Below are 57,671 nucleotides of genomic sequence, written 5' to 3' on the forward strand. Positions count from 1 at the left end.
AAATACCACAATCCGAAACAATCATCTGATTAACAATTTGATGTTTTTAACCATATAGATTATAGATATGGGTATCGGTGGTATTTAAATAAGCAGTATACAATTTTATCGTAGATAAAATCTTTGCGTCTTAACACATTATGCAAGGAATTTTATTAGCGCCTTTGCGTAATCCAACATTAAATTATGCAACTTTCTGCCTCTTAAACATTTCGGGTCTGTAATTAATAATAAACACCCCACAAATAATAAGTGCTGTAGCAATAATAAACTTAAAAGAAATTTGCTCATCCATAATCAGCCAACCCAGGAAAATGGCAATGATCGTATTGATATAAGCTAATATGGAAACCTGTACCGGAGAAATCTTAGTGAGTGCATAATGGAAAGCAAAAAATGCAGCTACCGATCCGAAAATCGAAAGGTAAAGCATTGCCGAAATACTCTTCAATGTCCAGTTTCCAAAATTATAATTTTCTGAAAACAAAAGAGCGAAGATGATCTGAACAACCCCTGCAAATAAGAATTGATAAAACAGATTTAAAGTAATATTACCACTCTGGATATTCAGTTTTTTTGTGAAAATAGTTCCTGATGCCCATCCTGAAATAGCACAGAAAAGAAAAAGCATTCCGGTTCTATAATCTGGGTTTGCAAGGTCTTTAAGTCCATCCCAGAAAACGAAGAGAACTCCGCTGAAACATATCAGAACGCCTGCCATGGAACGAAGACTGAATTTTTGCAAACCGATGGCAAGACTTCCGAGAAATACCAGAATAGGAGCACAGGCACTAATAAGTGAAGCAAGGCTGCTTGATACGGTTTCTTCGGCTACGGTTACCATTCCGTTGGCAATAATCAGCATAAGGGAGGAGAAGATAATCTGATACTTAAGATTCTTCCAGCCAATCCATTTGAACTCTTTTCTTGAAAGCAGTACGAAAAGCATGATAATAGAAGCAAAAAGCTGACGAATTCCGGCAACAAACCATGCAGGAATAGTTTCTACGGCAATACGGATGGCTAAAAATGTGGTTCCCCATACAATAGCAACAGTAAGGACGGCAAAAATAAGTTTATAATCTTTCAAGTGAAAAAGTGGTGTAATCTGCAAATTTATCGGTTTAAAATTAAATGCTATGGATTCAGTTGCTTTATTTTTTACAGACACAGATTTTATAAAAGTGAATTTTTATGTCATTATTGATGATGTGGTTTATTATTTAAATCAATTATTGGTTTTTGATTTGTATTTTAAAATTTAATTTTAAATTTTAACTACAGTTTTAAATTTTTTATCTTTGAACATCTAATAAAATTGAAGATGGTAGGTATTATTATGGGCAGTCAGAGTGATCTGCCGATCATGGAACAGGCAGCAAATTTTCTTAAAAGCCTGGAAATTCCATATGAATTGACCGTAGTTTCAGCACACAGAACACCGGAAAGAATGTTCGATTATGCAAAAACGGCTCACGAAAGAGGGCTGAAAGTAATTATCGCAGGCGCTGGAGGAGCTGCACATCTTCCGGGAATGGTGGCGAGCTGTACAACGCTTCCAGTGATTGGTGTACCGATTCTATCCAGTAATTCTATTGATGGATGGGATTCTGTTCTGTCTATTCTTCAGATGCCAGGCGGAATACCTGTAGCAACAGTGGCTTTAAACGGAGCATTGAATGCCGGAATTTTAGCAGCAAAAATTTTAGGAAGCGGTAACGAAGAAGTGGCTGCAAAACTTCAGAAATACCAGGATTCTTTGAAAGATAAAGTTTTAGGAACGGTGGATGATATTAAAAACCAGCATCCTAATCATTTTGATCAATAGTTATCAACTTATATAAGCATAAAGCCTCACTGTTTCGGTGAGGCTTTCTTATTTTATTTTTTTATCAGCTTAAAAGTATGCTCTTTTTCTTTGGTAATAATCCGTAATATATAATTTCCCGGAAGTAATGATTCAACAGATATTGTGTTTGTATGTAAGAGTTCTTTTGTTATTATTCTGCCATTCATATCATGAATCGTATAGCTTTCAGGGTTCAGAATGTTTTTAAGATAAATGATGTTTTTTGCTGGATTTGGATAAATTCCTCCTGTGTTCTTTGCCTGTATTTCGGAAGTGGAAAGTATCGACTGGCATTGAGGATTGTATATATCGCCGGAAATTGTCCATCCTTTATTATTCAATAAATAATTTCTTGCTGTAACGGCTCCGGGGTGTGAATATACAGAAGGAGATGCATTGGAAAGATTAATATTATTAGGCGTTAAAGGGTTTAAACTCCATCCGTATAACGTGTTGTCGTAATTCTGGCAACTCATTGCTGAATTATGAAACATCTCAGTAGCAGTAGTCAAAGAAGCTAAATTCCAGTATCCAATATTTTGATTAAAAGCAGTATCACGAAACATTTCGTTCATGTTAGTGACTTTTGATGTATCCCATTTTTCCAGTTCCTGATTGAAATTCTGAGCAAGATGAAACATATGTTCCATGGTTGTTACTTTAGAAGTATCCCATGAGCCGATAGGCTGATTGAAAAGAGTATCGTCAAACATATAAGCCATATTGGTGACATTCGATGTATTCCAGCTTCCAATTGGCTGATTAAAATAATAGGCAGCTCCAAACATATTATACATATCCGTAATTGTTGAGGTATCCCAATTATTAATAGATGGATTGCCTACAAAGCTGCTACAGATATAAAACATCTCTCTCAAACTGGTCACCAATCGGAGATCCGGCACGTCAGTAGCAGTTACATCCATGGCATTGCAGAATACAAAGGCATTATCAAAGGATTTCCATTTAATGTTTCCCCATTGTGTAATCTGAGTGATTTTTACTCTGTCTGCGGGATTATAAACCGGGGTAATGGTGTTATCAAAAAACCTTACCTGATCAAAATGACCGTTTCCATCGCTAATTTTGATTCGATAGGTGGCTTGAGATGGATTAGGATTTAAAGGTGTTCCTAAATTTACAGTAAATTCAAGTGTTGAGGTTACATTCTCCATTGTTCCGTTGTGTTGGGAATATCCGATTTCTTCCCAATATACTCTGAAGTTTTCTCCTCTTCCGGGAAATTTAATTTGTTGAGAATTTTGTGGTTTCCATATGGTGATGAATTCGTTTTGAGCTTTTGTTATCTGAAAAATCAGTATACAAAAGGCAGATAGTAAAAATTTTCTATACATGTCATTAGTTTATGATATAAATATACTTAAATAAATGAAATTTAGAATATTATTCATTTTAATGACTGTGTTTTAGTATTTATAAATAAAAAAAGCTCCGAAACCCGAAGCTTTTTAAATTGTTATTCCTGAAGCATGTTATCCCTTGTGTTTTTCTGGACGGCAATGGCGCCAAAAAGAGCCAGAAGGAAGGCAAATGCATAAAATCCTTTTTCACTCGGAAGTATGGTAGCGTTAACAAGTCCGATGGCAAGCAATACGATGGAAGATAGAGTGGCAAACCAACAAATTCCATAATAAATATCAGTAACCTGAATGTTTTCTAATTTATCACGGACAGCTTTCTGTAGAGAAACAACTGCAAATAAACCGTATAATAAGATGGTAAAATAATAGCCTTTTTCATTCAATTGCATTTCTGCTCTTGCAAGACCCACAATGTAACCAATCATTCCTGCTCCCAATGCGATCCATGATGCTGCAACGAATGCATTCGATACTCTTTGTTTTTTCATGTATTAATGTTTTGTTTAAAAAGCTAAATATATTCATTTTTTGCTAATTTCACTATAATTCATAAAAAATATGGGTAAAATACGGATTGAGATTAAATAACAGAATGAATTCTTGTTAAGTTTTGGCTAAAGCCCGATGGACGGCTATTTATCATCTAAAAGGACTAAAGTCGGTTTCTATTGAATATTGTGATTGATTTTTGTGTTGAAAATTTATATTATGAGGTTTTTCTAGCCCCGATAGCAGCGGTTACCCCGGAACAGGAGTTGGAAGGGTAGAGGGTAGAGATGGGAACAGTATTGGGGTGAGGAGTATGAGCGTATAGCGGGAAACAGCTTCTAATAACAAAAAACTCCCCTTAAATAGGAGAGTTATATAGTGAATTTGATTTTTTACAGAGAGGTATATTCATAATTATATTGAACAATAGGCTTTCCATTGTTATCTTTTCCTATAGTTTTTACAGGAAATCCTGAGCCATTATACTCATAAGTGTAGGTAATGGTTTTATTAGATTGCCACGTTCCATTGTTGTTAGAGCTGTTCTTATCTATAGTACAATTGTTTTTACTTAAAACATCTGAATTTCCCATTATAATTTTCAGATACTTATTGAGGTTTGTGTATGGATTTAGCTTGTCATCATAAGAGTAGTCGTTTCTTACACTAAAACTTGAATTTCCTTTAACGTGAATGGTATATATTAGGACATTATCTCCATAGTAAGAGTACAGTTCATTTGTAGTGCTCGTACAATCTGCTGAATTGCAAATTCTGGAAGAAGAAAGTTTACCCTGAGGATAATAGCTGTACTCGTAAGTTCCGTTATAATCTGCAGTTGTAGAAACTCTTTTGTTGCTTACCAGTTGATCTCCGTTGTAATTAAATTCTGAATAATATTTCAGCTGTTGTTGGTTATTATAGGTATTTGATTTTATAGGCTTTCCGTTACTATATTCAAAAGTAGTGGATCCTTCTTGTGATTGCATTTTCACAAGTTGTGCCTGATTATTGTATGAAAATGTCAGAATGCTGCCTTGTGGGGTTCCGGGAAGATCCAGATAAGTAGTTGTAACTTTACTTAAGAATAATGTTTGGGCGGAAGGAGTATCGTTCGGAGAATTGATAGGAGTATCGTCGTTACTGCTGCTGCAGCTATTTAAGAATACGGTTGTACCTATCAATCCCAGAAATAAAAAGTTTTTCATGTAGTTTTTTGCAAAAATAGGAAATGTTTTGACAATAAAAATCCCACTATTAAAATAGCGGGATCATATCCTATTTTTATGAATCTTAGTATCTGTAGTACTCAGGTTTGAATGGACCTTTTACATCTACTCCGATATAATCAGCCTGTTCAGGAGAAAGAGTTTCAAGTTCTACGCTTAATTTCTTAAGGTGTAAAGCCGCTACTTTTTCATCTAAGTGCTTAGGAAGCATATATACTTCATTTTTATAAGCTGCAGAGTTGTTCCATAGTTCGATCTGAGCTAAAGTCTGGTTAGAGAAAGAGTTAGACATTACGAAACTTGGGTGTCCTGTTGCACATCCTAAGTTTACTAATCTTCCTTCTGCAAGGATGATGATTTCTTTTCCTTCTACAGTGTAGATATCTACCTGAGGCTTAACTTCAGATTTAGTAGAACCATAGTTTTCGTTTAACCAAGCCATATCGATTTCGTTATCGAAGTGACCGATGTTACAAACGATAGCTTTATCCTTCATTTTAAGGAAGTGTTCTCCTCTTACGATGTTAAAGTTACCTGTTGTAGTAATGATGATATCAGCATTGTCTACTACAGTATCTAATCTTTTTACTTCATAACCGTCCATGGCAGCCTGAAGCGCACAGATTGGGTCAATTTCAGTAACCGTAACGATAGAACCAGCTCCTCTGAAAGATGCAGCAGTACCTTTACCTACGTCTCCGTATCCGCAAACTACCACTCTTTTTCCAGCTAACATTACGTCTGTAGCTCTTCTTACAGCATCTACTGCAGATTCTTTACATCCGTATTTGTTATCGAATTTAGATTTAGTTACAGAATCGTTTACGTTGATTGCAGGCATTACTAAAGTTCCGTTCTTCATTCTTTCATAAAGTCTGTGAACTCCGGTAGTCGTTTCTTCAGAAAGACCTTTGATATCTTTTGTGAACTCAGGGTATTTATCAAAAACCATGTTTGTTAAATCTCCACCATCATCAAGGATCATGTTCAATGGTTTTCTGTCTTCTCCAAAGAATAAAGTCTGCTCAATACACCAATCAAATTCTTCAGCATTTAAACCTTTCCAAGCATATACCGGAATTCCTGCAGCAGCAATAGCAGCAGCAGCGTGATCCTGTGTAGAGAAAATATTACAAGATGACCAGGTAACTTCAGCTCCTAAAGCTACCAATGTCTCGATAAGCACAGCCGTTTGGATGGTCATGTGAAGACATCCAGCGATTCTTGCTCCTTTAAGCGGTTGAGATGGTCCGTATTCTTCACGGATAGCCATCAAACCTGGCATTTCTGCTTCTGCAAGGGTGATTTCTTTTCTTCCCCATTCTGCAAGGGAGATATCCTTAACTTTATAAGGAACGTATTGCGTTGTAGTACTCATATGTAATGAATAGTTTTTAAATTCAATTGATAATGAAAGGCAAAATTACAATTTATAATTAAGATAAAAAAACAACAATTCAATTTCAGTTTTATGAGATTAAACATGACTTAAAATTATTTAGTCTTAATCTAAATAACTACTTTTATCTTATAAATTATATCTTATGAATCATACAGAGAAAAAAGCAAAACCTGTAGCTCCAAAAGTTAAAGAACTGATAGATCGTACTAAAAGTGTAATTTTAGCTACCGTAGATGCTGAAGGAAATCCTAATTCCAGCTATGCACCGTTTGTACAGGTAGGAAATACTTTTTATATACTGGTTTCTTTTATGGCAAGGCATACCAAAAATCTTTCGGAAGGAAGAAAAACTTCTGTGATGTTTATTGAAGATGAATCTGCTACCAAACAGATCTATGCCCGTGAACGTCTTACAATAGAGACCACAGCTTCACAAATTGAAAGAGATTCTGAGATATGGAATACAGTTGTGGCAACATTGAAAGAAAACCACGGAAAAGTAGTGGATGTTATTTCTGAAATGGGAGATTTTATTCTTATCGCTCTGCAACCGGTAAAAGGTTCTTATGTGAACGGATTCGGAAGTGCTTATTTTGTAGATGCCAATCTCGAAATTATAGAACACAGAAATGATGTGAATCATCAGGCTAAATAGATAAGAAGGGAAACTCGAAGAATGAAGCTGGAGTTGTAGTGGTTAAGCGAATTAGAAAATCAGCTTCTAAATAGGTTTTCTAAATAAGAAAAGGAACTGTAAAACAGAATGTGATTATCCTTGTCAAGGTTTTAAACCTTGACAAGAATATTTTTTAAAAGAGTTTCTAATAAATTTCCACTTGCTTTATTGAGAAATATAAACTTCTGTCTTCCTGCTCCCATTTTCCAACCTTTTTCACTATTTTTACCCAATAAAAAAACAATGCCCCTTTACCGAGATTTTTCTGATGACAATGCTACAATTTTAGTCTGGAAGTATGATGAAAGTGAAGAACTTGATATCAACGAGCTTCTGGAACCAGAAAATGCTGAGAAAGTAAAGGATTACCACCCTAAAAAACTATTGGAGGTACTGATGGTTCGTAAACTGTTGAAAGGTTTAAAACCCGACTCCAAAATTCTATATAGAGAAAGAGAACCGTTTCTTTCTCCGGATGATGCCGAAATTTCTATCACTCATTCATTTCCTTTTGCAGCCATTGCTGTTTCTAAGAACAAAATAGGAATAGACGTTGAAAAGTTTAATCCTAAGATTTTAAGGGTAATTGATAAGTTTACCTATGAAAATGAAAGAGGATTCATACCTGAAGATAAAGCCGATACTTTTTACACCATCATCTGGAGTGTGAAAGAAAGCATGTACAAGATCCACCATTCCAAATACTGGTCTTTAAAGAAAAACTATGAAGTAAAGCCTTTTGAGTTAAAACATCTTCATAAAATAAGCTGTAGGGTTTATGATGAGCAGTTTTCAGATGAGTTTAAAGCAAGAGTAGAATTTTTTGATGACTACTGTTTTACGATTGTGGAGGAGTAGCGTGTTTTTCACTTCTGTATTTCTCAATCACTTTTCGCTGTTCCTTAGCTACATCATAGATCAGTTCAAGAATATCATGAATATTTTTAAGCTCCGTTAAATGTGATATTTTATCGGGATCTCTTCTGTCTATGATCTCGTTTTCCTCAATTTCAGTTTTCCTTTTCGTGAGCATATCCTCAATGGAAGAATCTTCCGGTTCAAGACGACTTTCCATTTTAAGGGTTTCATTAACGTCATCACCATTCAGTAAAGTTGAAACCTGCTGCATTTCTGCTTCTATTTTTCTGCTCCAGCTTTCTGCATCAATTTCAGGGTATTGTTCATTGTTTTTAGAATATTGAGACAGGGAAGCGGTGTAAGCTGTAATCAGGTGTGAGGTTGCCACAAACTGATGAACAACTTCCAGCTTTTTCTGTTGATTTTTAGGATCGGAAATCATTCGCTGGAAATTATCCGAAAGGTTTGCCAGAGAAATAATGGCATTTTTTCTTTTTACTTTATAATCTTCAATATCGAAATTTCCTTTCAGGAATTTTGACATCACACTTTGAAAATAAATCAGGTTATCCGCTGCTGATTTTTTCATCAGATCAAGATTTTGTGTATGTTCCCAAACAGGTAATACAATATAGGATACGGCAAAAGCTATAATCCCGGCAATCGCTGTATCCAAAACTCTGTCTTTGAAGATGATATTTACTTTTCCCGGATTTAAGAAATTAAAGCTTAAGAAAACATAGATTGTCATAAACAAAACTGCCCAGAAATAACGTCCTTTCAGAAAACTGAAACACATGATCATACTGATCAGCAGGATAGCAAATAAAATACTGTTGATATGTATAAAATGCAGAATAATATAAGCAATTGTTGCTCCGGTGACTGTTCCATAGAGACGGAGGAGGTTTCTTTGCTTGGTAATGGAGTAAGCTGGTTTTAATATCGCGGTAATGGTAATCAATATCCAATAGGTATGTCCTAATCCCAGGAAATCAAACATGGAAAAAAGATATCCTAACAACAATGCCGTTGTAATTCTTATGGCATGGCGAAAATGAGAAGAAGATAATGAGATATTATTCCTTAAAACCTTAGAGTTCAGCTTCGGCTCATTAGGCATGAATTTTTTTAAGTCTAACCCGGTGGATAAACTTTTGGCAAGCTTTACGTTTTGTGAAAATACTTTATAAATCTCGTTGATTTCTTTTGTGATTTCATTGATACGCATTAAAATCTGACGTAAGACCATGAAGTTTTCAAGGCTGTCCGGAGTAAGTTGCTTATTTCTGAGTTCGAAGTAATTGTAATTAAGGTTCTTTAATTCAAGTTCCAGATTAAACATGGGTTTGGCTCTTGTCCCGCTTTGGAGAGCAATACCAACATTAGTGATTTCTTCTGCTAAAAGATTCAGATAATCATGGATATTAACCAGAATCATACTATCCTCAAAGCTTTGCTGAAGCTTTTGATAATCACTTTCGGAAGTCATGAGTTTCTCATGAAGGTCCATGGAATTCAGGAACATCAGCATTAATAAACGACTGGTGGTCGTAGATTCATTAACAATAGTTCTGGTTTTAAAAACGGTTTCTCTGGTATCTTCCTGAAGGTTTTTAATTTCAATTTGCTTGGCAATTACCTGAGTAGTCAGTTTATCAAAATCCGGACTTTTCTGATAATAATTAGCTTTAATCTTTAAAAATTCAGCAAGCTGAAGGTAGTTTTCACCTATCATCTGCCCTGCAAGTTTATACGGGCGGATAGTGGTTACTACAAGGAAAATGAGCAGAAACCATATGCAGCCACTGGCAAAGATCAGTAAGCTTTTCAGAATATTATTTCCTGTAAGATGCCCGTCAATAAAGATGGCAAGTACAACAAGCGATAGGGATCCCACAGCAGCTAATCGTTGCCCGTAGACTCCAATCAGAGAAAAAAACATACCGAATAGAATGATCTCGAGAATGACGAATATCTTGAAATTCATTACAAGGCTTGCGATAGATGCTACAAACACGAAGCAGCATATAGCAAAAGCGAGAGCATTTCTTCTTCTGATAAAAGGTCCGGGCTGATCGGTAAGTGCTACAAAGCTGGTTCCGAGTGGAAAGAGAAAATATTCTTTTAAAATTCCAAAGTGAGCAAGAACTAAACAAGGTAGAACAGTCGCCAATGTAATTCTGATTGCAGAATACAGATACTGACTGGTTACAAATTTTTTTAGCTCCGCCGAATAGTTCATACTACAAAAATAACTATTGAATTTAACAAAATCGCCATAAAGTAAAGACTTTTGTAAACTTAAATATTATTTTTATTTAATATGGGTATTTAGAAATGTGAAAGGCAGATTTTTGACTGACAAAGTGAAGATTAGTTTTAAAGTAGAAATTGATGAGCGCAGCAGATTGGCGATTCAGTATTAATATTTTACAGTCTTTAATAAAAAAGCCTCATACATGTTGATGAGGCTTTATAATATAGTTGTTCTGATACTTAACGTTCGTTGTTGGATGTTTCGTCTCCGATGTTCCAGGTAAGCCCGAAACGAAGGGTGTTATCCAGTGCACTGTTTACTTTTGACATATTGATTAGGTAAGAAAGATCTAATCCGAAAGAACGGTATTTTAATCCGATACCTGCTGTAGCAAACTGTCTTGCTCCCTGCTCTTCACTCTCATGGAAGTAACCTCCTCTTACAGAAAATGCATTGTCATATGAATATTCTAAAGCACCACTATACATGATACTGTTTTTATTTTTGAATGATTTCCCGATACCAGCCATAGGACCTACATTAGGAATTGCATATATAGGCTTTCTGTTAGCATCTACTCCTGCATATTCAGATCCCGGTACTAAAAGCTTTGAGCCTTCTACAGTAAGCCCGACTCTGTTTAAATCATCAAGGTACATGTCATATCCGATCCCTAATCTTGCCATAGTAGGAAGGTAAGATCTTGATTCTTCATTTCCTGTATAGTCTAATTTTGGACCTAAGTTTTGTACGGCAAAACCGGCATTTAATTTCCCGTCATATCCTCCAAAGCTGGAGAATCTTTCGGAAGAGTAGTATCCTGAAATATCTACAGCAAAAGAGTTTGCTGCTTTAAGCGTAGTATCTGTATTGAATCCTCCGGCTAAGTCTGAACGGATAAATCTACCTGTTACAGCCATTGAGTAGGAATCAGAAAGTTTCAGACCATAGGCAACATCAATTGAGAATTCGTTAGGCTTTGATACCCCCATTGAAGCAACATCCGAACCTACAAGCTGAGTCAGGTCTACCTGTCCCATATTAAAATAGTAGATACTTGCCGAGATGGTGGATCTTTCATCCTGTCCCAGGAATTTATGGAATGCTCCGTATAATAAGAATACATCATTGGTTAGTTTTCCCATATATGGAGTATAGTTAAGCCCGATGGAAGAACTTGTTCTGCTAAAAGGATATTTAGCTGCATTCCAGAATTGTGAAAATGCATCTGGAGAGGTTACTACCCCTTGATCTCCCATACCTCCTGATCTTGCGTCTGGTGCAATCCTTAGGAAAGGAGCTCCGGTAAGTACAGGGTTTATTTTACCTAAATCTTGCGAATAGCCTAGAAAACCAGCACTTAACCCAAATCCTAAAAGCAGTTTAGTAGTTAAATTCATATGTTGTCTTTTATATATTATCAGTTTTTTATTAATATTATTATCTATGTATTATCTAATTATTTCAAAAGTACCATTTTTTCTACAGCTGTAGCACTTCCTTTGCATTTTTCTTGATTTTGACTTTTTGCAAATATCTTAAAAATATATGTACCTTTTGCAACTGTAGCTCCAAAATCATCTCTACCGTCCCATTCTATTGCTTGGCGAGGGGTTCTGAAGCCTTGCAGGAATGGTTCTGCAACCACCGCTTGAGATAAAGTTCTTACTAATCTTCCGGTAATTGTATAGATTTGTACATTCACATCCAATATATCATCACAATTATGCTCAAACTGAATATACGTCTTATTGGTAAACGGATTAGGCCAGTTCAGCGGACGGTTGATTGTCAAATGCTGATCGGATTCATCCTTAACCTCAAAGTTTAACGTAGCAGTTGTCGAATTATTGTTTATATCCCAAACTTTAAATGTTAATTGGTGCTGACCTATCGCAAGATTTCTGAACGGATAGGTTACATTTCCTTTCTGATAGTCTGCAAGGCTTGGATTTAAACAGCCGTTTCCTTCTCCGGGAGCATAAAAATCATTAAGGATAACTGTATTGATAATCTGTCCATCCAGATAAACTGTAATATCGTGACCAATACCAGATCCCGTAGAGTTGATTCCCGTGTCATCAGTAAGACATGCAAGAAGCATTGGATTCTGGTTGGTTATTCCTCCGTCTGCAAAATTGGTATTATTCATGTAGAGCTTTACTTTAGGAGGCTGATTGTCATTGATCCCATTAGGATTGATATCACCTACCTGAACCGCCTGGTTATTGAATACATCGCTTACCTTATTATCTGCATATCCTAATATTCTTCCTTCGCCTACTGCATAATTAATGTCTTTAGGAACATAGAATTCTGCAGTGAAGACTCCGTTTACAGCCATACCGGATGCTTTTACAATAGGGCTTCCCTCTTCAGTATATTGCAAAATAGGAGAGAGACTTCCATTATTGTTAAGGGTCTTTTTATTGAGTCTTTTATCAAAAATGTTGATGGATACTTTTCCGTTGAATGTGTTGTTTAAAGTTCCGTTAGGATTATTAATATGTCCTTTTACTTTAACAAAGTCTAACCCTCTGATCAACCCCGGCACCGGAGTTTCAATATTATCGATAGTCAGTAATCGTTGTGGTCGGCTTAATGACATGGCAGGGTCACCCAGGAAGTTTACTCTTAAGTGGTTGGCATTAGATCCTTTTTCTTTTTTTGCATTTAAATGAGCATATCCAAGTGTATTAAATTCATCATTGGTAAGTTTAAAAATATTCTTAGTGAATATGTCTGTAAAAGTACGTCCGTAATCAATACCGATAGCTCGGCTGGAAGTAATCATTGTAGCAGGACCTCCCTGTTTCAGTTTAATGAACTGTTCACCCGCAGAATTGGTTGCAGGTTCGTCCCATAATGTAAACTCGCATGTTATGGTAGAAACCAGAGGAAACCTGCTGTAAACATTGGAGAAGTTATTGGAATTCTGAATTTCAGTGCTGGTCAATACTCTTTCCTGTGCCCAGCCGTTGATTCCGCCATGTCCGAAGTAGAACAGGTATAAGCTGTTTCCTATGCTGTTTGATATTGCCTGATTAACCTGCGGATATCTTGGGCCTCCTGATGTGCTTTGTACCGTAAATGCATCCTGGTACAGTTTTTTTACATTGTATTCTTTTAATGATGTTACCCCCGGTTGTTCAAACAGAGAGGAGAGGGTATTATTCATTTCATTATGGAAAGGTTGTCCTCCTTCACCATTATCATCCACCACAAAATCAAGCCTCATACGCCACTCCCCAAAAGGACTGGATTGTCCGGGAAGAGCATTATGATAAGCAAGGATTTTGTCGACCATATTTGCCGCTTCTGTTGCGTTGGCAGCCGGAATTCTTCCAACTGGCAGATCCGGTAAATTATTGTCGATGAAGGCTGTTGGCTGATTTTGAGTCATTACAATATAATCATCCGTCACATAAGATCCTACGTAATCTGAGGAATGCTCACTTTCGTAAGCGGTAACAACATTTGTATTATTAGGAACTCTGTTTTTATAATCATAAGAAGCATCCCCAATAATCAGGACATATCGAAGTCTTCCTGCCGGTGTATTCAGTTTTGTGACAAAATCTCTTATGGCAGTAAGATCTTTACTTCCGTTTCCAAATTCGTCATAGATTTTGTTGACATCTACAATCTCTACCTTATAATTGTTTTTGGTCTGATGGTAGTTGGCAAGTCGCTGAGCTTGTCCCATCATTTCAGGTACAGTAAGGATCAGGTAATCGATACCCTGAAGCGCAGAAAGATTCTGATTTCCTATTCTTCCTACAAACTGAGGCGTGAAAGCTCCGTCAGAACGGAAAGCTACAAACTCATTATTGAAATTCGTATCCGCTGCCGTGTAAGCAAAATTAAAAAATCCGCCCCCCGCTTTATTTACTCTTCTGTTGGCATTGGTAATATCGGTAACATCCCATACCTGCTCTACATTAGATGCATTGGAAATACTAAAACCGTAATTGGTATTACTTCCGGTAGCAATAGAGAAATCTCTGAAGCTTAATTGAGAACCGTTAAACGCAAGGTTTTCTTTATACTGAACTTCTATATAATCCAGATAGAATGTTCCATTTGGGTTTTTTGCAATATTCGGAGTATAGGTGAAAGTGATCTGATTCCCGGTTTGATTGGTCATAATACCGGAATATCTTATCGGGTAGAAGTTATACTGATAAGTGGAAGTATCCGTAAGAACCGTTTCATTTAAAGGCTGAAAGTTATTTGCCTTAATTTCAATAGAATTTTGCTGTGATCTGTAAGCTATAACACGTGTTTTGAACCTTATTTCATCATTAGCCTGAATTGGAGAGTTCGTGTTGAAAGTAACTGTTTTTTCAGTAGTAAAAGGAGTGTCTTCCACCCAGGTTCTTCCTACTTTCAATAAGTTTTTTTGATCATTATTGATAACCTGGTAGTTATCATATCTTGTAATCACTTGAGCCGGAAGATTTCCGTCAATCGTCTGAACTCTTTTTCCTGAACCTTTATCAAAGTTAATATAATAGTATGCAAAATCATCATATATGTTCTTCAGATTATTGCTTGCATCCGATCTTGTTTCCTGTCTTTTGATACCATTTCCGTTGGTGGTGTCATAAAGATTATATCCGTTAGGTCCCTGCGCATAGAATAGAGCATAGTCGTTATCATTCCATACACCATCTTCTTCACCTACCACCTGGATGGCATTTTCCTGTAAAGAATTATATCTAGGGTCCTGATTATATTCAGGCAGCATATTTCCTCCGTTTCCATAAATTCTCATGTTTCTTGGGTTTACGGAAGACGGATTGATTCCGTTATCTCTCAAAAACTGTGAGGTAATTTTGAATATACCGGATTTGTCAACTTTTATTTTATAAAAATTACCACTCGCTAAGGGATTATCAGCAGTGCCTATTCTATTAGTGCTGCCAAAAGTAGTTACCGGAACAGAAGCTTCTGAAATATTAAATGAAGAAAGTCTTTGGATGCGTCCTTTTATATTTTTAAATAAAGCAATACTGATGCTGGCATATCTTTCACCTTCTATCGTATAATAAGCAATATCTGCAATATCACGATCCGGAAGATTACTTTTGTCTAATTCATATAAATCCTGATTGGAAACTCCATCCCATACCAGGTCTGAAACTTTTAGCTGCTTTTCTCCAATTTTTTGCTTAGTTACTATAAAAACATTATTTTGGCTGAAAGAAAAACCTTCATTTTTAAAATTGGGAAGATTTAGTTTTGTGTCACCAAAGTCTTGAATTTTAGAACCATTCCATTCTATGGTGTTTCTTTGAGCGTAAAGTGTTGATGCAAAAGCGATTAAAGATAAAAGCGTGATTTTTCGTCTCATGTTTATTATTGAAATTGCTAAATTACAAAATAAATGAAAATTTTAGAATTAAATTGTAATACAATAAAATTAATTTGTTATCGTTGTTCAAAAAAATCAAATCTTTATTTGATTTATTGAATAATTTATTTTTTCTTTGTACTCTTGAAAATATTTATATCGACTATGAAAAAACTAAAGTTGTTTTCATTAATAGCATTAAGTTCTACACTTGCATTAACCAGTTGTGGCGGATCAGGAACCAGCAAAGGTGGTGGTACCAAAAAATTTGTCAGTAAAACAGGTTGGAAACCAAACGAAAAACAGGGTTGGTTTTTTGCAGGAAAGCAACAGAAGCAGAAAGGTTGGCCGGGAATGGTATATGTAGAAGGTGGAACTTTTACAATGGGATTAGTGAAAGATGATGTTATGCACGATTGGAATAACACGCCGCGCAGAATGCAGGTGAGTTCATTCTTTATCGGAGAAACTGAAATTACTAACTACGAATACCGCGAATACCTTACATGGTTGAAGTATGTATTCCCACCAAGTGATCCTAGTTTTAAGGAAATCTATAACGGTGCTTTACCAGATACCTTATTATGGGACAACAAACTTGCTAGAAACGATTATAATGAAACTTATCTGCGTTCTCCGGAATTCGATTATTATCCGGTAGTAGGAGTTTCTTGGACTCAGGCAAACAGATACTGTGAGTGGCTTACAGACAGAGCTAACGAAAAAGCTTTGATGCAGGCAGGTGTTATTGCTAAAGATCTATATATCAACGAATCTAACAACCAAGGTGGTACTGCATTCAACATGGATAAATTCAAAGCGAATGATCCTGAAATGCAAGGATATATCAATGAGAAAAGAATGCAGCAAAAATCTGGTATGAAAACTACCAACCAAAGATTGCTAGCTGCAAACAGAGCTCCGAATTCTGCTATGGTTCAGAAGTTCAGACTTCCTACAGAAGTTGAATGGGAATACGCAGCATTGGGTATGGCTAAAAATAGAGAATATAACCAATACTTAGGTAAAAAACCTCAGATCGAAAGACTAAGAGGAACAAAAGGTAAAGAAAGAGGAATGTTCCTTGAAAACTTTAAAATGGGTAGAGGAGATTACTCTGGTATCGCTGGATGGAAAAATGATGGTTCAGCACAGACTTCAGACGTAAGACAATATCCATCTAATGACCTTGGAATCTATGGTATGTATGGTAACGTTGCAGAATGGACTGCCGATGTATATAGACCTATCATTGATGAAGATTACAGTGATTACAACTATTATAGAGGAAATATGCCTCAGGCAATCGTAAAGAACGGTGACGGAACTTACAAAATGATTGACGAAGGTACTATTAAGTATGATACATTATCAGACGGAAGATTAGTTTATAAAGGTCTTCCTGGACAATTCGAAAGAGAAACAATTGCGGATTACAGAAACTATAGAGATGGTGACAGACAATCTTCACTGGAATACTATAGAGCTTCCGATTCTGCATCTGGATTCGATATGTACAACGCTCCTAAGAAAAGCTTTATAGTAGATGCAAACGGTAGAGTGAAACTGCAAAAAGATACCAGGGATAGAACTTCTGCAATCTCTAATGAGGTGAGAGTAGTAAAAGGTGGTTCTTGGCAAGACACTGCATACTGGCTGGATCCGGGACAAAGAAGATATAAAAATCAAGGTAGAGCTTATGGTTGGATTGGTTTCCGTGTTGCACAGGATGCCAGAACTAATGATAAGAGCAGAACTAGAAGATAATTATTTATCAAAAAATACATATAAAAAACCTTCCGTATTTACGGAAGGTTTTTTTATTTTTGAACCGTGAAATTACATGGTTCAAAAAAGCCTTGGGTAGATCTGGTGATTACATGTAAATTCTAAAAAAATATATTATATTTCCACATGAATATAGAACAATTTTATCCTTTATTTTTACAGGCTGATAAAGTGACCATCGATAGCCGAAAAATAGCCAGAAATGATATCTTTTTTGCCTTTTCCGGTGATAATTTTAACGCAGCAACGTTTGCTGAAAAAGCTATAGATGATGGCGCATTAGCTGTAATTGTAGAACAACAGGAATTTGAAAATAAGGATAGAAATATTTTCTACGTTCCATCTACTCTTGAATTCCTTCAGCAATTGGCGATTCATCACAGAAGCCTGCTGAAAATTCCTTTTATCGGACTTACGGGAAGTAATGGTAAGACAACAACAAAAGAACTGATTCATGCCGTACTTGCAGAGAAATTCAACGTACAATATACATATGGAAATCTGAATAATCATATCGGAGTTCCATTGACAATTCTTTCCATTAAACCGGCGCATGAAATGGCTGTCATAGAAATGGGAGCTAATCACCAGAAAGAGATTGAATTCCTGTGTACAATAGCAAAACCGGATTTTGGATATATTACCAATTTCGGAAAAGCTCACTTAGAAGGATTTGGAGGTTTTGAAGGAGTGATTAAAGGAAAATCTGAACTTTATACTTATCTGAAAAATAATAATAAAACGATTGTAGTTAATGAAAACGATCCTATTCAGGTTGATAAAACCGAAGGATATTCTCCTAAAATTACTTTCGGAAAAGAAAATGCAGATTACAACTTTGAATCTTTCTCAGAAGATCATTTTGTAGGTTTGAACTATCAGGGAGAAAAAGCGGTATCCAAATTAACAGGTGACTACAACTTTACGAATCTTTGTGTAGCAGCAAGTCTTGGTCTTCATTTCGGGATTAGCTTTGGGCAGATTAAACACGCTGTAGAACAATATACTCCAACGAATATGCGTTCACAAGTCGTGAAAAAAGAAAACAGAACTTTAGTGCTTGATACTTACAATGCCAACCCAAGTTCAATGACAGCCTCTTTACATAATTTTATTACATTTGAAGGCAGTAAAACCATTATTATAGGAGATATGCTGGAATTAGGTGTTGAGAGTGAAAAAGAGCATCAGGATATTTTAAAATTGGCTCATGATCTCCGTTTTGATGAAATCATCACAGTAGGGAATCATTTTAAAGCAGTTAATCCATCAGAACTTGCTTTTGAGAATACGGCTCAGCTTTCTGAATATCTGCAACAGCATAAAATTCAGTCAGAAAACATATTGTTAAAAGGTTCTAGAGGAATTGCGCTGGAGAAGGTTATCGATTTTATTTAACCTTTGAAGCCCAAAATTCAGTTACAATAAGCTTAATATTTTTGAATGTGCTTGGGAAAACTTCATCCTTAATCTGGTCGGTGTTTTTCCAGGCAACTTCAGTAATCCCTTCTTCAATCTGTGGTTTTGAAGTATCTTCACCATTGAAGTTCATTTCAAACCAGTGTGTACACTTTAAGATTTTCTCCCCGTTTCTCTCAATGTAGATATGATAAGTCGTATTAATGAATTCTACCAGCTCTACGTCTTTTAATCCGGTTTCTTCTTCTATTTCCCTTACCGCAGACTCTTCTCTGGATTCTCCTTTTTCCATTTTCCCTTTAGGAAGATCCCATTTTCCTAATCTTTTGATGAAAAGCATTTTTCCGTCAGGATTATTCACCAGACCTCCAGCAGCTTCTATGATTCTAAAAAGATTCTGAAACTCACTCCAGATTTGATCAATATTTTCGCCATAAACATTAAGCTCATTTACGGATGTATTTTCTAAAAGATCCAATGCAATCTCTAAAGTTGTGAAGCTTTCATACTCAAGATTTTTTTCAAGTCCTTCAGGATGCTTGGAAATCAATAATTTTTTTTCGTTCACAAAAACTTTATACATATCAGGAATTTATAGTTAATATTGATCTTAGAGGTAATAATTAAAGACGTGAAAACAGGTTGTTTTATTACGCTTACTACTATAATTTACTCGCAAATATATCAAATTATAGGAAGAAAACCTGTTAATAGACAAGCTTTATTTTTTCAAATGCCTTCAAAATTATCCTTGAACAGAACAGAACTTCTTCTAAAAAATAGTTTCATGAGCTGCAGAGTCTTCAGGAGAGGTTAAGCCTCCAAAAGAAGATAAGTTTGTAATGTTCAGCATTTATTTCTTCTCAGTTGAGTATTCCGTCTTTAAAAGTATGCTTTGAGTGATGCCTTTGTGGTTTTTTTTTATAATTTTGTTGTTATAGTAACAATTGTAAGAATTTAAATACAAAATAAAAAAATGAATTTAGAAGGACGAAAAATTATTGTCAATAAATCATCGAAAGAGCTAACTGAATTATTGAAAACACCGGAGAACTACAAAGATTTTATGCCGGATGGTCTTCAGAAATTTGAAACAAGAGATAACGGTTTTAAATTCGGATTACAGGGAATGCCTGAAATCGCTTTGAAAATAGATGAGGTAGATGATCAGAAAGCTGTTTTAAAGTCTGCAAGCTCAAGTCTTGATTTCTCATTAACAGCAACTTTAAATCCTATCAGTGAAAACCAGACAGAAGTTCAGATGTTGTTTGAAGGAAAATTCAATCCTTTTATCAAAATGATGGTGGAAAAACCATTACAGAACTTTATCAATACATTGACAGATAAGATCGAAGCTTACAAATAATAAAAAAAACCTTCATTTTTGAAGGTTTTTTTATGTTGTGATCGTATTGTTTTAAGCAATAATACCGGAGCTGTGATTGGAAATGCTTCCCGTAGTTGAAGACAGAACATTGATTTCATTCTGCATTCTTAGAACGCCCATAAATCCAAAGATCAGTGCTTCCTTATATTCCACAATCTCTTTTTCCGGGATGATAATCTCTGAAGTCGTTTTTTCCTTTATTTTTTCAATCAGAAAAGTATTATAGGCACCACCGCCGGTGATCAGTATATCTTTGATATTATTCTGATTGATCACCTTCGAAATTTGCTGTGCAATATGCTCTGTAAATGTGGCTAAAGAATCTAAAATATCAATGTCCGCAAGTTTTGGAAAAATGTGCTCATTGCACCATTCTATGCCTAGTGACTTCGGATGTTGCTGTTTATAAAAATCTAAAGCATTGAGCTGATTCAATACATTCATATTTATTTTACCTTTTCTCGCCAGATCACCATTTTCGTCAAAATTTTTATCCAATTGTTGAGCAAGATAATTCAGAATGATATTTACAGGTGCTATATCAAAAGCAATTCTTCTGCCGTGTAGTTGTAATGAAATATTCGAAAACCCTCCCAGATTAAGACAAGCATTATAGTTTGAAAAAAGCAGTTCATCCCCAATAGGAACCAATGGCGCTCCATTTCCTTCCATCAGTACGTCCTGACTTCTGAAGTCGTAAATTACAGGAATGCTGGTCTCTATTTTGATTGCTCTTCCATCTCCGATTTGAAGAGTGAATTTTCTATGTGGCTGATGAAAAACAGTATGACCGTGAGACGCGATAAGGTCTATATCGTCAAGCTGATGTCTTTTTATAAATTCTTTGACCTGCTTACCTAAGTAAAAGCCATATTCAGAATTAAGTGCCAAAAGATCTGGTGCAGAAAGAAAGATAGAATTCCTCAGTTTATATTCCCAGTCAGTGGAATAGGAGAGGGTTTCTGATTGTATGATTCGGAAATTCCATTGATCTTTCTTTTCAAATTCAGCAAAACAGAGATCCAGACCGTCCAGACTTGTTCCGGACATGAGCCCAATGGCACGGGTTTTCATGGTAAAGGAATTTATTTTTTCTTCTCGGAAATTCTCTTGGAATTAAAATCTCCGGTATTGTTATAAAAAGTATATTCTGAAAAATCATCCTTGGCTGTCATTCCATTGGCTCCTACCAGTGTAGAGCCGTCTTCCATGGTTACATAAACAGTATCTTTGGTGTAGATCCTTCTTTTTCTCTGGTCCCAATAAATTGTCTGCATAGCAAATTTTTGCCCCTCATTTGTGGTGATTCTTACATCGCCTTTGGCTTCATAGAACTTCTTGTATTCAAAAATACGGGCATATTTTGCAGTGATCTTTCCTGGGACTTTCGGTTTCTTTTTATCAAAGAATTCTATATTGATTCCTTTTCTTGCAACAACATAAGGGCTGTCAATTAACTCATATTTTTCAATAATAGGAGCTTTAGCCTTTAAAGTTACAAATCCGGAATCACGCTGTACGATATCAGCATTATTGATGATCTGTGAAGGGAAATTTTTACTTTGATTTCCATTTCTCTTAGTAAGATCTTCCTCACAGGATGTCAGTATAAAAAATATAGCACAACTAAAAAGGCATGCTATATTTTTATATGATATTTTTTTTGAAAAGTTCATTAGTTATAAAGTGACTTTCTGAACCATTTATCAGCAAAATTGAAGCCGAGTTTCAGGTTGATAAAGTTTTGGTTGATCAGATTATTCTTAACAGTACCTCTTTTACCTAATTCTACTCCTATTTCAAGACCGCTCATTCTGGTAATACTACTGTTTTTGAACGGAAGCATTACTCCGGCAGAAATACCAAATTTATTAATGTTGGTTCCATCAATCTTTAAGTTTCCTTTCTCATAGAAAGCACCATATCTATAGATAACTCTGGAGAAGTAATTTCTGAAGTTGTTATAGTTTGGCAAATACCATCCTCCGGCAGAAATTCTGTAAGTATCCTGTAAATTAAAAGTATTTCCGAAATAAGAAATGTTTTCTCCTTTTTTATAATCAAGCTGTCCGGAAAGGAACCAGTGATTTTCACTTCCGTATCCTACACCCACAGATGCCTGTAACGGAATAAGGTTTTTAGATTGTACATCCTTTTGGTCAATGATGCTGATATCAGTTTTAGTTCCTGCTGTCGGATCACTATATCTGTATGTACTGTTGGTATACTCAGTAGTTATATTGCTGGTATTCCCAAATGTAGCTGTGGCACCGATTGTTAATTTTTTATCAGTACGTGTATTAATTGTCTGATAGCTTGTACCTAAAGTGAAGTTAAAGTTTCTTACTCTGTTTTTGGTTTCAAAACCGTTTACATATTCAGAGTTTGAAGCACGGAATTCAGTAAGATCATAAAGATCACCAAAATATAAGTTCGCTCTTGCTCCAACAGAGAATTCCTGGTTTATTTTATAAGATAAAGCTACAGCAGCAGTGTTTAATGTACCACTTCCTTTAAACCCGTTTTGATAAATAATAGATCCTTCTTTATCTTCAGTTACAATATCATAGCTTTTTGAGCTGTATGGCTGATAGGTAAGTCCCATTTTGATTTTTGACGAAATAGGAAATGCCAGTGATATATTAGAAAGATACGTAGAATGCTTTGTAGATTTCATATCGCGAAAGTTCGATTTGAAATAATTGTTTTCGTTGGTAGCTTCCAGTTTGATACTTGTCAATTCGAAGTTAGTGTTGTTTGCAGGGTTTGCAAAGTTGAAACTACTGGTAAAATCACTTATAAAAGCAGTAGATATACCTCCCATGGAAGCAGTTTCGATCGTATTATCATATTTTACATCTCCAATTCCATATTTTGCATAGGGAGAGTTACTTAGACTCTGTGCATTCAGAAAATAGCCTACTGATATAAATGATACTACAAAGATTTTTTTCATTCTTTATTTTTAAAACAATGCGCAAATATCTTAAATATTAATGAATTGTAAAAATTATATGTGGTTAAAGTTTGTTAAGGGCTGATATACTGGGGGATTTTCGACTTTATGGATAAACGAATGTCAATTATTTCTCACTAATTTGCCTGTTTGTCAGATTTATAATTCACTATTTTTCTTTTGTTTTCATATTCATTTCTGGTTTTACATAGCAAAAATTGAGCACTTACCATTCCAGAATTTATTCCCTATTTCTTATCTTTGAAACATGAATTGGGAAAACATCGCCGGACAGGAGAATCTTAAAAAACTACTTAGAGAAAGCATTGCTGAAAACAGAGTAAGCCATGCTCAGCTTTTTGTAGGAAAGGAAGGATATGGTACACTACCCATGGTATTGGCATATGCAAAGGAGATTTTAAGCCAGGAAAATGAACACGCTGCCTCAAAAATTGAGCATCTGAATCATTTGGACTTACATTTCAGTTTTCCTGTTTTTACAGACAATAAAAATTCATTAAGTAAAAATAAATTCGATGAATTCCGGGAGATGATTCTGGCATCACCTTATGCAAGCTATGATGACTGGACCGCTTTCCTGGAGTCCGAAAATAAGCAGCTTTTTATCTCAGCAGATGAAATTGATGATCAAAACCAGAAATTTTCATTAAAAAGCTACGAAGGAGGAACGAAAATACTTATCGTTTGGAGAGCTGACAAAATGAATGTTGCTGCTTCAAATAAGTTTTTAAAATTTCTGGAAGAACCACCAGCAAAAACCATCATTCTTCTTACCGCTGAAAATACTAATGATATTCTTCCTACTATTCTTTCCAGAACACAGGTAGTGGAGGTTCCAAGGATTCACGATGAAGACCTTGAAGGTTACTTAAAAAAGAATTTGTCCGTTTCCGATGATAAAGTAAGAGAAATTGTTCATGAAGCCCAGGGGAACCTTAATGAAGCTCTGAAACTTCTTAGTTCGGGTGACAAAAGCAACGAATTTGAAAAGCTTTTCGTACAATGGGTTCGTGACGCCTTTATGGTAAAAAAGAAACCAGAATATCTCAGAAGTATCATTGTATGGGCAAGAGAAATAGCAGGCTGGAACAGAGAAAAGCAAAAGAACTTTTTAAATTATTGTTCGGAAATTTTCAGGCTTGCCCTGCTTCAGAATTATCAATCGGAAAATCTGGTGTATAAAAAGATCAATGCGAATGGGTTCAACTGGGCTGGTTTTTCAAAATTTATCAGTGGTGCAAATATTGAAAGTATTCTGGAAGAAATCAATGCTGCAGACCTGCATCTTACCCGAAACGGAAACCCTAAAATTGTATGGACAGATCTGGGAATAAAACTCTCAAGATATATTCATAAAAGTACATAAAATATAAAAACTCCGGAAAAACCGGAGTTTTTGTTTATTCGAATAAAAAAACTAGGCTGTTTTTTTATCCTTGGTAGTCTTTTTATCTTTTTCTTTAGTATTCTCAGCAGTTTTGGTCTTAGCATCACAACCTTTATGATGAGCATCAGAACACGCTTTTTTATCCTTTACAGAACATTCTTTTTTATCCTTTCCGGCACAGCAGCCTCCTTCTTTTGGTTTTTCCTGAGCATAGCTGAATGCAAATAATCCTATGGCAAGAATTGAGATGAATTTTTTCATGATTTTTTCATTTTTTAAGTCAATAAATGTAATACTTTTTTGATTATTTAATCTGAATAGAAAAATATTATTGATGAAATCTTATAAAAATCTTTATTATCACGCTATGTTTGCAAAATAAAATGCCTTTTAGGGTCAGAAATTCTGTTCATTATATCTAAAACAAATGGGAAATTATTTATGGGTTTCTAATGATGCCTGAAATTCCTGAAGCTCCTTTTCCATAAAATCAGGATTTTTGAGCTGTTTCCTCATAGATTTAATATTACCAATAGTGCTTTCAACAGCCAATCTGAACCACGGAAACTCCTGACTTAAAGAAGTAAGTTTTGCCAGTGCTCTTATTGGGGTTTCAGACTGCGATAAATGCACAGCATGTTCATACCTGAAAACAGGACAATAGTAATATTCTTCAGCAACATAGTCCCATGTAATATCATCTGCCTCTGTATTCATCAGATAGAGCATAGCGAAAATGGAAGAATCTGTGTAACCTTTAGAAAATTTAAAACAATCAAAAACAGATTCCGTATCCTCTCGTTTTATTTTTTTATCCAGTACTTCATGAAATATTTGATGAGAAAGCTCTTTTTCCGAGTGATTTCCTACTATATGAAGAAGTGTTGCATATTCTACTTTTACAGAGTCATCGTCAGGGTTATCATGATATGCCGTTTCAATATATTCCCTTGCGGCAGCATTATCAAGTAATGTTCGGTGAAGTTTTGACAGAGAAACAAGTTCTTCTTTAGTAAAATGTCTTTTATCAGACATATTTTTCTCAAAATATTGAAGAGCTTTTTTAGGATACCGGTCTTTCACAAACCTTTCAATCACCTGCCAGTGTTCCAGTTTCTCAAATTGTGAGTGATCCCAAAAACGATAGAACAATGATATACGATCCCATTTTGATTGAATTCCTTTCCATTCATTGAAAAGTTCTTTATATGCTTGATGCGGGGCGATACTCTGATCTCTATCATCCTTAATATCTATGCTGATGTCAATATCAGGATCAGAATAATACCGTCTGAAACCTTCAACAATTTCCAGATCAAAACGATTACCATCTTCATGTATAAGCGGAGCAGTAGCTTCTTCAGTTACAACAATACTTTTTACAGCTGATGGAGAATTTGTTACTTCAGCTATTGGAGTCGTTTTTTCTTCTGATAAAATAGGAAGCTCTTCAGCCTGAAAATCATGTTGAGGAGGATCATTTTTAAAAATTACTTCATTTGTCTGTTTTTTTTTCCTCTTGAAAAGAAAGTCAAATAAGCCCATATAACTAGTTTTTTGTAAATATAAATTAAATCTTCATTAAATAATCAATCAATCGTTTGATTTTATGAAGAAGTTGTGTAAATTTGCACCCTGAAAAAATGAAAATGATATGGTTTCAAAAGAAGAAAATATATTATTTGCAGCTGAAAAGCTTTTTGCTGAAAAGGGTTTCAACGGAACTTCTACCAGAGAAATTTCTAAGGCAGCGAATGTAAATATCTCTATGATCTCCTACTATTTCGGATCAAAAGAAAAGTTATATGAAAAATTGATGGAATACAGAGTGCGGGAGGGACAATTCTTTTCAAAAGATATCATAGAGCGCACAGACATCAATGAATGGCAGAAAATTGAAAAAATAATAGACCAGTTTTCCAATAGGATCATCACACAGAAATGTTTTTACAGGATTATGCAACGTGAGCAGCTTCATACAGATAATCCACAAATTGTTACTTTTTTGAAAGAAACTAAAATGTCATTCCTTTCCATGTATTCCCGTATTCTGGCAGATGGGTTGAAGAGTGGAGTTTTTACAAAAAATCCTCCTATTTACCTGCTTCATTCTACCATAAGCGGTACTTTATTTTATGCATTTAATGCTAAGGAAATGTATAAAGAATTCCTGAATGATACAGATGATGAAGATATTTTTGATACAAAATACTATACAGAACTTAATAGACATATAAAACATTTACTAAAAGACCTTTTAGGTTATGAAGAGAATAAATAACTCAGTAATTGCATTATCGCTATTTATAGGAATAGCAAATGCAAATGCTCAGGAGAAAAAGACACTTTCTCTTGACGAAGCTGTGCAGCTGGGAATCCAGAACAGCAAAAATCTCAAGATCGATGCAGCCAAGATCGAGGAGGCTACCGCTGATCTTTTGGAGGCTAAGAACAGACAGCTCCCGGAATTGAAGGTTTCAGGAAGCTATATGTATCTTCCGATAAAACCAAACATAGACATTAAGCTTCCCGGGCTTTCCGGAGGAGCCGGAGGACCGGAAGTACATCAGGTAGTTTTTGGTTCAGCGAATCTAAGCGTTCCGATTTATAGCGGAGGGAGAATCAAGTATGGAATTCAATCTGCTAAATATCTGGTAGAAGCTTCAAAACTAAGCACGGAAAACGATAAGATTGCAATCGCTTATAACGTTGCGCAGGCTTATAATAACCTGTTTAAGGCTAACCAATCCATTAAGGTTTTTGAAGAAAATCTTGCCGCTTCTCAAAAAAGAGATGAGACTTTTCTTAAAATGGAAAATAACGGATTGATCGCAAGAAATGACAGGTTAAAAGCGAATCTTCAGACTTCAAATATTGAACTTCAGTTACTTGAAGCTAAAAACAACTACAATATTGCCAATATCAATATGGATTTGTTATTAGGACTTCCTGAAACGACAGAACTTGAAGTGGATGAGAACTATATCGAAGAAGGCTCAGAAGTAAAACCTATTGATTTTTATGTAAATGAAGCCAGAGAAAACCGTAAAGATCTACAGGCTTTAGCTCAACAAAGAAAAGCAGCAGAACTGGGAACAAAGGCAGCAAAAGCAGAAAATCTTCCTTCACTGGCATTCACCGGAGGATATGTAGCCGCAGATATTCCTAAGTTTCTTACGGTGTATAATGCGATCAATGTAGGAGTAGGTATTTCTTATAATTTATCTAATATCTGGAAAGAAAATTCGTCATTAAGACAATCTCAGGCGAGAGAAAAACAACTTGCCGCTACGGATGAGCTACTGAATGATAACATTAAGCTTGATGTAAACAGAGAATATCAGAACAACGATTACTCTCATAAAAGAATCGCTGTTTTTGAAAAATCAGCTGAGCAGGCTAATGAAAACTACAGAATTACAAAAAATAAATACGACAACGGTCTTGCAACCATGACAGAATTACTGGATGCAGATGCAGCTCAGATTGCAGCTAATGTTGGCGTAATCAATGCAAAAGCAGACGCCGCTTTAGCATACAGAAAACTATTACAAACAACAGGTACTTTAACAATTAAATAATCAGATCGAAACCAAAATGGAAAATAATAATACACAGGCAGCTGAACCTAAAAAGAAAAAAAGTTTAGTTTTTCCTATCATCTTAGCAGCCGTAGTGATCGGAGGAGGTATCTACGGTTACAGAGCTTACAGCTACGGACAGTATCATGAAGAAACTGACGATGCTCAGATTGCTTCCAATATGACACCGGTAATTTCTAAAATTTCAGGATATGTGGCTGAAGTAAAAGTAAAAGATAATCAGTTCGTAAAGAAAGGAGATACTTTGGTTATTTTGGATAACAGAGATCAGAAAATAGCTCTTGAACAATCTCAGGCAGCTTTATCCACTGCAAAAAGCAATATTTCTACCGCAGAGGCTACTACTACAGCTACATCTAAAAACATCAACAGTTCTGAAGCAGCAGTAGCAACAGCAAATGCACAGATAGAAGCTGCAAAGGTAAATGTATGGAAAACATCCCAGGATTTAAAAAGATATGCCAATCTTGTAAAAGATCACTCTATTACAGAACAGCAATATGAGCAGGCATTAGCAGCAAAACAATCTGCGGATAAACAACTTCAGGTATTGGTAGAGCAAAGAAATCAAATTGCTCAGCAGACTACCATTGCTTCTTCTCAGACAGCAGCAAGCTCTCAGCAGATCAGTGTTGCGAATTCTGTTGCCAAACAAAGAGAAGTAGACGTAGAAAATGCGAGATTAAATTTATCATACACGGTAATTTTAGCTCCTGAAGACGGATATGTTGGAAAAGTACCTACGCAGGCAGGTCAGTATTTACAGGCAGGAGCTCAGTTGTTTGCTTTAGTTAAAAACGATCAGAAGTGGGTAGTGGCAAACTTCAAAGAAACACAGGTAGATAAAATGGTAGAAGGACAAAAAGTGAAAATTGAAATCGATGCTTTCCCTGATAAAGAATTTGATGGTGTAGTAAGTTCATTCTCTCCTGCTACAGGGGCTACATTCTCTATTCTTCCTCCTGATAATGCGAGTGGTAACTTCGTAAAAGTAGTTCAGAGACTTCCTGTAAAAATCGATTTTGTAAATCTTGATAAGAATATTGCAAAAAGATTAAGAACAGGAATGAATGTGAAGGCTGAGGTTTCATTGAAATAATATTTAAAATTGTTTAAAAGTCAATCCATTCCGTTATGAATTCGATTGGCAGCTACTATGAGAATAGGCTGCCCTAAAATTCACTATTCACTAGTGAAGCGAAATTGACCATTGACTTTTTCACATCGAAAAAAACTTATGCAAGATTCATTAGTAGAATATGGAGCCCGAAGAGTGATTATTACAATCACAGCAATTCTTTGTGCTCTGCTTGAGATTGTGGACTCCACGATTGTGAACGTTGCCCTTAATGAAATGAAGGGTAACCTTGGGGCTACACTTTCAGAAGTGGGCTGGGTAATTACTGCCTATGCGATCGGAAACGTAATTATCGTACCGATGACCAGCTGGCTTTCTCAGCAGTTCGGACGTAGAAATTACTTTGCAGCTTCCATTATCATATTTACCATATTTTCATTCCTCTGCGGAAACGCAACAAATATTTGGGAATTGGTATTTTTCAGACTGATGCAGGGAATTGGAGGGGGAGCCCTTCTGGTTACCTCACAGACAATCATCACAGAGTCTTACCCTATTGAAAAAAGAAGTATGGCTCAGGCGATTTATGGATTAGGAGTAATCATTGGTCCTACATTAGGACCACCATTGGGAGGATACATCGTTGATAATTACAGCTGGCCGTATATTTTCTATATCAATATTCCAATCGGGATTGCCGCGACTTTAATGACGCTTCAGTTCGTCAGAAGTCCAAAATTTGCAGAAAAACGTAAAGTTTCAGATGTAGACTGGCTCGGAATTGCTTTATTGGCGGTGACGGTAGGTTCATTACAGTTCATCCTGGAAAGAGGGCATGAAGAAGACTGGTTTGAAAGTGGAATGATCGTAGCCTTTACAGTGGCAGCAGTATTAGGATTTATATTATTCCTTTGGCGGGAACTTACCTTTAAATATCCGATTGTAGAACTCAGGGTATTAAAAAATGGAAACTTAAGAATCGGGACGGTAATGTCGTTTGTGTTAGGGTTTGGGTTGTATGGATCTACATTTATCGTTCCGCTTTATACACAGAGTATTTTAGGATGGACGGCACTTCAGTCGGGAGCATTGATGATTCCGGCAGCCCTTACAACAGCGTTTATGATGCCGATTATCGGAAAACTGCTGACGAGAGGGGCAAAACAGCAGATCTTGGTTTCTCTAGGATTGTTCATCTTCTTTATCTATAGTTTCTGGGGATATAAAATACTGACTCCTGATACAAGTAAAGAAGCCTTCTTCTGGATGCTTATTGTGAGAGGTGCCGGATTAGGATTACTATTCATTCCGATTACATCCTTGTCATTAAGTACTTTGAAAGGGCAGGAAATTGGGCAGGGAGCAGCCTTTACAGGAATGATGAGACAGCTGGGCGGATCTTTTGGAATTGCAGCTATCACCACCTTTATTGCAAATGCCGGACAGACATATAGGAATAATTTGATTTCGCATCTGGATTCCAATAGTTTTGAAGTTCAACAAAGAATTAATGCTTTAAAAGCCAACTTTATAGCAAAAGGAATGACTCCCGATGCAGCACTGAATGCAGCTTATAAAATGCTTGATCTATCTGTAACCAAACAGGCAACCGTATTATCTTATATGGATGTATTTCTTTATCTCGGAGTAATATTTTTAATATGTATTCCGTTTATCTTATTTATTAAAGAAAGAAAAAGTAAAGAAAAGATAGATTTAAGTGAAGCCATGCACTAAATTTTAATCAAAACCTCCGAGAGTATCGGAGGTTTTTTTATAAACGAAATTTGGATATTTTTCCATCATGATAACTTCCACTTATCGTCTTTCTTACCAAATTTATTTTTTCTAAAGAATAAATATCAATATCAACATCAATAGGAGCGGGCTTTAGCCCGCTCTCATTAGAATTTTATCATGGAATAAACTTATTGTATGGCTTGTAACCATTCAATTCCACTGATGTCAATCAGTTTTAAGGTATACATTTCCTGTTTTCGAAGAATATCATCAATCCGGATATTAATATCTGCCTTAGCTCCCAACGGAATAACAAGACTATGTTTTCCGGGTTTTACTTTAGCTACATAATGGTTTTTAATATCCTGATTAGACAATTTTGAAAGTTCTTTATGATCTATTTCTTTTAAAATCTTTCCGTTTTTATCCAGAATGTGAATGCCTATGAGGAAAGAGCCATATACATCCGCTCCTTCTGTTCTGTAAACCTCAAATTTTAAATCCGAATTATCATGAGAAATGTTTGAGATTTCAAGTTTCGGTTTTACAGACTTATTGTGTAACGTTCCCCAGACACCGCCATGAAAATATTGATTGGTGTAAAGGGTAAGTCCGAAAATAATAAGTGAACCTGTTAATACAAAAACCTTAGGCTGAGCCATAGGAAGTCTACCGGAACCCAGCCATTGAAACCACTTTCTTTGAGTAAAAGTCTTATTTTTTCTCATCAAATAATGATCAAAGGAATAATCTCCGCTTCCGGTAAGAAAGAGAACAAATCCACCTGCTACACCCAAAACTCCGATTTGCCATTCATCCAGACAGGTCGTTCCCAGCCAGCCCGAACCCAATAGAATTCCTAAGGCAAGGCTGAAAATACCAATGCTCATCAATCGCGTAAACAGTCCAAGGATAATAAATAGCCCTATAATAGCCTCAATGATCGTAAAAACCATCATAGATCTTTGTAATGCATCAGGATGGGTAACCAGATATTCTATAATAGGCTTTATTCCTAAAGCATTGGGTAAAAAGTGATTGAATTTCTCTCCGATATATCCTTTGTCATCGGGAATAAGCTTGTTTTCGAGGATAAGTCTGCGCCAGAAAGCTGAAAAATAAGTCCATCCGATCACCATACGGAGGGATAAAGTATATAAACCAGCCAGATCAGAAGACTGACTGTTTGTAATATGTTTCATTGAAATTAATATTATATTGTAAAAAACTGATTGTAATGATTAAAAGTTTTTTAAACAAGATTCAATTTCAGTCTTTTAAATAAAATATATTTCGGTGGGCTGTTTCCTGTACTATGCCCTGAATAGTCGTTGAAAGTAAGATTTACATATTGTGTATTTTCAACAGCAGCCGTAAAGTTCGAAAAAATGTTGGAATGTTTAGCCTTAGCTACATTCTTTGAAAATGATATTTTAGAAGAAGTAGAAGAAAAATCACAGTTTGAAGTAAGATTAGATGTTGTCTTAATCTTATTTAATCCACTGATATACTGAATGTCAAAAATATCAAGAACATTCCTTTTTACAGAACATGGAGATAATGAAAACGCCAATATAAGCATCATTATGACGGCTTTATAGGTCTTCATATGGATCTTGGTGTCTGACATTATTACAAAACTACACTTTATTTTAATTTTTGCTCAATAAATTTTAAAAATTATCCTGCTGATCTACAAATAAATAGTGTGAACAGTTATCTATAAGCTTAAAATTATTTTTTCCCACAATATTTTTAAGGTTGTTAAACTGTTTTTGAGAGAATATTCCATCATTTTTTCCATAAACAGCAAAGATGGAAAACCCTTTTCTTTTGATTACCTTTAAAACATTTGTATTATCAAGGTTATTGCGTTTTTCATTTTGATAAAATGTAAGAGGAGAGTTGGTATTTCGGATGTTATTTCTGTAAAATTCACCTTCTTTATATTGTTTTCTTAGATTTTCACTTTCCGGAGTAGGGTTAGGCATATCAAAAAAGTTCATTTTTCCTGCTATTTCGTAGCATCTTTTTCTGTAAGCTGCAGAATTTTTATCAAGATTTTCTATGTTATCAATTTCTTTTAAGGAGATAGGTTCATTCTTGAAATATTCCTTTGCCTTATTCAGGATATGATTATACGTTTCCTGTTGTGTAAATAATGCTCCTGCGAGTGTTAATGTTTTTACTTTTTCAGGATATTGATCTGTGAAAAGAGTACCGATGATTCCTCCAAAGCTATGGGCGAGAATATGTGCCTTTTTGATGTGATAAGTACTGTAAATCTGGTTAAGGTCATTAAAACTTTCCTTAAAAGTCATCGTAGCATTCTCATCTTTTGAACGTCCTTCACCACGTCTGTCATATACAATCACATAAAACCCTTTGTCTGCAAGGTTTTGAGCGGTTGTTCCTTCAAATAGGGTAGCATTGCCGCTGGGACCGCCATGAATAAAAATAACGGCTGGATTCTCTTGCTTTCCATAAGCTTTTGAATAAATGCTCTGAGCATGCAGGGAAATTAGAAATAAGGAAAACAGGAGAGAAAAAAGTAATTTCATGGTTGATATTTGAGGTGGCTAATCTAGTTAATATTTCTGAAGTATTGAAGAGAATTCTATGGAGGAATGTTGTAAACCACCCCGTCGAAAATTTTTTGAATTCTCGCCACTCTTCTAAAGGATGGGAATTTTCACATCTTCAATTCTGATTTTAAGAATAGCTTGGAAAATAGTGTATTATATAAATTATCAGAAGTAATTTTCAAACTTTTTTAACTTCAATATTTCTTTCTTAAAAAATAAGTACTCCTGACTAACAGTTGTCACAAACCTGCCTTATCTTTATCCATTATTAAAAAATACATCAATGAGTTATTGTTTGGCAATAGAAGGAATGCAGCCTGAAAGCAGGAAAGAACTGCACAAAAATTATCATGATAATTATTACGGGTTTCCAATTCATGACGACAATGAATTGTTTGGAAGACTTATTTTGGAAATTAATCAGGCAGGGCTGAGCTGGGAAACTGTCTTAAAAAAGGAAGAAAGCTTTAGAAAGGCTTACGATAATTTTGATATTCAAAAAATTGCTGCTTACACGGAAAAAGACCGTGAGAGGCTTTTGAGAGACAGCGGAATTATCAGAAATAAATTGAAAGTGAATGCCGCCATTGAAAATGCAAAAACAATTATTGAATTGCAAAAAGAATTCGGTTCATTTGAAAAATGGCTAGAGCATCATCATCCCAAAACGTTACCGGAATGGATGAAACTTTTCAAGAAAACATTCAAATTTACAGGTGGGGAGATCGTAAATGAATTCCTGATGAGCACAGGATATCTGAAAGGAGCACACCATGAAAGCTGTCCGATTCATGCAAAAGTATTGAAACAGATGCCTTTATGGAACGTAACGGAAAAGAATTAAAAATTTTTATACCATAAAATTTAACCACAAAAATCGCAAAAAGTATTAACTATTTAAGGATTTGAAAGTGATTGTTTTATATACTATTATGATACACTTTTGAAGTGTTTAAGTATAAATTTTTGTGATATTTGTGGTTTAAAATATTATTCTTGGCTGGGGATGTTTTTTGTTATCAGATCTTTATGTTCTTTTCCCCATTTTTCAAATTCAAGAATGATCGGCTTCAGTTTATAGCCTATTTCTGTAAGCTCATATTCTACTCTTGGCGGAACTTCTGCATATACCGTTCTTGTAATGATTTTATCTTCTTCCAATCTGCGGAGTTGTAGCGTAAGCATACGTTCTGTAATATTCTGAAGACGCTTTTTTAATTCTCCGAATCTCATTTTACCATTAACGAGGTAACAACAAATAGCAAGTGCCCACTGCCCACCGATAATATTAGATGCATATACTTCCGGACATTCGTCTGCAAGGGCTTTTTTATTCGCAAAATTAGTCGAGGTTTCCTTTATTTTAGTCATTACTTACATTTTTTATAGTACCCTACAATAGGTTGCTAATGTACGAAATGTAAGTTACTTATCGTAATTTTGCGATAGAAAATTTAAACTTAATGAAAACGTTAATTATTGTTACTCATCCTGATATAGAAAAATCTGTCATTAATAAAAGATGGATTGAAGAATTAAATAAATATCCGGAAAAATACACCGTTCATCAGTTATACAAAGCATACCCCGACGGGAAAATCAACGTTGCCAAAGAGCAGGAGCTAATGGAATCCTACGATAAAATTGTCTTCCAGTTTCCTTTTTACTGGTTCAGCAGTCCGCCACTTTTGAAACAATGGCTGGATGAAGTTGTTTTATATGGTTGGGCATATGGAAGCAATAGTGGGTTTAAGCTGGAAGGAAAGAAAATGTCTTTAGCTGTTACTGCCGGAATTGATGAAGAAGGTTATAGCCCTTCAGGAGAATATAAATATACAATGAAGGAGCTTTTCCGACCTTATGAACTGACCTTTGATTATATTAAGGCAAACTATGAAGAACCTTTTGTTTACTATGGAATAGAGCGTGATTCATCAGAAGAGTGGATAGAGAAGAGTGTTCCGGAGTATCTGCATTTTCTGGATAATTTATAGAAATAATAGGGAATCTATTTGGAAGCTTTTTTTCAAATGGATTCCTATCCCACGGTAGGCGTATCCTCTTCCTTCAATATTTTTTTCTCCTTCATGGTCAGCATCATACGTTCATACTTATATTTTTCCCAATCAAATTGATTCAGAAAATCAAGTGCTGCCTGAAAACCTCTGTTAAAAAGTTCTTCTTTTTCTTCTCTTTTCATAAAGAAATTCAGCCAGCTACTGGTGCCGCAATTAACCGTCTGTATGCTGTATAAGCGATAGAAAGTATGTTTGGTAAGAAACGTTTTATCATTAAACCCTTTTAATGTGCTGATAATATTTCCGGCATAGCTGAAAGGTGTTTTAAGGATTTCTTCACTCGTTTTTCCCTTATCTGAAAGAATATCCGAATCACTGGTTAATTGTACCCCAAAAAGGGGCATTCTTGGGTAAAAAACTTCATCAGCATGAAAGAGGTCAATAGGGAAATTGGAAATACTTCCTCCATCAATGAAAACTCCAACGGGATTGATGTCTTCCTGCTTGGTATTCATCCAGAATCTCCATGCATATTTCACAGAATCTTCATTCTTGTCAATCCTTTTCTGGAATGGTTCAAAGAAAAAAGGGACAGACATTGATGCTCTTACAAATTCGGCAGGGCTGGTGTGTTTCAATTCTTCTTCAGACCAATATAAATTTGCCATTGTAGGAAGTTCTACTTTGATTTTGGCATTGATATCTGTAGTGACGATCACATATTCGGATTGTAGTAAATAAAATGGATTATTTTTATAATAATCATTATTCACAGCACTGTCATAAAAGATTTTATACCTTGTCTGGTCAATATGTTCAAGGTTTTTAGCTTTAATTTTTTCAATACTGTTTAACGTGATTGTATAGTATTCCTGCCCGTTTCCATAACGGTAATTGAGCTTAAGATCATGTTCCTTCTGAATAAACTTCTCATTAAGATTAGCTACAGTTTTCACTCCGAAATTGTCCAAAGCATTTTTCATCGTATTCAGAAAAACATTTCCAGGGTTCAGTCCGCTATTTTCCTTTCTGAAATTATGATACAGCTTTTTAATACAAAAAAAGAGAATAATAGCCGGAATCAAAGGGATTAAAAACATCAGCTTAGCACTCAGAATGCTATTGGATGGAGCTGCAAAAGGGATACTGACGAGAATAATGAACAAAACAACAGCAATAATCGCATTGATTTTAAAGAAATTCTTATTATTCAACATTCCATGGAGTGTAGTTTTTACATAAGTTTTACCATCCATAAAATCCGCAAAGTCCCAACTGAAAAGAACTTCTTTAATCAGTTCACTTTTCGCTTCTTCCTTGGTTTTACAGGCTGCAATAAGCATCGTATTAATCGCTCCCGCACTGGTCCCCGCAACTTTCAGAAAACGGATGCCAAAGATTTCAAGCCCATACAGATAGCCTACCAATGCACTGCCCCAAACGCCGCCGCCTTCCTGTACAAATTCTATATACTGATTCCCGTCTCCATCCAAAAGATCAGAAAATTCCTTTTTAGAAATGTTCTCATGCAGCGCAATAAGTTGATCCCTGGATGCCTGCGACAGAGATTGGTCTTCCAGAATAACCTTAAGATCTTCAGTTTTCATAGTAATTTATTTGGTGACAGGAGGTTTTATGAACCTAAGTTTGCAGTCACTAAATTACTGTTTATTTGGAAATCAAAATATTAATTATGTAGTAGTTGCAGTAAGTTCTTTAAATATGAATAGCATAAATTTCCCCTAGGTAAACACAAAACACAACGTAATCTATGAATGATTAAATCACCACTGCTTGCGTCTTACATAGATAAACGTGCTGATAACAACCGTTGCCATGGCTCCTAATGTGATAAAATAACCATATTTATGGTGAAGCTCCGGCATAAAGTCAAAATTCATCCCATAAACTCCTGCAATAAAGGTGATTGGTAAGAAATATACCGAATAAATAGCCAAAACTTTCATCACCTGATTTGCTTTTTGGTCCGAAAGTGCCAGAAACATCGAGATAAGGTTGGTGATCTGTATATTCAAATGATCAAAATCGGCAACTACATCCTTATGCTTGTCTTTTAAATCCACTATTTCAGAATCCTGTAAATTTAAAAGTTTGAATTTATCAATAGCATCCGTAGAAATGATCAGTACCCGTGAATTCAGCCCTGATTTTCGTTTTAATTTATATAGCCTTCGGATCTGGCTGGTGTGGTTGGTGTTCTTCAGAAAGATCTCATTCTCAATATTATCCATCGTTTCTAACAGGCTGATTGATTCATCATCAAAGCTCTTCATAATCAGAATCGTGATCATTAAAGCAATTTTCTGAGGAGTCATTTCTTCCTGTGAAAGCGAAAGCTGTTTTTTCGTTTCAGTAATACTTCTGGTTTTCATTCTGTGAATTGTGATAATGGTTTTATCCAGAATAAAAATGGCGATCTTTGTACTGATATCGCTGATGGTATTCAGGTTTTTCCTTTCAAGCTCGGTGCTTTCACGGAGAAGGAAGAACTTCACATTCCCGTCTTCTTCATATTTAGGTAAGTGGTTGGGGTCTATCGTGTCTTCCAGAAGAAGATTGTTGATTTCATATCGTTCATGGAGAAACTTAAGGTCTTCTGCAGTAGGAGCCTCTACATCTACCCATTCACAATGGGTGCTTCTGTATATCGTATTAATTGGCATAAAGTAAAAATACTAATATTTTGAAATACTATGTTTTAAATAAGTTTTATCTTTGCCAAAATTATAAAACTATATGATTAAAAGTACAATAAAAGGAGTAGGATTTTATGTTCCTGATAACGTTGTTACAAATGATGATTTAGCCAAACTAATGACTACTAATGATGAATGGATTACGGAGAGAACAGGCATCAAGGAACGAAGACACAGAAAAAACAGGTACGACTCCCAGGAAACCAGCGCTTATCTAGGTTTCAAAGCTGCTGAAAAAGCAATTCAAAATGCAGGGCTTACTTCAAAAGATATCGATTATATTATTTTCGCAACCCTTTCGCCGGATTATTATTTCCCTGGATGTGGCGTTTTGCTTCAGGATATGCTGGGATGTGATACAATTGGAGCCTTAGATGTAAGAAACCAATGTTCAGGATTTGTATATTCTATGAGTGTAGCCAATGCATTCATTAAGTCAGGGATGTACAAAAACATTCTTGTTGTAGGAGCGGAGGTTCATTCTTTCGGGCTGGATTTTTCTGATGAAGGAAGAGGAGTTTCGGTAATTTTCGGTGATGGGGCAGGAGCCATCGTACTTTCTGCAACTGAAGATGAAAATGCTGGTGATGTTTTAGCGGTAAACATGCATTCTGAAGGTAAATATGCAGATGATCTTTGTACTCAGTTCCCGGGCTCTAAATTCGGATGGAGTGACAGAATGAGAAAAGATCCTGCAAATGTGACGAATAAAGAAGTATATCCGATCATGAACGGAAACTTTGTGTTCAAGCATGCTGTTACAAGATTTCCGGAAACAATGATGGAAGCTTTAAACAAGGCAGGAAAAACGGTTGAAGATCTTGATATGTTTATCCCGCATCAGGCGAATCTTAGAATTGCTCAGTTTGTTCAGCAGAAATTCGGGTTGCCGGATGAGAAAGTCTTCAACAATATCCAGAAATACGGAAATACAACGGCTGCTTCTATTCCAATTGCTTTAAGTGAGGCTATTGAACAAGGAAAAATTAAAAGAGGTGATTTAGTCCTTCTTTCTGCTTTCGGAAGTGGATTTACCTGGGGAAGTGTCTTATTTGAATACTAATATCAGACGTTTACACAAAATAAAAACCGCAGAGTGATCTGCGGTTTTCGTTTTTTTATCATTAATGGCTCATTAAAGACTTTTCAATAATGTTTCAGTCTCAGAAGAGTCCTGTCCTGCGCTTTTTGCCAGTTCAATTGCCTTTTCAGCCCACATTTTTGCGTTTTTCTTGTCACCCACTTTGTTATAAAGATTTGCCAGTGTATCTGTGTTGGCATAGTTCTGATCTTTTTTTACAGATTCTTGTGCCCATGCAATCGCTTTTTCCAGAGAAGCTTTATTGCTTACATTTTCAAAAAAGTTCCAGGCAAGAGAATTTAACTCATCAGATTTTGCTGTAGAATAGTCTTTGTAAAGATCCAGCGTTATCTTTTCGTAGGTTGGGATATCCTTATTTTTTAGAGCTCTGTTAGCCTTCATTCTCTTCAGAATTTTATCAGCTTCTTCTTTGCTTAAAAATGATTGAGTGGCTGACATAAAATACGCATCATCCCAAGTTTTAGTATCAGGATTGTATGCTTTTTTAGCCACTGTATTCAGCTTAATATTTTTATCCAGTTTTTCGTACTGATCTCCAGGGAAAAGCTTAATGAAGTCTGCTTTTTTGTTCTGGAAGATTTTGTATAAAGGACTTTCTGTACTTTGTGTGCCGGCAATAAGCATTTGAATATCTTCCTGATCAAGTGTTGCTTTCTGTTCAAAATAACGGTTCATTACCTTACCTGCAAATTCACTATCATTATACATGGTAAGCATTGCAAGATTCTTTAAGAATTCAGGATTTTTTTCTCCTTTTTCAAATTGAAGCTTTAAAGAAGTAAGTCTTTTGCTTGGATCTCCGGCATCCTTTGCAAACTGAATGAAATCTTTTTCTTCTACATATCCCAGTGTTCTGTGTACCGCTTCACCATTTCCGTCAATGAACAGATATGTTGGGAATGCTTTTACATTATATTTTTTAGCAATCTCAATTCCTTCTCCTTTTTCCATATCAATTTTAGCATTGATGAAGTGAGAATTATAATAATCACCTACAGATTGAAGAGGGAAGATATTTTTCACCATAAGTTTACATGGTCCGCACCAAGAAGCATAAGCATCAATAAAAACAAGTTTGTTTTCCTTTTTTGCTTTGGCAAGGATAGAAGCAAAGTTTCCTTCCTCGAATTTGATGCCCTGCGCCCATGCAAATGCACCTATAAATAGAGCTGAAAGTATCGTTAATTTTTTCATATAAACTTTTTATTACCTGCAAATGTAATAAATATGATGACATTTGAGCAGTTCACATTGAAAATAATTATTGGAGAACTTTGTTTTTATTATAGATTTAGGCTTATATCAAAGGTAATCGTTTATTATTTTATGGCTATTGTTAAAATTAATGTAAATAATGATTTTAGTTAAATGATTAAATTTCAGTAGAATATTTTAATTAAAAGTAAAATATTAGTAATTTTGTAAAAAACAAAAAGACACTCGTGAAAAAATGATGAATTATTATAAGAATAATAATTTGTTTTTTTATGTCTAATAATCTACTGAAATTTTTGTTTTTGCTGATCCCAGCAATCCCCATATTTGCCCAGAAAAAGAACAGCTTCGACCAGGCTTGTGAAAGAACCTCTGCCATTACTGCATATAAAGACTTATCAAAAGCTATAAAAACAGCAGATTCCCTATATATGATGGCAGATAAGCCTTCAGAGAAAATAAAGAGTCTCATGTTGTCGTCAGAGCTTTATCATCATGCAGGAGAAATTAAAAAAGCAATATGCTACAGTGAAAATGCACATTCATTGGTTAATCAGATTAATGATGCAGAACGGATGGCTGGTGTAAGCAGATTATTGGCGAGACAATATAGACAGGTAGGGTTATACGAAAGAGCTAAAAAATATATCTTAAAAGGGCTCGAAGCAGTTCAGACAATTTCCGATTTCCAGATAAAAAATGAAGCTGAAGGTCTATTGAACCAAGAGATGGCTTTTTATGAAATGGAGGTGGGGAATTATACCAATGCTATAAAGCACATCCAGTTTTCACTTAAAAACTTTGAAAAGATAAACAGCAAAATTGAAGATCGTACAGAAGCTGCTTCTTACCAGCTGTTGGGAGATATTTACTTTAAACTAAATGATTATAAAACCTCTGAAAACTTTTACAGAAAAGCCGAAGAATTGCTTAAAGCAGGAAGCTGTACTCTTGGACTTGTTTATAACGGACTGGGGGGAATTCGTGTGAAGCAAAAGAACTGGAAAGATGCTGAATTATATCTGAAAAAGGCAGAAAAAATAGCAGATACTTCAAGAAGTTTAAAGCTTAAAAAAGCTGTATATTCCAATATCAACGATTATTATGAAGGAACAGGTGATAACTATAAAGCCTCTCTCTATGCTGTAAAATATGTAAGGGCATATGATAGTATTGCTGCCCGTAATCAGGCTTTCACAGGTAAGACTAATGTTTCAGCTGCAAAAACCGGGAAAACCGGTAAAATGAATATCGCGAAAAATGCAGCTATTATTATTCTTTTCATTTCTCTGGTGGGCTTAATTATTTTTATCAGAACCAAACAGAAGAAACAGCGTTCAAAGCTCAGGAACATCATCAGAAGTCAGGTCAATAGGATTAATAATCACCGAAACCAACTTATAAGGCAGACTGAAAGTTCAGAGTTTTCAAATATCTCCGTAGAGGAAATTGATGAAAAGGATAGTGAAACAGACCGAAAAAGAAATGATTCTCTGATGACTTCCGAAACGGAAACTAAATTGCTTGAACTTCTGGACAGCTTTGAAAAAGGAGACCTCTTTAACAATAAAGGGATGTCCCTTTCTTTCCTTGCCGGTGAGCTCAATACCAACACAAAGTATCTTTCTTATGTAATTAATCAGCATAAAAGTGCCGATTTCAAAACATATATCAACAGATTAAGAATCAATTATATTGTAGACAAACTTATCAATGATGAAAAGTACAGACAATATAAGATCAGTATTCTTGCTGATGAATGTGGCTTCTCTTCTCACAGTAAATTTGCTGCCGTCTTTAAGGCAGTTACAGACTTTTCTCCTTCAGCGTATATTAAGTATCTTGATGCTGAAAATCAATTAGATAAAAATGTTCATTTTCGTGAAAATGATAAAAAATAATTAAGATTTTATATCCTAGCTTACCATTTTTCATGAAAATGGATAACCTAATGTTTTTCATAAGAGTGCTGCTGCTATATCTTTGCGACAGCTTTACGAAATGATTACGTTTATACTACATCTTATCTCTTTTATTCTTGAAGGAATTCTTTTCTTTCTGAAATAATAAAGCGATTAAAGCCCTACACCAAGTCAAACCATGGAACTTTAGATATGGAACTCGTGTATATTTTGTTTTCATGAAATAATCACGGTTCCTCTTTTATGTAATAGAATATTCCGATCAGGAATATAAGCCATACCCAATAATCGGGGTTGATTGCCCGGTTTTTTTTCAGTCAAGTTTTTTTAAGTGCAAATCCACAGAAAGTCTGTGGATTTGCGATTTTATTTAGCTTTTGTACTATCGGTTTTGATTTTTAAAGTATCCGGTGATGGAATGGAATTAGCAACGGCAGAATCGCCCATGCTGTTTCTGATAGATTCTTTATTATGAGCATCCTTGAATTCCTCTCTTTTTTCTTTGTTCTGAGCACAACTTCCAAGGAAAAGAAGTCCTAAAACTGCTCCTATCCATAATTTTTTCATATACTATTTTTTTAGGGTTGGTGTTAATCAAATATAGTGATTTTATAAAAGATAAAAGATAAAAGATAAAAGATAAAAGATAAAAGATCTTGTCGCTAAACATCTATAACCATAATCATTATTTATCCGGATATCAACATCAATAGGAGTGGGCTTTAGCCTGCTATCATTATACATTCTATTATCAAAAAAATCTGCAGCGCTTTCAACTACAGATTTTCCATTTTAAATTAAACGTATATAATTCTATTTGGCAGGAGGTGTTGCCATTGAATCCTTTTTCATTTTAATGCTGTCCGGATTCATCTTCTTTGTCGTCATAGTGTCTGTTGTAGCAGGTGATACTGTACGCATAGTGTCTACTTTTACTGAATCACTGTTACTGGTTGACATCGATGACTCTTTGGTTCCACAGCTCACTGCAAATAATCCTATTCCGATGGCTGTTAGCAATAACTTTTTCATACTATTTTATTTTGGGGTGTATTAATGAAAAAACAACTATTATTCCTAATAGGTTGTGAGAAGTCGTAAAATATAGGTAAAGTTTGTTAAAAGATGTTAGGTAAAGGAGTTTGAGGGTTGGGGCGTGTTGGAGTATTAGAAGATAGAGACGATAGATAATAGACGAAGAGATGATAGACATTGCAGGCTTAAGGGCAAGGGTAGTTTTGCTTCGCAAATGAATGATGAAGAAAAATTCTCAATCATTAGTGGAAGGACGACAACCTTAACTTTAAACATTCTCCCTCTAAAATCCCCCAACTCTCTTACTCCCAAACCCTCAAACCCTCCAACCCGAAACTCCACAAAAAAAGCCCCGAAACCGAAATTCCGAGGCTGTATTGAAAGAACAGACAACAAATCACTTATTGCCTATTACTTATTAATCATTATTACCCTAAGTAAGGATATTTGTAGTCTTTTGGAGAAACGAATGTTTCTTTCACACTTCTTACAGACGTCCATCTAAGAAGATTCATTTTAGAACCAGCTTTATCATTAGTTCCTGAAGCTCTACCACCACCGAAAGGTTGTTGTCCTACTACAGCACCAGTTGGTTTATCATTGATGTAGAAGTTACCGGATGCATTTTCTAATGCTTTATAAGCTTCAGCAATTGCGTAACGGTCTTGAGAGAATACAGAACCTGTTAATGAATAAGGAGAAGAAGAATCTACCAATTTAAGAGTTTCTTTCCAGTCTGCATCTTCATAAACAAATACAGAAAGGATTGGACCGAAGATTTCTTCTACCATACTTTCGTATTGAGGATTTGTAGTTTCGATTACTGTTGGGTGCACGAACCATCCTTTAGAATCATCACAAGTTCCACCGATAGCTACAGTAGCCTCAGAAGATTCGTTTGCTCTTGTGATATATCCTTTACATTTTTCGAAAGAATTTTTGTCGATTACAGCGTTTACGAAATTAGATGGATCTTCAGGAGAACCGATTTTGATCGTAGCCATCTGAGCTTCCATTACTTTTTTCACATCAGCCCAAAGAGACTTAGGAACATAAGCTCTTGAAGCTGCAGAACATTTCTGTCCCTGGTATTCGAAAGCACCTCTTACTAAAGCAGTAGCTACAGCTTCTACGTTTGCAGACGGGTGAGCAATTACAAAGTCTTTCCCTCCGGTTTCTCCAACGATTCTTGGATATGTTCTGTAGTTATGGATATTATCTCCGATCATTTTCCACATTCCCTGGAATACTTTCGTAGACCCTGTGAAGTGAAGACCTGCAAAATCTTTGTGAGCCAATACTTTCTCAGCAGTTTCTTTACCATCTGTAAAGATCATATTGATTACCCCGGCAGGAAGACCCGCTTCAATTAATACATCCATGATCACTTTTGCAGAATAAACCTGCTTGTCTGAAGGCTTCCATACCACAACGTTTCCTAACATTGCCATACAAGTAGGAAGGTTTCCTGAAATAGCCGTAAAGTTGAAAGGAGTTACTGCAAAACAGAATCCTTCTAATGGTCTGTATTCTACACGGTTCCAGATTCCGTTGTCAGAAACCGGCTGCTCAGAATACATTTCTGTCATGAACTCTACGTTGAATCTTAAGAAGTCAATGAACTCACAAGCAGAATCAATTTCAGCCTGGTGAACATTTTTAGACTGTCCGATCATGGTAGCTGCATTGATTACATCTCTGTAAGGACCAGCTAAAAGGTCTGCTGCTTTTAAGAAAATAGCTGCACGCTGCTCCCAACCTAGTGCATTCCATGCTTCTTTAGCTGCCAATGCCGCGTTGATAGCGTCATCTACATGCTGCATACCCCCTTGGTAATAGAATCCGAAGTCGTGAGCATGATCCTGAGGAGACTGAAGTTGTACTTTGTTATCAGTTTTTACTTCTTTCCCGTTGATGATCATTGGAATTTCTACCTTTTCAGCCCACATTTTTTTATAAGTGTTGATAAGGCTTTTAACTTCCGGAGATCCCGGTTCATAAGAATTTACAGGCTCGTTTACCGCTAATGGTACTTGCGAAATTGCTTTTGACATATTACGTTTTATTATTTTATTAAATTAAACAAGTAAGTTGTATACAAATTTACGATAATTATAAGGAAAGAAAAAAATCCCATCTCTTTTTGTAAAATAAACTTTATTGTCGTTAAAACATTAATATATAACGTTTTTTTAATGCTTTATGTTGAATTTATTTAATATATTTATTCAATCCTTTATATAGAAGAAAAAGATATAGAGATTTATTATAATTATTGGAAGTGGGACAATAAAATATTTGTCATAGTTCATTAATGGTCTTTAAGTATTGTAAATAAAGGATTTATAAAGAAATGTTAAAATTATATAAAATTCAGTTTGTTGCGATTTTGAACATTTTAAATAATTTTTTTGATAGCCTGAGATTTAAGATTGTTCTAATTTTACACCATTATTTACAGGTATGAAAAAAAGAGTTCTGTTTTTCTCTTTTGTATTGTTTTTCTCAGCTTTATGTGTAGGTCTTTTTACACATACGGGGAAGACTCAATCATACTCTGATCTCTTATCAAAAATTCATCTTCTTCAGCAAAAATCCGATCAGCAGACACAGCCTGAAATTTACAGTTTTTCAGATGCTCAGGATCTGCAGGATGCCAATGATTGGGAGAAAATAAAATTTGATTATTCAATACTTGCAGAACAATGGCTGACCTATTTTTTTGCAGGTTATTCTTATAATTCCAAAGTTGCCGCGGTTCAATCCGGGGTTTATATTACAGCACCAAGATACATTCTGTATCATTCCCTGCAAATAGCGGGCTGCTAATCTTATTTTAAACTTTAATGATCCGTTATGGTTTGTATTCAAAATACAGATCTGTAAACATCATTACTTCATTTTACACTTTTGAACATTTCTATTTGCCTTTTTAGAAAGGCAGACAGAATACTGTTTGTCTAATTTTAAATAAAAAATACTATGCACTTAACACCGAGAGAAACGGAAAAGCTTATGCTATTTCTGGCAGGAGAACTCGCTCTAAAAAGAAAGGCTAGAGGTCTTAAATTAAACTACCCAGAATCTATCGCATTAATCAGTCACTTCTTACTTGAAGGCGCAAGAGACGGAAAAAAAGTTGCCGAACTGATGCAGGAAGGCGCAAACCTTCTTACTAAAGAAGATGTAATGCCTGGCGTGGCAGAAATGATCCACGATGTTCAGATTGAAGCAACATTCCCTGATGGAACTAAGCTGGTAACCGTACATAACCCAATCCGCTAATCCTATTTTATCATGATACCAGGAGAAATTTTTGTAAAAGAAGGCACTATTATCTGCAACGCAGGCAGAGAAACTGTCAAAATCAAAGTAACCAATACAGGAGACCGTCCTATTCAGGTAGGTTCACACTTTCACTTTTTCGAAGTAAACAAGGCAATGAGCTTTGACCGTGAAAAAGCTTTCGGAAAGAGACTGAATATTGTAGCAAGTACTGCAGTACGTTTCGAACCGGGAGAAGAAAAAGAAGTGGAATTGGTAGAAATAGGAGGAACCAAAAAAGCAATGGGCTTCAATAACCTTGTTGATGGACAGGTAGATTCTGAAGATCAGAAAAAAGTAAGCCTTGCAAAAGTTCAGGAGTTAAACTTTAAAAATCAGTAAGATGAGCTTAAACGTAGACAGAAAACAATACGCAAATATATTAGGTCCTACAGCCGGAGACAAAATCAGACTGGGAGACACTGAAATCATTATTGAAATCGAAAAAGATTTCACTCATTACGGAGACGAAGCTGTTTTCGGAGGAGGTAAAACCGTACGTGACGGTATGGGACAAAATGTGACTGCAAAAAGAGATGAAGGAGTTCTTGACCTTTGTATCACAGGTGCAGTAATCATTGATCACTGGGGAATTGTAAAAGGTGATATCGGTATTAAAGACGGAAAAATCGTAGGAATCGGTAAAGCTGGTAACCCTGATACCATGGATGGTGTATCTCCTAATATGATCATTGGTGCTTCTACTGAAGTTCACGGTGGAAAAGGATATATCGTAACTGCCGGAGGTATTGATACTCACATTCACTACATCTGCCCACAACAAATTGAAACTTCTCTATACAGTGGTATCACTACCATGATCGGAGGAGGAACAGGTCCTAATGACGGAACGAACGCTACAACAGTGACTCCAGGGAAATTCAATATGCAGAAAATGCTTGAAGCAGCAGAAGAATATCCAATGAACTTAGGGTTCTTCGGAAAAGGAAACTGTTCAGCAGAAGAGCCTATCGAAGAACAGGTAGAAGCGGGAGCTTTAGGAGTAAAAATCCACGAAGACTGGGGAGCAACGCCAGCAACCATTGATGCAGCTTTAAAAGTTGCTGATAAATATGATGTTCAGGTAGCCATCCACACAGATACTTTAAATGAAGGAGGTTTCTTGGAAGATACTATGAGAGCGATCAACGGAAGAGTGATCCACACATTCCACACGGAAGGTGCAGGTGGAGGTCACGCGCCGGACATCATCAAAGCAGCAATGTATCCAAACGTATTACCAGCGTCTACTAACCCTACACGTCCTTATACCGTAAATACAATCGACGAACACTTAGATATGCTGATGGTTTGCCACCACTTGAGTAAAAACATCCCTGAAGATGTGGCATTCGCAGATTCTCGTATCCGTCCTGAAACGATTGCAGCAGAAGATATCCTTCACGATATGGGAGTTTTCAGTATCATGAGTTCAGACTCTCAGGCAATGGGTAGACCAGGGGAAGTGATTACAAGAACCTGGCAGACTGCAAGCAAAATGAAGGAGCAAAGAGGTGATTTAGCTGAAGATCAGAATAGCGGAAACGATAACTACCGTGCAAAAAGATATGTAGCGAAATATACCATCAACCCAGCAATTGCACACGGTATTTCAGAATATGTAGGATCTATTGAAGAAGGAAAATTAGCAGATTTAGTAATCTGGAAGCCAGCATTATTTGGAGTTAAACCTGAAATGATTGTAAAAGGAGGATTTGTAATCGCTGCTAAAATGGGTGATCCAAATGCTTCTATACCAACACCTCAGCCCATTATTTACAGAAATATGTTTGGTGCTCACGGAAAAGCTAAATATGGTATTTGTGCGAACTTCGTATCTCAAATCTCTATTGATAACGGAACAATTGCTTCTTACGGATTAGAGAAAATGATCCTTCCGGTGAAAAACTGTAGAAATATTGGTAAAAAAGACCTTATCCATAACGATAAGACTCCTTTAATTGAAGTAAACCCTGAAAACTATAAAGTAACGGTAGATGGTGAATATATCACTTGCGAACCAGCAGAAACACTTCCTTTAACACAGTTGTATTACTTGTTCTAAGATAAATCTACGATAAAACCTAACAGGTTTCAAAAACCTGTTAGGTTTATTTAACAGCAAAAAAGATTTATAAGACCCTATTTTAAAACAATTATAGAACTACGTTTAGAATGAAATATTTAAATAAAACAGTTTTTTCTCTTGCTGTAACCGGCTTGTCTTTGCTTTCAGGGAATCTAAGTGCTCAGTTTCTTGGCGGGCACAGGCTTAAAAATGATGAAGACGGACCAAAAGGGCAATTTATGGTTTACGGTTCGTTGGATTATTCAAAAGTTACTACACCGTCAAACAGCAGCAGTACCGTTTCCAGTGCCCCCCTTGGAGTAGGATATTTTATCAATAATAATGACCTGATCGGGGTTAATTATGCTTATTCTCAAAACTCTGTCAATCATAATGTGGTATACAAACAAAATGAGGCGGGAGTTTGGTACAGCCCGTCAGTAATGCTTGGGAAGTACTTTGTACTGATTGGGCAGATAGATGCTCACTATGTTTGGGGACAACAGCAGGCAACAACAGCTGATGCTATGGAGAACTTTAATGGGTTCCGTCTTCGTGCTTATCCTTTGATCGGAATTGTTTTGGGTGGAGGCTGGGCTCTGAAATTCAAATTTGCAGAACTTTCTATGCTTCAGACCAAAACAAAAGAAGAAGGCTGGACTAAAAGCTATGTAGCAGGAATCAGTGGTTCAACATTCGGGGTAGGAATCTCCAAAAACTTAGACTTCAGAAAAAAATCGGCTAAAGATGATAATTAATCAAACCATAGGCAATCTCACCGAAAATCCTACGTCGAAAACCATAGATTATCTTGATCTGGAATGGTTTGAAACTACAAAAAGAATCCAACGCAAAAGAACCAGAAATGGAGTAGATGTTGCCATCAAATTTTTAAAAGAAGGACAACGTTTACGCGAAGGTGATATTCTTTTTGAGGATGCAGAAAAAGTAATAGCGGTCAATGTTCTGGAAACAGAGGCAATTGTAATGGTTCCCGGATCTTTATTGGAAATGGGTACCGTATGCTACGAAATCGGAAACAAGCATATTCCGCTTTTTATTCAGGATGATAAAGTACTGCTTCCGTTTGAAATGCCGATGTTCAGATGGCTGGAAGCAAGTGGTTTCAAACCGGAAAAACAATCCGTAAAACTGCTTAATCTTCTGAAATCGAATGTAGAGCCTCACGGACATGGAAGTCTTGGCTCCACAATTTTTACTAAAATCTTAAAACTTGCCGCTCCAAAAGATGAATAATCATATGAACATCAATTTTTTGTCAGGACTGCTTCATTTGGCAGATCCTACACTCCCAATCGGTGGTTATACCCATTCCAACGGACTTGAAACTTATGTACAGGAAAGGATTGTTCATAATGTAGAGACAGCCAAAGAGTTTGTGCAAAATATGCTTCAGTACAATCTTAAATTTAATGACGGAGCTTTTGTAAAACTGGCTTATCATGCAGCAGAAAAAGGAGATTTGCAGACACTTTTAGATCTTGATAATGAATGTAATGCAATAAAATGTCCGAAAGAAATCCGTCAGGCTAGCCAAAAATTAGGATTAAGGCTGATTAAAATTTTCAAAAGAAGAGAAAACTTCCCTTTTATGGAAGAATTTGAAAAGGCAATTCGGAATAAAGAAGCTAATTCTCATTACTGTATCGTATTTGGAGTTTATGCTTACCTCATGAAAATCCCTTTATATGAAGCATTACTAGGATTCTATTACACTTCAGTTGCCGGAATGATCACCAATGCTGTAAAACTTGTACCTCTGGGACAGCTTGATGGACAAGACATCTTATTTTCTTTATATCCTGTCATGGAAAAAACAGTTTTGGAAACCATGGAATTGGATAGAGATCTTGTAGGTCTTTGTAATACAGCTTTTGATATCCGATGTATGCAGCACGAAAGGCTTTACTCAAGACTTTATATGTCTTAAAAAAACAAAGAGTCGAAGGGGACCTATGTAAATAACCTTTGCTGAGTGTAACGCCCTTGCGATCTTAACTATTCACAATCATCAAAAATCTTAGCGCGCTTAGCGTTAAAAAATAAACAAAGTAAAATTTAGAAAAAATGGAAAACAGAAAATATATAAAAGTAGGAGTAGCAGGTCCTGTAGGATCAGGAAAAACTGCATTATTAGAACGTTTAAGCAGAAAATTATTCGGGACTTACGATCTTGGAGTAATCACTAATGATATTTATACTAAAGAAGATGCTGAATTTATGGCTAAAAACAGTCTTCTTCCTCACGACAGAATCATTGGAGTAGAAACAGGAGGCTGTCCTCACACTGCGATTCGTGAAGATGCAAGTATGAACCTTGAAGCAGTAGATGAATTGGCATCACGTTTCCCTGAAATCGAACTGGTACTTATTGAAAGTGGAGGTGATAACCTTTCAGCGACTTTCAGTCCGGATCTTGCCGATGTTACCATCTTTATTATTGACGTTGCAGAAGGAGAAAAAATTCCTAGAAAAGGAGGTCCCGGTATTACAAGATCAGACCTTTTGATCATTAATAAAATCGACCTTGCACCCCATGTAGGAGCAAGCCTTGAAGTAATGGAGAATGATGCCAGAAGAATGAGAAAAGGAAACCCTTTCGTTTTTACCAACCTTAAAACAGATGAGGGATTGGATAAAGTAATCGGATGGATCAAAAAATACGCTCTTTTAGAAGAAATTGAAGAACCGAACTTAGTAAGATAAATGGATAGTCGTTTAAATATTATCGCAGGATTCAAGGGAGGAGAATCATATGTGAAGGATCTTTACGTTTCCCTGCCTTTCAGAGTAGTTTCTGTAGGGCAGAGAAAAAGTGATAAGAAACTGTATCAGATGGTGATGAGCTCCTCCCCTGGAATTCTGGATGGAGACCATTACCATCTGGATGTAGCCCTTGAAAAAGGATCTTCACTCCAGTTGCAGTCACAGTCGTATCAAAGACTTTTCAATATGGAAGATAAGGCTGTTCAGGAGTTAAATGTAACCATGGAGGATGACACTTCTTTTGCTTACGTTCCGCACCCTATTGTACCCCATGAAGATTCCAACTTTAAAAGTAAAGCCAATATTCATATCGGAAAAAACAGCCAGATCATCATCAGTGAGATCATTACCTGTGGAAGAAAACATTATGGAGAGGTTTTCAAGCTGAAACGTTTTCAGAATTTAATGGAAATCTACCATAACAATAAACTGGTAGTAAAAGATAATGTGGTGATTCAGCCAGACCTGATTCCGATCAGCAGTATTGGTAATCTGGAACAGTATACTCACCAGGGAACTCTGATTTTCTACAGTACCAAAGAAAATGTAGATAAAAATGGGTTGATTGAAGAGATTGTGGAAGCTGCAGCACAGCATATTGAAGAGATGGAAGTAGGAGTTTCAGCAATGGAAGATAATGGATTTGTAGTAAGAGCTTTAGGGCATGGCGGGGAATTAATGTACAATTTCTTCCTGCATGTTCAGGAAATTCTTTGGTCGTTGGAGTAAACGTTGAGTTTTTTCAGGAGCCTTGTCAAGGTTTCAAACCTTGACAAGGCTGGTATCAGCGTAATCTCCAAAATCTGCGTGAGCATCTATTCAATAGAAGCGGGCTAAAGCCCATACAAATAAAAAGAAACCATCCATTGGCTTTAGCCAAAACATAATTAAAGAATCTGAAACAACAGAATTAATAGAAAATGGACAGTACAGTTTGGGCATTACTTTTAAGTGCCGTTTCAATAAGTTTTATACATACGGCATCAGGACCAGATCATTATCTGCCTTTCATCGTGATTTCAAAATCCAAGAAATGGAGCGGAATGAAAACTGCAATATTAACCGTAGTTTGTGGATTTGGGCATGTTTTCAGCTCCCTAATCCTTGGTTTTGTTGGAGTGTTTTTAGGCTGGCAGCTCAATAAAATTTCCTGGTTTCAGGACATCAGAGGGAATTTCTCGGGATGGGCATTACTGATCTTCGGCGGAATTTACCTGATTTACGGACTCATTCAGGCAATCAGAAACAAACCCCACAAGCATTTTGATGTCATGGGCGATGATGTATACGTGTATGAACACAATCACAGCGAAGTAGTAATGCCTCAGAAAAGAATAAAAGTAACTCCGCTTGTCCTTTTTATGATCTTCGTAATGGGACCAAGTGAGCCTTTAATTCCATTATTATTCTACTCAGGTGTAAAACATTCCATGTCTGAAATCGCTGTTCTCGTGACTTCATTCACTGTAACTACGGTTTTAACAATGCTTGGAATGGTTCTTTTAGGACGTTATGGATACTCAACATTATTCAATACTGAAAAGCTGGAAAGATACATGGGAGTGGTAAGTGGTGCTGTGGTAACAGTCTGCGGAATCGGAATGGTCTTTCTGGGATGGTAACGAGTTTGAGGGTTTTAGAGTAGAAGCGTTTGATAGGAAGAAGGTTTAAAGTTTTAGGCTATCATCCTTTCACTGATGATTGAGGATTATTCCTTCACCATTCATTTGCGAAGCAAAATTCACCATTGACCTTTAAGTCTACATGTCTCTCATCTCTTCGTCTATTATCTTTCATCTTTATCCAACATTCATTAATACAATTAAAAAAACTATGAACGAAATTTTCAAAAAAATCCCTTTTTTAGACAATATTTTAAAAGGAATCGGGCAGATTATGCTTCAGGAAAACAGATGGACAGGACTGCTGTTTTTGATAGGAATTTTTATAGGAAGCTGGCAATGTGGAATCGCAGTATTGCTGTCAACAGCTGCCGGAACCCTTACTGCAATGAAACTGAAATATGACAAATCTGAGATCAATGCCGGATTATATGGTTTCAGTGCCGCATTGGTAGGAGTAGCGCTGTCTTTTCTGTTTGAAACAACAGCCCTGATTTGGATTCTTATCATATTGGGGGGAGCATTGGCTGCAATTATCCAACACTTTTTCATCCAAAAGAAAATTCCGGTGTTTACCTTTCCTTTCATTATCATTACATGGATATTGGTATTTACTTTACATCATTTTACGCATATTCCACCGTCTGCAATGTTAAGCGCTGAGGTAATTCCTTCAAAATACGATGATTTCCTTACCTGTACCAATGGTTTTGGAGAAGTGATCTTCCAGGGAGGAGTGCTTTCAGGAGTAATTTTCTTCATCGCTGTTTTTATCAGTTCTCCAATTGCTGCTTTATACGGACTTGCCGCTTCTATTCTGGGAGCAGGGCTGTCACAGTTAAATGGAGAACCGATTAAAGAAATTCATATGGGTTTATTCGGTTTCAACGCGGTACTTTCAGCGATTGTATTTTCAGGCGTAAAAAAGACAGATGGTTTATGGGTATTGATCGCAGTATTTTTAACAATAGCCATTGATGATTTCCTTGTTGATAATCATTACCTGGATGCTGTAGGCGGAGTATTTACTTTTCCATTTGTAGCAGGAACATGGGTTACCCTTCTCATTCAAAAGATATTTCTTAAAGCAAAAGCATAATCTCAAGTTTGAGAGTTATAGAGTTTGAGGATTTTAGAGTGTAAAGAATAAATGTTCAATGTTCAGGTTGTTATCCTTTCACCATTCACTTGCGAAGCAAAATTGACTATTGACCTATAAGTTACAATGTCTCTCATCTCTCCGTCTATTATCTCTTATCTAATATAATTAAAACAAAAAATGAAAATAACTAAAATAGCAGCTGCTTTTCTTGTCATGGCATTCAGTGGAAAAATAATGGCGCAGGAAGCAGAAAAACAGTTGTTGATCAAAGATGCAGATGACAAATTTCCAATCGCAGATGTATTGGTAAAATATGATCATGGGAATAGCCACACACATACAGGAACAGACGGTACTTTTGCCATTCCGGTAAAATCTCTTCCTGACACGCTGGTAATCAGCAGACAGGGGTATGATGAAGTAAAATGGGTGGTTACCAATGATGACGATAAAAATAAAGTTATTCTTTTACAGCATAAACCTTTTCAGATCTCCGAAGTAGCTATTAATCACAGCTCTTTCTTGTCGGCAATCACAAAAGTGGATTTGAATAAGTTTCCCGTAAATTCAGCTCAGGATTTATTGAGAAAAGTTCCGGGATTGTTCATTGCACAGCATGCAGGAGGAGGAAAGGCAGAACAGCTATTTTTAAGAGGATTTGACGCCGATCATGGAACAGATGTAAGCGTAAATGTAGACGGAATGCCAGTGAATATTGTATCTCATGCCCATGGACAGGGATATTCTGATCTTCATTTCGTGATTCCTGAAACAGTAAACAATATTGATTTCGGAAAGGGATCTTATTATATGGATCGCGGAGATTTCAATACCGCAGGGTATGTAGATTTTCAAACCTACAGTGGATTGAAAAATAGTATGATTAAACTTGAAGGAGGTTCTTTTAATTCTAAAAGAGTATTGGGAATGTTCAATATCCTGCACGATGATCTGGGAAGAAAAAACGCCTACATTGCTGCTGAATACAATTATACAGATGGTCCTTTTGATGTAAAACAAAACTTTAACAGAGTCAATATTTTCGGAAAGTATAATCAATGGCTTACGGATAACGATTATTTCAATATCCAGTTTTCAACATTCAATTCCTCATGGAATGCTTCCGGACAGATTCCGGAACGTGCCGTAGATGAAGGAATCATAGGCAGATGGGGAAGTATAGACCCTACGGAAGGTGGAAAAACTTCAAGAACCAATCTTCAGATGAATTTTAAGCATATTATTTCTCCTTCCGAACAGATTGACGCCATGGCTTTTTATTCAAAATATAATTTCAATCTATACTCCGATTTTACTTTTTATTTAAAAGACAAAGACCATGGTGATGAAATTCAGCAGACAGACGGAAGGAACATCTATGGGGCAGAAGTAAAATATACGAAAAGTTTCTCCCTTCCGAACAGTTCCTTAAACTGGATTTCAGGAATTGGTTTAAGAAATGATGATATCAATACTTTACAACTCAACCACGTTTATCACAGAGATATGCTGCTTGACAGACTGTCTGATGTAAACGGAACAGAAACCAATCTTCATGCATATTCAGGTCTAGTCTGGAAAACCGGAAAATGGACGATTAATCCTGCCTTAAGAGTGGATCACTTTATTTTCAATATGCATAACCTTTTAGATCCGGAGCAATTACCTTCCGGACAGTCAAAAGAAGCTACAAGAGTGAGCCCTAAGCTGAACTTCTCCTATGCCCAGAATGATAATGTAATGTGGTTCCTGAAAACAGGGATGGGATTCCATTCCAATGATATGAGGGTAGTAGTGACCAATAAGAACGAAAATACGCTTCCTTATTCTATCGGGGCAGATTTTGGAGTAAGATTGCACCCATTCAAATCTCTGATCATTACCCCTGCTTTATGGTATATGGATCTGCAACAGGAATTTGTATATGTAGGAGATGATGCCGTAGTAGAACCTTCAGGAAAATCCAGACGGTTCGGAGCCGATTTGGGAATCCGTTTCCAGCCATTGGAAAACTTTTATCTGAATGCAGACATTAATTATTCTCACGCCAGATTTATTGATGAAGAAAAAGGACAGGACTATATTCCGCTGGCACCCGTAGTTACCAGTACAGGATCTGTGAATTGGGATTTCCTTCATGGATTTTCTTTAGGAATTCAATACCGTTATCTTGGAGAAAGACCTGCTGTAGAAGACAACAGCATAAAAACAAAAGCTTATTTCGTCAATGATCTAGTACTTTCTTACAACCGCCAGACGTGGGGTGCAAATATTCAGGTGAATAATCTTTTCAATGTAAAATGGAATGAGGCGCAGTTTGCTACAGAAACCCAATTGAAAGGAGAAGCAGAACCTATTACAGATCTTACTTATACACCCGGAAGCCCTTTTGGCGTAAGAGTAGGAGTGTACTATAAGTTTTAGAGTGAGAGAGTTAGAGGGTTTGGGAGTTGGAGGATAAAATGATTTTTAAATTGACTTATTCTCAAATTTTCAAATTCTCTTCTTTCTACATTATAAATTTTGTCTAACTTTAATTAATCATAATATCGGATATGGAAGTATTATCCAATTTTCAGTACAAAAAACTGTTTCTACCGAATATCACGGAGAAAATTTTAGCCAATAATGCGGATATACAGCTTTACCGGATAGAAAATTACCTTAAAGGGATTTTAATGCCGGTGATTCCGTATCGTACAACCTTTAATTTTATCATCTTCGTTACGAACGGATATATCAAACAATATCTTGAAAATAAAGAGTATCATGCCGAAAAAGGAGGCGTGATATTTATTAAACAGGGAACAATCACTGCAACTGTAGAATTATCAGAAGATATCGAAGGTTTTTTCCTTGCTTATGAAAATAATATTCTTTCTGAACAGGAACTCCCAAAGCATAAAAGCAGTATTTTCTTTATGACCCCTTTCCTGAATCTGGATAGTCTTACTTACGGAACCATTACCCAGCTTCTTCCCATTATGGAACAGGAATTATGGCTGAATAACCTGAATGTAAATGATGTTGTCGTTACCATGCTTCACTTGATTCTGATTAAAATGCTCAGCACAGATTCAGATACCCATCATAAATCTGCAACACGTCCCATGGAATTGTCTCTTCAGTTCCGGGATCTTTTGTTTAAATATCATGTAGTAGAAAAAAGAGTAGCATTCTATGCAGATAAACTGTCCGTAACAGAAAGTTATTTAAATAAATGCGTAAAAAGCGTTACCCAAAAATCACCGAAACAATGGATCAACGAAATCGATATCAATTACAGCAAAGCATT

The 57,671-nt window shown here is 35.9% G+C and carries 52 protein-coding genes (1 of these 52 running past the window's edge); 28 read left to right on the top strand and 24 right to left on the bottom strand.

What is annotated here, in order from left to right:
- Positions 1-184: 184 nt before the first annotated feature.
- Complete coding sequence (locus tag AC5YGG_RS13145; protein WP_496145142.1) at positions 185-1,090, bottom strand: DMT family transporter; 906 nt, start codon at positions 1,088-1,090, stop codon at positions 185-187.
- Between the two features lie 234 nt (positions 1,091-1,324).
- Here AC5YGG_RS13145 and purE point away from each other — a divergent pair, with 234 nt between their 5' ends.
- Positions 1,325-1,828, top strand: coding sequence for a 5-(carboxyamino)imidazole ribonucleotide mutase (gene purE, locus AC5YGG_RS13150; RefSeq protein ID WP_496144925.1), 504 nt, complete (start codon positions 1,325-1,327; stop codon positions 1,826-1,828).
- A gap of 53 nt (positions 1,829-1,881) precedes the next feature.
- Here purE and AC5YGG_RS13155 read toward each other — a convergent pair whose 3' ends face one another.
- The 4 genes from AC5YGG_RS13155 to ahcY form a co-directional block, all read right to left on the bottom strand.
- Positions 1,882-3,204, bottom strand: a complete 1,323-nt coding sequence (locus AC5YGG_RS13155; protein WP_496144926.1) for a BspA family leucine-rich repeat surface protein — start codon at positions 3,202-3,204, stop codon at positions 1,882-1,884.
- Between the two features lie 122 nt (positions 3,205-3,326).
- On the bottom strand, positions 3,327-3,719 hold the full coding sequence (gene yiaA / locus AC5YGG_RS13160) for an inner membrane protein YiaA (protein ID WP_496144927.1): 393 nt from the start codon (positions 3,717-3,719) through the stop codon (positions 3,327-3,329).
- Between the two features lie 393 nt (positions 3,720-4,112).
- Positions 4,113-4,928 (bottom strand): hypothetical protein, encoded by an 816-nt coding sequence (locus tag AC5YGG_RS13165; RefSeq protein ID WP_496144928.1) that lies wholly within the window; start codon positions 4,926-4,928, stop codon positions 4,113-4,115.
- Positions 4,929-5,013: 85 nt separating this feature from the next.
- Positions 5,014-6,327 carry an adenosylhomocysteinase gene (gene ahcY, locus AC5YGG_RS13170; protein WP_496144929.1) on the bottom strand — a complete coding sequence of 438 codons (1,314 nt, stop codon included), beginning with the start codon at positions 6,325-6,327 and terminating at the stop codon, positions 5,014-5,016.
- Positions 6,328-6,493: 166 nt separating this feature from the next.
- Between ahcY and AC5YGG_RS13175 the strand changes: the two genes are divergently transcribed.
- A complete protein-coding gene (locus AC5YGG_RS13175; RefSeq protein ID WP_496144930.1) occupies positions 6,494-7,006 on the top strand; it encodes a pyridoxamine 5'-phosphate oxidase family protein in 513 nt (170 codons plus the stop codon).
- Positions 7,007-7,270: 264 nt separating this feature from the next.
- Positions 7,271-7,885 carry a 4'-phosphopantetheinyl transferase superfamily protein gene (locus AC5YGG_RS13180; RefSeq protein WP_496144931.1) on the top strand — a complete coding sequence of 205 codons (615 nt, stop codon included), beginning with the start codon at positions 7,271-7,273 and terminating at the stop codon, positions 7,883-7,885.
- On the opposite strand, the gene AC5YGG_RS13185 is transcribed toward AC5YGG_RS13180, so the two are convergent.
- The 3 genes from AC5YGG_RS13185 to porU all read right to left on the bottom strand — a co-directional run bounded on the left by AC5YGG_RS13185 (position 7,866) and on the right by porU (position 15,501).
- Positions 7,866-10,130, bottom strand: coding sequence for an FUSC family protein (locus tag AC5YGG_RS13185; RefSeq protein ID WP_496144932.1), 2,265 nt, complete (start codon positions 10,128-10,130; stop codon positions 7,866-7,868). The two genes, AC5YGG_RS13180 and AC5YGG_RS13185, sit on opposite strands and share 20 nt — an antisense overlap.
- A 254-nt stretch (positions 10,131-10,384) precedes the next feature.
- Complete coding sequence (porV, locus tag AC5YGG_RS13190; RefSeq protein WP_496144933.1) at positions 10,385-11,545, bottom strand: type IX secretion system outer membrane channel protein PorV; 1,161 nt, start codon at positions 11,543-11,545, stop codon at positions 10,385-10,387.
- 59 nt (positions 11,546-11,604) lie between these two features.
- Entirely contained in the window at positions 11,605-15,501 is a 3,897-nt protein-coding gene (porU, locus tag AC5YGG_RS13195) for a type IX secretion system sortase PorU (protein ID WP_496144934.1), read from the bottom strand.
- 165 nt (positions 15,502-15,666) lie between these two features.
- On the opposite strand from porU, the gene gldJ reads away from it, so the two are divergent.
- Positions 15,667-17,268 carry a gliding motility lipoprotein GldJ gene (gene gldJ / locus AC5YGG_RS13200; RefSeq protein ID WP_496144935.1) on the top strand — a complete coding sequence of 534 codons (1,602 nt, stop codon included), beginning with the start codon at positions 15,667-15,669 and terminating at the stop codon, positions 17,266-17,268.
- 147 nt (positions 17,269-17,415) lie between these two features.
- Positions 17,416-18,687, top strand: a complete 1,272-nt coding sequence (locus tag AC5YGG_RS13205; protein ID WP_496144936.1) for a UDP-N-acetylmuramoyl-tripeptide--D-alanyl-D-alanine ligase — start codon at positions 17,416-17,418, stop codon at positions 18,685-18,687.
- Here the strand turns inward: AC5YGG_RS13205 and AC5YGG_RS13210 are convergent.
- Positions 18,680-19,291 carry an NUDIX hydrolase gene (locus AC5YGG_RS13210; protein WP_496144937.1) on the bottom strand — a complete coding sequence of 204 codons (612 nt, stop codon included), beginning with the start codon at positions 19,289-19,291 and terminating at the stop codon, positions 18,680-18,682. The genes AC5YGG_RS13205 and AC5YGG_RS13210 overlap by 8 nt on opposite strands.
- A 393-nt stretch (positions 19,292-19,684) precedes the next feature.
- On the opposite strand from AC5YGG_RS13210, the gene AC5YGG_RS13215 reads away from it, so the two are divergent.
- Entirely contained in the window at positions 19,685-20,074 is a 390-nt protein-coding gene (locus tag AC5YGG_RS13215) for an SRPBCC family protein (RefSeq protein ID WP_496144938.1), read from the top strand.
- Positions 20,075-20,125: 51 nt separating this feature from the next.
- On the opposite strand, the gene AC5YGG_RS13220 is transcribed toward AC5YGG_RS13215, so the two are convergent.
- The 3 genes from AC5YGG_RS13220 to bamG are packed head-to-tail and all read right to left on the bottom strand — an operon-like array spanning position 20,126 to position 23,051.
- Complete coding sequence (locus AC5YGG_RS13220; protein ID WP_496144939.1) at positions 20,126-21,169, bottom strand: anhydro-N-acetylmuramic acid kinase; 1,044 nt, start codon at positions 21,167-21,169, stop codon at positions 20,126-20,128.
- 11 nt (positions 21,170-21,180) lie between these two features.
- Entirely contained in the window at positions 21,181-21,771 is a 591-nt protein-coding gene (lptC, locus tag AC5YGG_RS13225; RefSeq protein WP_496144940.1) for an LPS export ABC transporter periplasmic protein LptC, read from the bottom strand.
- Positions 21,771-23,051, bottom strand: coding sequence for a BamG family beta-barrel-assembly machinery protein (gene bamG / locus AC5YGG_RS13230; protein WP_496144941.1), 1,281 nt, complete (start codon positions 23,049-23,051; stop codon positions 21,771-21,773). Before bamG ends, lptC begins: the two co-directional genes overlap by 1 nt.
- 268 nt (positions 23,052-23,319) lie before the next feature.
- Here bamG and AC5YGG_RS13235 point away from each other — a divergent pair, with 268 nt between their 5' ends.
- On the top strand, positions 23,320-24,438 hold the full coding sequence (locus AC5YGG_RS13235) for a DNA polymerase III subunit (RefSeq protein WP_496144942.1): 1,119 nt from the start codon (positions 23,320-23,322) through the stop codon (positions 24,436-24,438).
- A 51-nt stretch (positions 24,439-24,489) separates the two neighbouring features.
- Here AC5YGG_RS13235 and AC5YGG_RS13240 read toward each other — a convergent pair whose 3' ends face one another.
- Both AC5YGG_RS13240 and AC5YGG_RS13245 read right to left on the bottom strand, forming a co-directional pair.
- The gene (locus AC5YGG_RS13240) at positions 24,490-24,720 is read right to left on the bottom strand and encodes a hypothetical protein (protein WP_496144943.1); all 231 of its coding nucleotides are present in this window, start codon (positions 24,718-24,720) and stop codon (positions 24,490-24,492) included.
- 174 nt (positions 24,721-24,894) lie between these two features.
- Positions 24,895-26,004 (bottom strand): hypothetical protein, encoded by a 1,110-nt coding sequence (locus tag AC5YGG_RS13245; protein WP_496144944.1) that lies wholly within the window; start codon positions 26,002-26,004, stop codon positions 24,895-24,897.
- A gap of 109 nt (positions 26,005-26,113) precedes the next feature.
- On the opposite strand from AC5YGG_RS13245, the gene AC5YGG_RS13250 reads away from it, so the two are divergent.
- The 4 genes from AC5YGG_RS13250 (at position 26,114) to AC5YGG_RS13265 (ending at position 30,876) form a co-directional block, all read left to right on the top strand.
- A complete protein-coding gene (locus AC5YGG_RS13250; protein ID WP_496144945.1) occupies positions 26,114-26,740 on the top strand; it encodes a TetR/AcrR family transcriptional regulator in 627 nt (208 codons plus the stop codon).
- Positions 26,724-28,040, top strand: coding sequence for a TolC family protein (locus AC5YGG_RS13255; RefSeq protein ID WP_496144946.1), 1,317 nt, complete (start codon positions 26,724-26,726; stop codon positions 28,038-28,040). The genes AC5YGG_RS13250 and AC5YGG_RS13255 overlap by 17 nt, the downstream gene beginning before the upstream one ends.
- Before the next feature lie 16 nt (positions 28,041-28,056).
- Positions 28,057-29,160: an HlyD family secretion protein gene (locus tag AC5YGG_RS13260; RefSeq protein ID WP_496144947.1), complete on the top strand. Its 1,104-nt coding sequence runs from the start codon at positions 28,057-28,059 to the stop codon at positions 29,158-29,160.
- A gap of 138 nt (positions 29,161-29,298) precedes the next feature.
- Positions 29,299-30,876: a DHA2 family efflux MFS transporter permease subunit gene (locus AC5YGG_RS13265; RefSeq protein ID WP_496144948.1), complete on the top strand. Its 1,578-nt coding sequence runs from the start codon at positions 29,299-29,301 to the stop codon at positions 30,874-30,876.
- Positions 30,877-31,067: 191 nt separating this feature from the next.
- Here the strand turns inward: AC5YGG_RS13265 and AC5YGG_RS13270 are convergent, their stop codons facing one another.
- The 3 genes from AC5YGG_RS13270 to AC5YGG_RS13280 are packed head-to-tail and all read right to left on the bottom strand — an operon-like array spanning position 31,068 to position 33,440.
- A complete protein-coding gene (locus tag AC5YGG_RS13270) occupies positions 31,068-32,081 on the bottom strand; it encodes a TQO small subunit DoxD (RefSeq protein ID WP_496144949.1) in 1,014 nt (337 codons plus the stop codon).
- Positions 32,082-32,131: 50 nt separating this feature from the next.
- Entirely contained in the window at positions 32,132-32,509 is a 378-nt protein-coding gene (locus AC5YGG_RS13275; RefSeq protein WP_496144950.1) for a hypothetical protein, read from the bottom strand.
- Positions 32,510-32,552: 43 nt separating this feature from the next.
- A complete protein-coding gene (locus tag AC5YGG_RS13280; protein ID WP_496144951.1) occupies positions 32,553-33,440 on the bottom strand; it encodes an alpha/beta fold hydrolase in 888 nt (295 codons plus the stop codon).
- Positions 33,441-33,747: 307 nt separating this feature from the next.
- Between AC5YGG_RS13280 and AC5YGG_RS13285 the strand changes: the two genes are divergently transcribed.
- Positions 33,748-34,308 carry a DNA-3-methyladenine glycosylase I gene (locus AC5YGG_RS13285; RefSeq protein ID WP_496144952.1) on the top strand — a complete coding sequence of 187 codons (561 nt, stop codon included), beginning with the start codon at positions 33,748-33,750 and terminating at the stop codon, positions 34,306-34,308.
- A gap of 146 nt (positions 34,309-34,454) precedes the next feature.
- Here AC5YGG_RS13285 and AC5YGG_RS13290 read toward each other — a convergent pair whose 3' ends face one another.
- Positions 34,455-34,835 (bottom strand): winged helix-turn-helix transcriptional regulator, encoded by a 381-nt coding sequence (locus tag AC5YGG_RS13290; protein ID WP_496144953.1) that lies wholly within the window; start codon positions 34,833-34,835, stop codon positions 34,455-34,457.
- A gap of 92 nt (positions 34,836-34,927) precedes the next feature.
- Here AC5YGG_RS13290 and AC5YGG_RS13295 point away from each other — a divergent pair, with 92 nt between their 5' ends.
- A complete protein-coding gene (locus AC5YGG_RS13295) occupies positions 34,928-35,458 on the top strand; it encodes an NAD(P)H-dependent oxidoreductase (protein WP_496144954.1) in 531 nt (176 codons plus the stop codon).
- A 44-nt stretch (positions 35,459-35,502) separates the two neighbouring features.
- Here the strand turns inward: AC5YGG_RS13295 and AC5YGG_RS13300 are convergent, their stop codons facing one another.
- Both AC5YGG_RS13300 and AC5YGG_RS13305 read right to left on the bottom strand, forming a co-directional pair.
- Positions 35,503-37,089 carry a patatin-like phospholipase family protein gene (locus AC5YGG_RS13300; protein WP_496144955.1) on the bottom strand — a complete coding sequence of 529 codons (1,587 nt, stop codon included), beginning with the start codon at positions 37,087-37,089 and terminating at the stop codon, positions 35,503-35,505.
- A 177-nt stretch (positions 37,090-37,266) separates the two neighbouring features.
- Positions 37,267-38,166 carry a magnesium transporter CorA family protein gene (locus AC5YGG_RS13305; protein WP_496144956.1) on the bottom strand — a complete coding sequence of 300 codons (900 nt, stop codon included), beginning with the start codon at positions 38,164-38,166 and terminating at the stop codon, positions 37,267-37,269.
- A 73-nt stretch (positions 38,167-38,239) separates the two neighbouring features.
- Between AC5YGG_RS13305 and AC5YGG_RS13310 the strand changes: the two genes are divergently transcribed.
- A complete protein-coding gene (locus AC5YGG_RS13310; RefSeq protein ID WP_496144957.1) occupies positions 38,240-39,262 on the top strand; it encodes a 3-oxoacyl-ACP synthase III family protein in 1,023 nt (340 codons plus the stop codon).
- Positions 39,263-39,334: 72 nt separating this feature from the next.
- On the opposite strand, the gene AC5YGG_RS13315 is transcribed toward AC5YGG_RS13310, so the two are convergent.
- Positions 39,335-40,495 carry a thioredoxin family protein gene (locus AC5YGG_RS13315; RefSeq protein ID WP_496144958.1) on the bottom strand — a complete coding sequence of 387 codons (1,161 nt, stop codon included), beginning with the start codon at positions 40,493-40,495 and terminating at the stop codon, positions 39,335-39,337.
- 293 nt (positions 40,496-40,788) lie between these two features.
- Here AC5YGG_RS13315 and AC5YGG_RS13320 point away from each other — a divergent pair, with 293 nt between their 5' ends.
- On the top strand, positions 40,789-42,417 hold the full coding sequence (locus AC5YGG_RS13320) for a tetratricopeptide repeat protein (RefSeq protein WP_496144959.1): 1,629 nt from the start codon (positions 40,789-40,791) through the stop codon (positions 42,415-42,417).
- A gap of 387 nt (positions 42,418-42,804) precedes the next feature.
- Here the strand turns inward: AC5YGG_RS13320 and AC5YGG_RS13325 are convergent, their stop codons facing one another.
- The 3 genes from AC5YGG_RS13325 to pruA all read right to left on the bottom strand — a co-directional run bounded on the left by AC5YGG_RS13325 (position 42,805) and on the right by pruA (position 45,527).
- On the bottom strand, positions 42,805-43,005 hold the full coding sequence (locus tag AC5YGG_RS13325) for a hypothetical protein (protein ID WP_496144960.1): 201 nt from the start codon (positions 43,003-43,005) through the stop codon (positions 42,805-42,807).
- A gap of 246 nt (positions 43,006-43,251) precedes the next feature.
- Positions 43,252-43,470: a cytochrome C551 gene (locus tag AC5YGG_RS13330; RefSeq protein ID WP_496144961.1), complete on the bottom strand. Its 219-nt coding sequence runs from the start codon at positions 43,468-43,470 to the stop codon at positions 43,252-43,254.
- A gap of 431 nt (positions 43,471-43,901) precedes the next feature.
- Positions 43,902-45,527, bottom strand: a complete 1,626-nt coding sequence (gene pruA, locus AC5YGG_RS13335; protein ID WP_496144962.1) for an L-glutamate gamma-semialdehyde dehydrogenase — start codon at positions 45,525-45,527, stop codon at positions 43,902-43,904.
- 409 nt (positions 45,528-45,936) lie between these two features.
- Between pruA and AC5YGG_RS13340 the strand changes: the two genes are divergently transcribed.
- The 13 genes from AC5YGG_RS13340 to AC5YGG_RS13400 form a co-directional block, all read left to right on the top strand.
- Positions 45,937-46,302 carry a hypothetical protein gene (locus AC5YGG_RS13340; RefSeq protein ID WP_496144963.1) on the top strand — a complete coding sequence of 122 codons (366 nt, stop codon included), beginning with the start codon at positions 45,937-45,939 and terminating at the stop codon, positions 46,300-46,302.
- A 153-nt stretch (positions 46,303-46,455) separates the two neighbouring features.
- Positions 46,456-46,758: an urease subunit gamma gene (gene ureA, locus AC5YGG_RS13345; protein ID WP_002977652.1), complete on the top strand. Its 303-nt coding sequence runs from the start codon at positions 46,456-46,458 to the stop codon at positions 46,756-46,758.
- Positions 46,759-46,770: 12 nt separating this feature from the next.
- On the top strand, positions 46,771-47,139 hold the full coding sequence (gene ureB / locus AC5YGG_RS13350; RefSeq protein WP_496144964.1) for an urease subunit beta: 369 nt from the start codon (positions 46,771-46,773) through the stop codon (positions 47,137-47,139).
- A 1-nt stretch (position 47,140) separates the two neighbouring features.
- Positions 47,141-48,862: an urease subunit alpha gene (ureC, locus tag AC5YGG_RS13355; protein WP_496144965.1), complete on the top strand. Its 1,722-nt coding sequence runs from the start codon at positions 47,141-47,143 to the stop codon at positions 48,860-48,862.
- Between the two features lie 110 nt (positions 48,863-48,972).
- Entirely contained in the window at positions 48,973-49,623 is a 651-nt protein-coding gene (locus tag AC5YGG_RS13360; protein WP_496144966.1) for a hypothetical protein, read from the top strand.
- Complete coding sequence (gene ureE, locus AC5YGG_RS13365; protein WP_496144967.1) at positions 49,613-50,122, top strand: urease accessory protein UreE; 510 nt, start codon at positions 49,613-49,615, stop codon at positions 50,120-50,122. Before AC5YGG_RS13360 ends, ureE begins: the two co-directional genes overlap by 11 nt.
- Positions 50,123-50,126: 4 nt before the next feature.
- Positions 50,127-50,816: an urease accessory protein UreF gene (locus AC5YGG_RS13370; RefSeq protein WP_496144968.1), complete on the top strand. Its 690-nt coding sequence runs from the start codon at positions 50,127-50,129 to the stop codon at positions 50,814-50,816.
- Between the two features lie 137 nt (positions 50,817-50,953).
- A complete protein-coding gene (gene ureG, locus AC5YGG_RS13375) occupies positions 50,954-51,592 on the top strand; it encodes an urease accessory protein UreG (RefSeq protein ID WP_496144969.1) in 639 nt (212 codons plus the stop codon).
- Positions 51,593-52,381: an urease accessory protein UreD gene (locus tag AC5YGG_RS13380; protein ID WP_496144970.1), complete on the top strand. Its 789-nt coding sequence runs from the start codon at positions 51,593-51,595 to the stop codon at positions 52,379-52,381. It abuts the gene before it with no gap.
- Between the two features lie 191 nt (positions 52,382-52,572).
- Positions 52,573-53,274 (top strand): hypothetical protein, encoded by a 702-nt coding sequence (locus tag AC5YGG_RS13385; RefSeq protein WP_496144971.1) that lies wholly within the window; start codon positions 52,573-52,575, stop codon positions 53,272-53,274.
- A 211-nt stretch (positions 53,275-53,485) separates the two neighbouring features.
- Positions 53,486-54,373, top strand: a complete 888-nt coding sequence (locus AC5YGG_RS13390) for an urea transporter (RefSeq protein ID WP_496144972.1) — start codon at positions 53,486-53,488, stop codon at positions 54,371-54,373.
- 180 nt (positions 54,374-54,553) lie between these two features.
- Positions 54,554-56,800 (top strand): TonB-dependent receptor, encoded by a 2,247-nt coding sequence (locus AC5YGG_RS13395; protein ID WP_496144973.1) that lies wholly within the window; start codon positions 54,554-54,556, stop codon positions 56,798-56,800.
- 131 nt (positions 56,801-56,931) lie between these two features.
- Positions 56,932-57,671: the 5' portion of a helix-turn-helix domain-containing protein gene (locus tag AC5YGG_RS13400; protein ID WP_496144974.1), read on the top strand. 148 nt of this gene lie beyond the right edge of the window; 740 of the gene's 888 nt are visible here — the first part of the coding sequence; the start codon lies at positions 56,932-56,934; its stop codon lies off the right edge, out of view.

The organism is Chryseobacterium sp. CS2K3, from assembly GCF_059515185.1.

Excerpts from the sequence above, each read along its gene's own strand:
- purE (WP_496144925.1), top strand. The coding sequence starts at position 1,325 with ATGGTAGGTATTATTATGGGCAGTCAGAGTGATCTGCCGATCATGGAA.
- AC5YGG_RS13155 (WP_496144926.1), bottom strand. The coding sequence starts at position 3,204 with ATGTATAGAAAATTTTTACTATCTGCCTTTTGTATACTGATTTTTCAG.
- yiaA (WP_496144927.1), bottom strand. The coding sequence starts at position 3,719 with ATGAAAAAACAAAGAGTATCGAATGCATTCGTTGCAGCATCATGGATC.
- AC5YGG_RS13165 (WP_496144928.1), bottom strand. The coding sequence starts at position 4,928 with ATGAAAAACTTTTTATTTCTGGGATTGATAGGTACAACCGTATTCTTA.
- ahcY (WP_496144929.1), bottom strand. The coding sequence starts at position 6,327 with ATGAGTACTACAACGCAATACGTTCCTTATAAAGTTAAGGATATCTCC.
- AC5YGG_RS13175 (WP_496144930.1), top strand. The coding sequence starts at position 6,494 with ATGAATCATACAGAGAAAAAAGCAAAACCTGTAGCTCCAAAAGTTAAA.
- AC5YGG_RS13180 (WP_496144931.1), top strand. The coding sequence starts at position 7,271 with ATGCCCCTTTACCGAGATTTTTCTGATGACAATGCTACAATTTTAGTC.
- AC5YGG_RS13185 (WP_496144932.1), bottom strand. The coding sequence starts at position 10,130 with ATGAACTATTCGGCGGAGCTAAAAAAATTTGTAACCAGTCAGTATCTG.
- porV (WP_496144933.1), bottom strand. The coding sequence starts at position 11,545 with ATGAATTTAACTACTAAACTGCTTTTAGGATTTGGGTTAAGTGCTGGT.
- porU (WP_496144934.1), bottom strand. The coding sequence starts at position 15,501 with ATGAGACGAAAAATCACGCTTTTATCTTTAATCGCTTTTGCATCAACA.
- gldJ (WP_496144935.1), top strand. The coding sequence starts at position 15,667 with ATGAAAAAACTAAAGTTGTTTTCATTAATAGCATTAAGTTCTACACTT.
- AC5YGG_RS13205 (WP_496144936.1), top strand. The coding sequence starts at position 17,416 with ATGAATATAGAACAATTTTATCCTTTATTTTTACAGGCTGATAAAGTG.
- AC5YGG_RS13210 (WP_496144937.1), bottom strand. The coding sequence starts at position 19,291 with ATGTATAAAGTTTTTGTGAACGAAAAAAAATTATTGATTTCCAAGCAT.
- AC5YGG_RS13215 (WP_496144938.1), top strand. The coding sequence starts at position 19,685 with ATGAATTTAGAAGGACGAAAAATTATTGTCAATAAATCATCGAAAGAG.
- AC5YGG_RS13220 (WP_496144939.1), bottom strand. The coding sequence starts at position 21,169 with ATGAAAACCCGTGCCATTGGGCTCATGTCCGGAACAAGTCTGGACGGT.
- lptC (WP_496144940.1), bottom strand. The coding sequence starts at position 21,771 with ATGAACTTTTCAAAAAAAATATCATATAAAAATATAGCATGCCTTTTT.
- bamG (WP_496144941.1), bottom strand. The coding sequence starts at position 23,051 with ATGAAAAAAATCTTTGTAGTATCATTTATATCAGTAGGCTATTTTCTG.
- AC5YGG_RS13235 (WP_496144942.1), top strand. The coding sequence starts at position 23,320 with ATGAATTGGGAAAACATCGCCGGACAGGAGAATCTTAAAAAACTACTT.
- AC5YGG_RS13240 (WP_496144943.1), bottom strand. The coding sequence starts at position 24,720 with ATGAAAAAATTCATCTCAATTCTTGCCATAGGATTATTTGCATTCAGC.
- AC5YGG_RS13245 (WP_496144944.1), bottom strand. The coding sequence starts at position 26,004 with ATGGGCTTATTTGACTTTCTTTTCAAGAGGAAAAAAAAACAGACAAAT.
- AC5YGG_RS13250 (WP_496144945.1), top strand. The coding sequence starts at position 26,114 with ATGGTTTCAAAAGAAGAAAATATATTATTTGCAGCTGAAAAGCTTTTT.
- AC5YGG_RS13255 (WP_496144946.1), top strand. The coding sequence starts at position 26,724 with ATGAAGAGAATAAATAACTCAGTAATTGCATTATCGCTATTTATAGGA.
- AC5YGG_RS13260 (WP_496144947.1), top strand. The coding sequence starts at position 28,057 with ATGGAAAATAATAATACACAGGCAGCTGAACCTAAAAAGAAAAAAAGT.
- AC5YGG_RS13265 (WP_496144948.1), top strand. The coding sequence starts at position 29,299 with ATGCAAGATTCATTAGTAGAATATGGAGCCCGAAGAGTGATTATTACA.
- AC5YGG_RS13270 (WP_496144949.1), bottom strand. The coding sequence starts at position 32,081 with ATGAAACATATTACAAACAGTCAGTCTTCTGATCTGGCTGGTTTATAT.
- AC5YGG_RS13275 (WP_496144950.1), bottom strand. The coding sequence starts at position 32,509 with ATGTCAGACACCAAGATCCATATGAAGACCTATAAAGCCGTCATAATG.
- AC5YGG_RS13280 (WP_496144951.1), bottom strand. The coding sequence starts at position 33,440 with ATGAAATTACTTTTTTCTCTCCTGTTTTCCTTATTTCTAATTTCCCTG.
- AC5YGG_RS13285 (WP_496144952.1), top strand. The coding sequence starts at position 33,748 with ATGAGTTATTGTTTGGCAATAGAAGGAATGCAGCCTGAAAGCAGGAAA.
- AC5YGG_RS13290 (WP_496144953.1), bottom strand. The coding sequence starts at position 34,835 with ATGACTAAAATAAAGGAAACCTCGACTAATTTTGCGAATAAAAAAGCC.
- AC5YGG_RS13295 (WP_496144954.1), top strand. The coding sequence starts at position 34,928 with ATGAAAACGTTAATTATTGTTACTCATCCTGATATAGAAAAATCTGTC.
- AC5YGG_RS13300 (WP_496144955.1), bottom strand. The coding sequence starts at position 37,089 with ATGAAAACTGAAGATCTTAAGGTTATTCTGGAAGACCAATCTCTGTCG.
- AC5YGG_RS13305 (WP_496144956.1), bottom strand. The coding sequence starts at position 38,166 with ATGCCAATTAATACGATATACAGAAGCACCCATTGTGAATGGGTAGAT.
- AC5YGG_RS13310 (WP_496144957.1), top strand. The coding sequence starts at position 38,240 with ATGATTAAAAGTACAATAAAAGGAGTAGGATTTTATGTTCCTGATAAC.
- AC5YGG_RS13315 (WP_496144958.1), bottom strand. The coding sequence starts at position 40,495 with ATGAAAAAATTAACGATACTTTCAGCTCTATTTATAGGTGCATTTGCA.
- AC5YGG_RS13320 (WP_496144959.1), top strand. The coding sequence starts at position 40,789 with ATGTCTAATAATCTACTGAAATTTTTGTTTTTGCTGATCCCAGCAATC.
- AC5YGG_RS13325 (WP_496144960.1), bottom strand. The coding sequence starts at position 43,005 with ATGAAAAAATTATGGATAGGAGCAGTTTTAGGACTTCTTTTCCTTGGA.
- AC5YGG_RS13330 (WP_496144961.1), bottom strand. The coding sequence starts at position 43,470 with ATGAAAAAGTTATTGCTAACAGCCATCGGAATAGGATTATTTGCAGTG.
- pruA (WP_496144962.1), bottom strand. The coding sequence starts at position 45,527 with ATGTCAAAAGCAATTTCGCAAGTACCATTAGCGGTAAACGAGCCTGTA.
- AC5YGG_RS13340 (WP_496144963.1), top strand. The coding sequence starts at position 45,937 with ATGAAAAAAAGAGTTCTGTTTTTCTCTTTTGTATTGTTTTTCTCAGCT.
- ureA (WP_002977652.1), top strand. The coding sequence starts at position 46,456 with ATGCACTTAACACCGAGAGAAACGGAAAAGCTTATGCTATTTCTGGCA.
- ureB (WP_496144964.1), top strand. The coding sequence starts at position 46,771 with ATGATACCAGGAGAAATTTTTGTAAAAGAAGGCACTATTATCTGCAAC.
- ureC (WP_496144965.1), top strand. The coding sequence starts at position 47,141 with ATGAGCTTAAACGTAGACAGAAAACAATACGCAAATATATTAGGTCCT.
- AC5YGG_RS13360 (WP_496144966.1), top strand. The coding sequence starts at position 48,973 with ATGAAATATTTAAATAAAACAGTTTTTTCTCTTGCTGTAACCGGCTTG.
- ureE (WP_496144967.1), top strand. The coding sequence starts at position 49,613 with ATGATAATTAATCAAACCATAGGCAATCTCACCGAAAATCCTACGTCG.
- AC5YGG_RS13370 (WP_496144968.1), top strand. The coding sequence starts at position 50,127 with ATGAACATCAATTTTTTGTCAGGACTGCTTCATTTGGCAGATCCTACA.
- ureG (WP_496144969.1), top strand. The coding sequence starts at position 50,954 with ATGGAAAACAGAAAATATATAAAAGTAGGAGTAGCAGGTCCTGTAGGA.
- AC5YGG_RS13380 (WP_496144970.1), top strand. The coding sequence starts at position 51,593 with ATGGATAGTCGTTTAAATATTATCGCAGGATTCAAGGGAGGAGAATCA.
- AC5YGG_RS13385 (WP_496144971.1), top strand. The coding sequence starts at position 52,573 with ATGGACAGTACAGTTTGGGCATTACTTTTAAGTGCCGTTTCAATAAGT.
- AC5YGG_RS13390 (WP_496144972.1), top strand. The coding sequence starts at position 53,486 with ATGAACGAAATTTTCAAAAAAATCCCTTTTTTAGACAATATTTTAAAA.
- AC5YGG_RS13395 (WP_496144973.1), top strand. The coding sequence starts at position 54,554 with ATGAAAATAACTAAAATAGCAGCTGCTTTTCTTGTCATGGCATTCAGT.